This window comes from Enterobacter sp. UPMP2052 (assembly GCF_053709675.1).
In genome coordinates this window covers 115,344-173,014 of the sequence record NZ_JBSKJR010000007.1, presented here as the reverse complement: position 1 = coordinate 173,014, position 57,671 = coordinate 115,344, and the positions used below count along the sequence as shown (strand labels likewise).

The window sequence follows — 57,671 nt, the reverse complement described above, 5'->3', positions numbered from 1 at the left end:
GGTATGCTGATGGACGCCATCGAAAAACGTTTACAGAAGTAACCCACCAAAGAGTGACAGCGTTGTCGTTTCTCCGCATACTGGACGCTGTCGCTTTTTAAACCAGGAAACAGACCCTCTGACAATGAATTTACAGCATCACTTTCTTATTGCCATGCCTGCACTCCAGGACCCAATTTTCCGCCGCGCCGTGGTGTACATTTGTGAATACAATGAAGACGGTGCGATGGGAATTATCATCAACAAGCCGCTGGAAAACCTCCAGGTAGAAGGGATTCTGGAAAAGCTGAAAATCACCACGGAAGAGCGTCTGCCAGAGATCCGTCTTGATAAAGCCGTCATGCTGGGTGGGCCACTTGCAGAAGATCGCGGTTTTATTCTGCATACCCCGCCGGTCTTTTCCTCCAGTATTCGCATTTCGGATAACACCGTTATCACCACCTCACGCGATGTCCTTGAAACACTCGGTACGGCAAATCAGCCTTCCGAAGTGCTGGTTGCGCTGGGCTACGCCTCATGGGAGAAAGGCCAGCTTGAGCAGGAAATTCTGGATAACGCCTGGCTGACCGCGCCCGCGGATATGAACATCCTGTTTAAAACCCCGATTGCCGATCGCTGGCGCGAGGCCGCAAAACTTATCGGCATTGATATTCTGACCATGCCCGGCGTAGCGGGGCACGCCTGATGAACGGAACGCTTATTGCCTTCGACTTTGGCACCAAAAGCATCGGCGTTGCCGTGGGCCAGCGCATTACCGGCACGGCACGCCCGCTGACGGCGCTCAAGGCCAACGACGGCACGCCCGACTGGAACCTTATCGAACGTCTGCTCAAAGAGTGGCAGCCGGACGACGTGATTGTCGGGCTGCCGCTGAACATGGACGGCACCGAGCAACCGCTTACCGCCAGGGCGCGTAAATTTGCCAATAAAATTCATGGCCGCTTTGGTGTATCCGTGAAGCTGCATGACGAGCGTCTGAGCACCGTCGAAGCGCGCGCCGGGCTGTTTGAACACGGTGGCTTCCGGGCGCTGAACAAAGGCAGCGTCGACTCGGCCTCCGCCGTCATTATCCTCGAGAGCTATTTCGAGCAGGGTTACTGAGCCTCTTTTCACGCGGTAGCCCGGCAGGTTCCTATAGCCTGCCCTGCGCCCGGCGCTCAGCCAGGCTCTGTTCAAAGTTCTGCATGCCCGCCTGCTGACCCGTTTGAACGATCCCGGGAAGCTGCCAGGTTTTGCCTTCACGGATCAGGTTCGCCGCCGCCGGGGTATTCACCAGCAGCTCATAAAGCGCGACGCGCCCGCCCTGCAAATCCGGGCGCAGCTTTTGCGCCAGAACCGCCCGCAGGCTGCCCGCCAGCTGGGTGCGCACCGGGTCTTTCTCCTGCGCCGGAAAGGTATCCACCAGCCGTTCAATGGCCTGCGATGCCCCGCGCGTATGCAGCGTCGCCAGCACCAGATGCCCGGTTTCTGCCGCCGTCAGCGCCAGGCGGATCGTTTCGCTGTCGCGCAGCTCCCCCAGCAAAATCACATCCGGATCTTCACGCAACGCGCCCCGCAGCGCCTCGGCAAACGTCGGGCTGTGCTGGCCTATCTCGCGCTGCTGGATCAGGCAGCGTTCACTCTGATAGATAAATTCCACCGGATCTTCGAGCGTCAGAATATGCCCGTCGGTGTGGTGGTTGAGAAAATCGACCATCGCCGCCAGAGTGGTGGATTTTCCGCTGCCGGTTGCCCCGGTCACCAGCAGCAGCCCGCTGTCATTCAGTAACAGCTCCGGGATCGCCCGCGGCACGCCCAGCGCAGAAAGTTGCGGGCAGGCACGCGGCAGCAGTCGCAGCGCGACAGAGGCACCCTGCATATGCATAAACGCGCTGCCGCGCAGGCGCTGGTTTTCGCCGGTGGTGACGGCAAAATCCACCTGCCCGTTTGCCCACCACGTCCCCTGCTGTTCATCATTAAGCCACTCCCTGAGCAGCACGTTCACGTCCGGAGGCGGAAACGGGGCGGGCTCAAGGCGGCCTAATCGCCGCCAGCGCGGGGGGGCATCACTGCACAGGTGTAGATCGGAGACGTTATGCTTTACACTAAGGGCCACGATTTCTTCCACATCCATAGACTACTCCTCGGAAAATGAACGACATTGCGCATAACCTGGCACAGGTCCGGGACAAAATCTCAGCCGCTGCAACGCGTTGCGGCCGTGCTTCAGAAGAAATTACGTTGCTTGCAGTCAGTAAAACCAAGCCTGCGAGCGCCCTCGCAGAAGCGATTGCCGCCGGGCAGCGGGCGTTTGGCGAAAACTACGTGCAGGAAGGCGTGGACAAAATTTGCCATTTCCGTGACCAGGGGCAGGACGATTTGCAATGGCACTTTATTGGCCCGCTGCAGTCGAACAAAAGCCGTCTGGTCGCGGAGCATTTTGACTGGTGTCACACGATCGATCGTCTGAAGATTGCCGCGCGCCTGAACGACCAGCGCCCGGCGGAGATGGCTCCGCTTAACGTGCTGATTCAAATCAACATTAGCGACGAGAACAGCAAATCCGGCATTGCGCTGAGCGAGCTCGACGCCCTGGCGGCAGAGGTGGCAGCACTGCCGCACCTGACCCTGCGCGGGCTGATGGCGATCCCGGCACCTGAGTCAAGTTATGAAAGGCAGTTTGCCGTAGCACGGCAAATGGCTGTAGCATTTGAAGCGCTTAAAGCGCGCTACACAACGGTAGACACGCTTTCTCTGGGCATGTCGGATGATATGGAAGCCGCGATTGCGGCAGGCAGTACGATGGTGCGCATCGGCACAGCAATTTTCGGTGCGCGCGATTACACCCAATAATAAGGAAACCTAAGGAACGCCATGAAGACGTTGACTTTCCTGCTCTCAACAGTGCTTGAGCTGTATACGATGGCGCTGTTACTGCGTGTCTGGATGCAGTGGGCCCGCTGTGATTTTTATAATCCGTTCTCACAGTTTGTCGTGAAGGTAACCCAGCCCGTCGTGGGGCCGCTGCGCCGCATTATTCCGGCGATGGGGCCTATCGACAGCGCCTCGCTGCTGATGGCGTTTATCCTGAGCGTTATCAAAGCGATCGTGCTGTTTATGGTCATTACCTTCCAGCCGATTATCTGGATCGCTGCCGTTCTGATCCTCATCAAAACCGTCGGCCTGCTGATATTCTGGGTCTTGCTGGTGATGGCAATCATGAGCTGGGTGAGCCAGGGCCGTAGCCCGGTGGAGTACGCGCTTATCCAGCTGGCTGAACCGCTGCTGCGCCCGATTCGCAATCTGCTGCCGTCGATGGGCGGTATCGACTTTTCGCCGATGATCCTTGTCCTGCTGCTGTACGTGGCTAACATGGGGATCGCCGAGCTGTTACAGGCGACGGGCAACATGCTGCTGCCGGGGCTGTGGATGGCGCTATGAGTGCCGTAAGCACCTGCGCTGACGGGCTGGTTCTACGGCTGTATATTCAGCCGAAAGCCAGCCGCGACAGCATTGTTGGGCTGCATGGCGACGAGCTAAAAGTCGCCATCACCGCCCCGCCGGTGGATGGTCAGGCCAATGCGCATCTGACCAAATATCTGGCTAAACAGTTTCGCGTCGCCAAAAGCCAGGTCATCATTGAAAAAGGTGAACTGGGGCGACATAAACAGGTAAAAATCCTCAATCCGCAATCGATCCCGACGCAAGTCGCGGCGCTGACCGAACAGGACTAAACCATGCAGAAAGTTGTTCTCGCTACCGGTAATGCCGGTAAAGTGCGCGAGCTGGCCTCGCTTTTAAATGATTTTGGGCTGGACGTGGTCGCCCAGACCGAGCTTGGCGTGGATTCCGCCGAGGAGACGGGCCTGACGTTTATCGAAAACGCGATCCTGAAAGCGCGCCATGCCGCTCAGATTACCGGCCTGCCTGCCATTGCCGACGACTCCGGCCTGGCCGTAGATTATCTTGGCGGCGCGCCGGGAATTTACTCCGCGCGCTACTCTGGTGAAGATGCCACCGACCAGCAAAATCTGGAAAAACTGCTTGTCGCCCTGAAGGATGTGCCTGACGACCAGCGCACCGCGCAGTTCCACTGCGTGCTGGTTTACCTGCGCCATGCCGAAGACCCCACGCCTGTTGTCTGCCACGGCAGCTGGCCGGGCGTGATCGCCCGCGAGGCGGCTGGCAGCGGCGGCTTTGGCTACGACCCAATTTTCTTTGTCCCGTCTGAGGGCAAAACCGCTGCGGAACTGACCCGCGAAGAGAAAAGCGCGATTTCCCACCGTGGGCGCGCGCTGAAACTGTTACTGGAAGCATTACGTAATGGCTAACCTGCCACCTCTGAGTCTGTATATTCACATCCCGTGGTGCGTGCAGAAATGCCCGTACTGCGATTTCAACTCGCACGCGCTGAAAGGCGAAGTGCCGCACGATGATTACGTTGCGCATCTGCTGGCCGACCTGGACGCCGATGTACCTTACGCACAGGGACGTGAAGTTAAGACCATTTTTATTGGTGGCGGTACGCCGAGCCTGCTTTCAGGCCCGGCGATGCAGACGCTGCTGGACGGCGTACGTGCGCGCCTGAACCTGGCAGCGGATGCTGAAATTACGATGGAAGCCAACCCCGGCACCGTTGAGGCCGACCGTTTTGTCGACTATCAGCGTGCGGGGGTGAACCGTATCTCCATCGGCGTACAGAGCTTTAGCGAGCAAAAATTAACGCGCCTGGGGCGCATTCACGGCCCGGACGAGGCAAAGCGCGCAGCGCATCTGGCAACGGGGCTTGGCCTTCGCAGCTTTAACCTCGATTTGATGCACGGCCTGCCGGACCAGTCGCTCGACGAAGCGCTGGACGACCTGCGTCAGGCGATTGAACTTAATCCACCGCATCTCTCCTGGTATCAGCTGACCATTGAGCCAAACACGCTGTTTGGCTCACGCCCGCCGGTACTGCCGGATGACGACGCGCTGTGGGATATCTTCGAACAAGGACATCAGCTGTTGACCGCCGCAGGCTATCAGCAGTACGAAACCTCCGCCTATGCGAAGCCGGGCTACCAGTGCCAGCACAACCTGAACTACTGGCGCTTTGGCGATTATCTGGGGATAGGCTGCGGCGCGCACGGCAAAGTGACCTTCCCGGACGGGCGCATCCTGCGTACCGCTAAAACGCGCCATCCGCGCGGGTATATGGAAGGCCGCTATCTGGAGCGTCAGCACGACGTCGAGGCGGCGGATAAGCCGTTTGAATTCTTTATGAACCGCTTCCGCCTGCTGGAAGCCGCGCCGCGTGCGGAGTTCTCGCGCTATACCGGGCTGGCAGAGTCGGTGATCCGCCCGCAGATCGACGAGGCGCTGGCGCAGGGGTATCTCACCGAATGTGATGAATACTGGCAGATCACCGAGCATGGCAAACTGTTCTTAAACTCCCTTCTTGAGCTGTTCCTCGCCGACGATTCCTGAACACAGCGTCAGGATTTTGCATCCCGTTCTGCCAGCTGAGGGAAAGGCTGGCAGAGTATGGGGATGGAAAAATCAAAACAACTCCGCAAGGAAATGACGCCCGAAGAATTACGCCTCTGGTATTTACTCAGAGGACGTCGCTTCTTTGGCTATAAGTTTCGCCGCCAGATGCCGATTGGCACATACATCGTTGATTTTGCCTGTTTTAAAGCCAAGCTGATTATTGAGCTTGATGGGGGGCAACATCAGGATGAAGAAGCATATGACTTACGCAGAACGGCTTTTTTAAAGGCTAACGGCTGGGAAGTGATACGGTTCTGGAACAATGAGTTCAGGGTAAATGAAGAGGAGGTACTGATGGCTATTATGCAACGATTGCAATGCCTGATGCCCTCACCCTAACCCTCTCCCACAGGGAGAGGGAACTTTGCCCCAGGGGTGAGAGTACGTTTACTCCCTCTCCCCTGGGGAGAGGGCCGGGGTGAGGGGCCCGGCACGCAGAAAACTTACTTCAACGTCCCCACCAGCGCCTTTCTGCTATCTTCCAGCGACACCACGCGTTTACACACGTCTTTGCCGAACTGCTGGAAATCGGCTTCCTGGTTTTTCCATTCGTTCTGAATCGACGTCTGTAATCCGCCCAGGCTGCCCAGCACGCCCTGCAGCGGGTTACCGCCGCCTTTCAGCACGGCTTTTGCGCCCATCTCGTTGATGCTGTCCTGCAAAATACCGCCCATCGCCTGGTTCACCAGGTTTTGGCCGTCGGCGCGCACCTGATCAATGGCCTTGTAGTGGAACGTCAGGCCGTCGGTGCGAGTCTCGATAATGCGGTTCATCTGCTCTTTCAGCTGCTTGTCCAGCCTGGTCAGGCGGGTGCGCATGTTGCTGCTCTCACCCACCTCTTTAGTGATGATCTTGTCCAGCGCCACGCGGCTTTTCTCAACGCGCGTCAGGGCACCGTCGTTCACCCACGGCAGTGCGGTGCGCAAATCAGCCTGATAATCTTTTGCCTGCTCGCGCTGAGCGGCCGTCAGGTTTTGCGGTTTGCCGTTAAAGGTGACGTTGCCATCCGGCGTAATCACCAGATCGCCGTTCTCGCCTTTGACCTGCACGGTTTGCGGGCTTAATACCACGTCGTCACGCGGGGTGACGCTACATTTATACTCCGCATGGGCGGTGGTTCCGATTGCCAATAGAGCAACAGCCAGCAACGTTTTGCGCATCTTAAACACTCCCTCAGACAAAATGGGCCAGCTAATGCTGGCCCCGTACCTGCTTTATTAGTCCCACCAAACGTCGAAAAGTTCGCTGACGCGGACATCTTCCATTTTGTGGTCTTCAAGCCATTTGCGGACCAGCGCCTGGTGCTCTTCGGTGCATTTACCCACTTCCTGGGTGCAGATCAGACCTTCCCACGCCAGATAGCCGCTACCGTCAAAGGCCAGCTTGTTGGGTTCGATCACCTCGTTGATGAACGCATCTACGTCCTGATCGATCTGCTCAACGCTGGTGCCTTCCGGGAAACGCCAGGCAACGGAGAAACCTACTTCCTGGAATTCTTCGATGTGCATCTTTTTACGCAGACGACGGCTACGATTCTTTGCCATTATTTCACCCTCTCGAACATTAAGTCCCATACGCCGTGACCAAGACGATGGCCACGCTGTTCAAATTTTGTCACCGGACGTGAATCCGGGCGCGGTACATAGTCGTTGCTTTCAGACTGGTTTTTATACCCGTCCAGCGACGACATCACTTCCAGCATATGTTCCGCATAAGGTTCCCAGTCGGTCGCCATGTGGAAAACGCCGCCCAGCTTTAACTTACTTTTCAGCAGCTCTGCAAACGGTGCCTGAACGATACGGCGTTTATTATGACGTGCTTTGTGCCACGGGTCAGGGAAAAAGAGCTGAACCATGTTCAAAGAATTGTCAGGAATCATTTTGTGCAGCACTTCTACCGCGTCGTGGCACATCACGCGCAGGTTCTCAACGCCCTCTTCATGGGCCATTGCCAGACACGCGCCGACGCCCGGCGAGTGCACTTCAATGCCGAGGAAGTTCTGCTCGGGGCGCGCTTTCGCCATAGTCACCAGCGAGGTGCCCATACCAAAACCAATCTCCAGCGTGACGGGCGCGTCGCGGCCAAACAGCGCGGTGAAGTCGACAGGCTGTTCAGTGAACTCAACGCCCATCACCGGCCAGTAGTTGTCCAGCGCGTGTTGCTGCCCTTTTGTCAGGCGGCCCTGACGGCGGACGAAGCTGCGAATACGGCGCAGCGGGCGGCCGTTTTCATCAAATTCCGGTGAAATGACGTCGTTTTTCATAAAAAGTGGTCTGCTCGTGAGAGTGTTCGGGAAACGGGCATTATCCAAAGTTAAGGCATCTATGCAAGCATGGGAAAGATCCGGTTTACAGCAGATTGACGCTGTGCTGCAATCTGCGTCCCTGATTATGCGAATCGATGACCATGCAAGCCTCTCAATTTTCAGCCCAGGTGCTGGACTGGTACGACAAATACGGGCGTAAAACCCTGCCCTGGCAAATTGAAAAAACGCCCTACAAAGTATGGCTCTCCGAGGTGATGCTGCAACAAACGCAGGTCGCGACGGTCATTCCTTACTTTGAACGCTTTATGGCGCGCTTTCCCACGGTTACCGATCTGGCGAATGCGCCTCTGGACGAGGTGCTGCACCTGTGGACCGGGCTTGGCTATTACGCCCGCGCGCGCAACCTGCACAAGGCAGCACAGCAGGTGGCGACGCGCCATAACGGCACATTCCCGGAAACGTTCGATGAAGTGGCGGACCTGCCCGGCGTCGGGCGTTCCACCGCGGGCGCGATTCTCTCCCTCTCCTTAGGCAAACACTTCCCGATCCTCGACGGCAACGTGAAGCGGGTGCTCGCACGCTGCTACGCGGTGGACGGCTGGCCGGGCAAAAAAGAGGTCGAGAAGCGTCTGTGGGACATTAGCGAAGCGGTCACGCCGGCAAACGGCGTTGAGCGTTTTAACCAGGCGATGATGGATCTCGGCGCGATGGTCTGCACCCGTTCAAAACCGAAGTGCGAACTCTGCCCGGTGAACAACCTGTGCGTGGCCTATGCAAACCACGCCTGGGCGCAGTATCCCGGCAAAAAGCCGAAGCAGACGCTGCCCGAGCGCACCGGCTATATGCTGCTGATGCAGCACGGCGACGAGGTGTTTTTGGCGCAGCGTCCACCGAGCGGCCTGTGGGGTGGTCTATACTGCTTCCCACAGTTTGAAGATGAAGATTTGCTTCGCGAATGGCTGAAACAGCGCGGCATTGCGGACGATACTCTCACACAGCAAACCGCGTTTCGTCATACCTTCAGCCATTTCCACCTGGATATTGTGCCCATGTGGCTTCCCGTGTCCTCCATCGCCTCCTGCATGGATGAAGGAAGCGGTCTCTGGTATAACTTAGCGCAACCGCCATCAGTCGGGCTGGCGGCTCCCGTGGAGCGCCTGTTACAGCAATTACGTGTCGGTGCACTGATTTAGCACCGGCCAGAAAATGAGGAATGAGTATGGCCAGAACTATTTTTTGTACTTTCCTGCAGCGCGACGCTGAAGGCCAGGATTTCCAGCTCTACCCGGGCGACCTGGGTAAGCGCATCTACAACGAGATCTCCAAAGAAGCCTGGGGCCAGTGGCAGAAAAAGCAGACCATGCTGATCAACGAGAAAAAGCTCAGCATGATGAACCCGGAACACCGCAAACTGCTGGAACAGGAGATGGTGAACTACCTGTTCGAAGGTAAAGACGTGCACATCGAAGGCTATACGCCACCGGAAAAATAATACCGCGCCGCTGTTGCCCGGCGGCGCTTCGCTTGCACGGGCCTACGGTTTTGTAGGCCGGGTAAGCGCAGCGCCACCCGGCGAAAGCAACGACTAAGCAAACACAACACGCACTCCCGGAATGATGAAAAAATTTTTAGCGCTTGCTCTTGTTGCGCCGTTGCTGGTCTCTTGTTCCTCAAAGAAAGGCGAGGATTACAACGAAGCCTGGGTGAAGGACACCAACGGTTTTGACATTCTGATGGGGCAGTTTGCCCACAACATCGAGAATATCTGGGGATTTAACGAAGTTCTTATCGCCGGACCTAAGGACTACGTTAAGTACACCGACGCCTATCAGACCCGTAGCCACATCAACTTTGATGACGGTACGATCACCATTGAAACCATTGCAGGTACTGAACCCGCCGCGCGCCTGCGTCAGGCCATTATCAAAACCCTGCTGATGGGTGACGATCCCGGCACTATCGATCTTTACTCGGATGCCGATGACATCACCATCTCCAAAGAGCCGTTCCTGTATGGCCAGGTGGTGGATCAGACCGGGCAGCCGATTCGCTGGGAAGGTCGCGCCTCGACGTTCGCCGATTACCTGCTGAAAACGCGCCTCAAGAGCCGCACCAACGGCCTGAAGATTATCTACAGCGTCACCATCAACCTGGTACCGAACCACCTCGACAAACGTGCGCATAAGTACATCGGCATGGTGCGCCAGGCATCGCGTAAGTATGGCGTGGATGAGTCGTTGATTCTGGCGATTATGCAGACCGAATCCTCATTCAACCCGTACGCGGTCAGCCGTTCCGACGCGCTGGGGCTGATGCAGGTTGTTCAGCACAGCGCCGGTAAAGACGTGTTCCGCTCTCAGGGGCGTTCCGGGACGCCGAGCCGCAGCTACCTGTTCGATCCGCAAAGCAACATTGATACCGGCACCGCCTATCTGGCAATGCTGAACAACGTTTATCTGGGCGGGATCGATAACCCGACCTCGCGGCGCTACGCGGTGATCACCGCCTATAACGGCGGCGCGGGCAGCGTGCTGCGCGTCTTCTCCAGCGACAAGGTGCAGGCTGCGAATATCATCAACAGCATGGCTCCAGGCGATGTCTATACCACGCTCACCACCCGCCACCCGTCGGCAGAATCCCGTCGCTATCTGTATAAGGTGAATACGGCGCAGAAAAACTATCGTCGCCGTTAAAACCGATTCCCCTCACCCTGCCCTCTCCCAAAGGGAGAGGGTATTCAGGTTCCCTCTCCCTTTGGGAGAGGGTTAGGGTGAGGGCATCAGATCTTCCCAACCCATACAAAAACCTTATTTGCATCACAATTTAATCTGCAAATTAATGTGGATTGCATTTTTTTGCGGGAGGTAACAAAACATAATCTCTCCTGCTGATAGAATTGCATCAAATAACAACCCTGAATGTTCTTATAACAACATATCTCCCGCTCACTTGTGAGGAAAGTAACATGAACCTTAAGCTGCAGCTTAAAATATTATCGTTTCTGCAGTTCTGCCTGTGGGGAAGCTGGCTGACTACACTCGGCTCCTATATGTTTGTGACGCTCAAGTTCGATGGTGCGTCAATCGGTGCCGTCTACAGCTCGCTCGGTATTGCGGCTGTTTTCATGCCAACATTGCTCGGTATCGTGGCGGATAAGTGGCTGAGTGCGAAATGGCTCTACATGCTTTGCCATCTGGTGGGCGCGGGGACGCTGTTTATGGCGGCCGAAGTGACCACGCCGGGGGCGATGTTCATGGTGATCCTGCTTAACTCGCTGGCCTATATGCCAACGCTTGGCCTGATCAACACCATCTCCTATTACCGCCTGAAATCCGCGGGCCTGGATATCGTTACCGATTTCCCGCCTATCCGTATCTGGGGCACCATCGGCTTTATCATGGCGATGTGGGGCGTGAGCTTCGCGGGCTTCGAGCTGAGCCACATGCAGTTGTACATCGGGGCTGCGCTCTCCGTGGTGCTGGCGCTGTTTACCCTGACGCTGCCGCACATTCCGGTCTCTAACCAGCAGAAGAACCAGAGCTGGAGCACCATGCTCGGTCTGGACGCCTTTGCGCTGTTTAAAAACAAACGTATGGCGATCTTCTTTATCTTCTCCATGCTGCTGGGCGCAGAGCTGCAGATCACCAACATGTTCGGCAACACCTTCCTGCACAGCTTCGATAATAACCCGCTGTTTGCCGGGAGCTTTATCGTTGAGCACGCGTCGGTGATGATGTCCATCTCGCAGATCTCCGAGACGCTGTTCATCCTGACCATCCCGTTCTTCCTGAGCCGCTACGGCATCAAGAACGTCATGCTGATCAGTATTTTTGCGTGGATGCTGCGCTTCGGCCTGTTCGCCTACGGCGATCCAAGCCCGTTCGGCACCGTGCTGCTGGTTCTGTCGATGATTGTTTACGGCTGCGCCTTCGACTTCTTCAACATCTCCGGTTCGGTGTTTGTCGAGAAAGAGGTGAAACCTGAAATCCGCGCCAGCGCGCAGGGCATGTTCCTGATGATGACCAACGGCTTCGGCTGTATTCTGGGCGGCGTGGTGAGCGGTAAAGTGGTTGAGATGTACACCACCAACGGCATTACCGACTGGCAGCCGGTGTGGCTGATCTTCGCCGCATACTCGCTGGTACTGTTCTTCGCGTTCATCGCGCTGTTCAAGTACAAGCACGTGCGTGTGCCAAACGGTGCGCAGCCGATAGCGCATTAATTGTTGTGCCCGGTGGCGGCTTCGCCTTACCGGGCCTACAAAAACACCGTTCGTAGGCCGGGTAAGCGTTAGCGCCACCCGGCTATTTTATGGCAGACAGCACCCACCCCACCGACAGCAAATCCGCGCTGCCGCCGGGGCTTAAGTTCCGTTCAATTAACGCCTTATCCATCTTAAGCAACGCATCACGATCCCAGCCGTTCATCAGCAGTTCCCGTGCATAGTCCTGCACGTAGCACAACCCTTCAATGCCGCCGCGCGACACCAGATTGCTGTCCTGATTCGTCGCCATCAGGCGCAGCAGCAGCTCGTGAAGCGAACGCCCTGTCCATCCGGCCAGCGCCCTGCGCACCGTGGCAAAGCCGCTCTCCGCCTCGCCGCGCGCGCCGGTTAAACCATACTGCTGATAGTGCCGCTCACCCGCCGTTGCCTGCCCGCTGCGCCCGGCAAGTTCCCGCGCCACCAGCCCACGACAGATGTTACTCACCTCACAGCAGAGGCTGTCTGCACAGACATTTTTCACACGCCCTGAAGCAAAGCACAGCAGCCCGAGGGCGAAAATTCCCCCTTTGTGCGTATTCACGCCGTGAGTGGCGGCATACATGGCCTGCTCGCAGGCGATCCCCATCGGGCGGATAATCCGCAACTGCTCAACGGCGGGTTGATCCGCATGCTGCGCCCCCAGCGCGGCGAACCGTGAAAACCACGGTGAAATCGCCTCAATGCTGCGAACAAACAGGGCATGATCCATATCGCGATGGGAGCCGTTATTTAGCCGGTCCACCAGCCCCGGCTTGGGCGTTAGCGCCAGCTCCTGCCACAGCGCCTCCTCGGCAAGCGCGGGCACCGCTACCGGGCGCGGGTTAGTCTCGAGCAAACCAGTCATCAATCATCTTCTCCACACAGGCCACCACCTGCCCGACGGGATGCTTGCGCGAGCGTGAACAGGCGTGCGCGGGCGCGTCACAAATCAGGCAGCGTCTGAGGTGCGCCCCCAGCGACTGCCGCCCGACGTGGCCGTGCTGAGGGCAGATCACATCGAGGTCCCACAGCCTGCCGAGCGGGTGCGTCTGCTCCAGCGTCGCGCAGTGGGCTTTGATTTCCGCCGCCGGATGGGCCACGCACCACAGGGCTTCCGGCCCGGTGGGCAGCCACAGCACCTGGCGATCCAGCACCTGCCAGCGGTTTTCCCACAGCAATTGGTCACACATCTGGAGCGCCACGCCCATGGTGTTGCGATAGCGCAGGCTGTCTTTGATCTCCCCCGGGGTAACCAGCGTGAGGGAAATTACCGGCTGGTGATAATGCGCAAGCATGTCAGCCTGGCGTGCTGCACGGCGCTCTTTCGCCGCCAGCACCTCGTCCAGGCCGACACCCGCGCGCACGGGTGTCGCTGTCGTCATATTCACTCCTTAACCTGTCTTACGGTGTCGATCACGCTGCCGTCGCGATAGCGGATCACCCCAACGATTTTGTCGGTAAATGCGATGGGCTTTGGCACGCCGGTCAGGGAAATCGCCCGCGCGTACAGGGCATCGATATCCACAATCTTCAGCCCCGCCGCCAGCAGGCGATCGCGGATTTCCGGGCGGGCCGGGTTCACCGCGATGCCGTGATCGGTCACCAGCACGTCGATGCTCTCCCCCGGCGTAAGGCGGGTAGTGACGCGCTTCACCACCGTGGGAATACGGCTGCGCAGCAATGGCGCGACCACGATGGTCAGGTTGGCTGCCGCAGCCACGTCGCAGTGCCCGCCGGATGCGCCGCGCATCACGCCGTCGGAGCCGGTGATAACGTTGACGTTAAACTCAACGTCAATTTCCAGGGCGCTGAGGATCACCACGTCGAGCTGGTCGCAGCTTGCCGCCTTGCTGCCGGGGTTGGCGTAGACGTTAGTGGAGATCTCAACGTGTTTCGGATTGCGCGCCAGCGAGGCCGCCGCCTGTCCGTCAAAGCACTGGGTGTCGAGCAGCGTGTCGATAAGCCCCTTTTCGTGCAGGTCCACCAGGCTGCCGGTGATCCCGCCGAGGGCGAAGCGCGCCGTCACGCCGCTGCGCTCCATCTTCTCCTCCATAAAGCGCGTGCAGGCTGTAGCGGCCGCGCCGGAACCGGTCTGCATCGAGAAGCCCGGCCTGAAGTAGCCGGAGTGTTCAATCACGTCCGCCGCATAGCGGGCGATCATCAGTTCGCGCGGGTTGCTGGTAACGCGCGCCGCGCCAACGCTAATTTTTGCCGGATCGCCGACGCTCTCGACCTGCACGATATAGTCCACCCGATCCTGCACGATGCTGGCGGGCATATTGGGGAACGGCACCAGCGCTTCGGTCAGCAGTACCACCTTGCGGGCATAATGCGCATCCACCATCGCGTAGCCCAGCGAGCCGCAGCAGGAGGTGCCGTGCGTACCGTTGGCATTGCCAAACGCATCGCTGCACGGCACGCCAAGAAACGCCACGTCGATGTTCAGCTCGCCGTCCTGCAGCAGCTTCACGCGCCCGCCGTGGGAGTGGATTTGCACCGGCTCATCCATCAGTCCGTGGGAGATGGCCTCTGCCAGCCTGCCGCGCATCCCGGAGGTGTAAATCCGGGTGATCACGCCGCTCTGTATATGCTCAATCAGCGCGTCGTTGCAGGTCATCAGCGAGCTGGAGGCCAGGGTCAGATTTTTGAAACCCATCCGCGCCAGCAGCGCCACGACGCTATTGATCACCCGGTCCCCTTCACGAAACGCGTGGTGGAAGGAGATCGTCATACCGTCCTGCAGGCCGCTGCGCATCACTGCCTCTTCGAGGGAGGCGCACAGTTTGCGGTTGTGCTTCGCGTCAGCGTCCGCCAGCCACGGCGTCGCGCTGTGGGCGGTATCAAAGGGTTGAAGGTCCCGCAGATGGGGAAAATTCACATGGAGAAGTTCTGTCTGATTCATTCTGTCATCCTTACCGACGCACGCCGGAAGCCGCCGCGCGTTCCAGCACGACCTGCGCATGGTGAATAATCGGGGCATCGACCATTTTGCCGTTGAGCGAGACCACGCCCAGGCCGTTACGCTCGCCCTCCTGCGCGGCTTCAATCACCCGCTTCGCGTGCTCTACCTCCTGCGGGGTTGGCGCGTAGGCGTTATGCAGCAGGTCAATCTGGCGCGGGTTGATCAGCGATTTACCGTTAAAGCCCATCTTGCGGATCAGTTCGACCTCGCGCAGGAAGCCCGCTTCGTCATTAACGTCTGACCAGACCACGTCGAAAGCGTCGATACCGGCGGCGCGAGCCGCGTGCAGCACCGCACAGCGGGCGTAGAACAGCTCGGTGCCGTCACCGCGCTCGGTCTGCATGTCCATCACGTAGTCGAAGGCCGCCAGCGCGATGCCGATTAATCGCGGCGAGCTGCGGGCAATCGCCACGGCGTTGATCACGCCAACCGCCGATTCAATCGCCGCCATCACGCGGGTGGAACCTGGCGCACGTCCGCACTCACGCTCGATGCGCTCAAGGTGGCCTTCCAGTTCATACACATCTTCAGGGGTGTCGGTTTTCGGCAGGCGGATCACGTCCACCCCGGCCCGCACGGCGGCCTCCAGATCCAGCAGGCCAAACGGCGTACTTAGCGGGTTAATGCGCACCACGGTTTCGATATCCTGATACATCGGGTGTTGCAGGGCATGGAACACCAGCATGCGCGCGGTGTCTTTCTCGCGCAGGGCCACCGCGTCTTCCAGATCGAACATGATGGAGTCCGGGCGGTAGATAAACGCGGTGGAGAGCATGGCGGCGTTTGCGCCGGGCAGGAACAGCATACTGCGGCGGAGTTTGCTCATTTCAGCGCCTCCCAGTGGATTGCCTGCTCATCGGCGGCGCGCAGAAGCGCGCTTTGCAGCCGGGCGCGGATCACACAGTCCAGCGCCCCTTTGTCTTCAATCATGATCAACCCCTGGTGCACGTTCATGGCGCGCAATGTCTCGTTGACCACCTGGCGGATCTGCTCGCCAAACTGCTTAATCACTTCACTGTGGATGACAATCTCCAGCTCGCCGTCGGCGGGGGCGATTTTCACCATCAGGTCGCTGGACTCCTGCGTACCGGCCAGCGCCTCCCTTACAATTTTCATTTTCGTTTCCTGATCGTTATGCCACTTCCGCACGCTCGCGATAATGCGTTTCGAGGTGCGTGAAGGTGGAGTCCGGGACAATCTCCCGGATCCGGGAAAACTGCTGTGTCTTGAGTAAACGGCGCACTTCCGAGGCCGAAATGGCATTACCGGCCGCTTTTATGCGCGGCATCTCCACCACCTCAATGTGCGAGGCAAGCAGGTCGTGCAGCGTTTGGTTGTACTGACGGGTGATATCGCAGAACGGCTCGGAGCCGATAAAGCGATGGGTGATCCCCAGCGCCGGGGCAATAAAGTCCCGAAAGATCAGCACGTCGATTTCGCTCCACGCCTGCTGCACCTTGCCGCTCTCCTTCAGAAAGTAAGCCGGAAAAGTGGCCCGGGAGATGATGTACTGCGAGCCTTCGTGTACCACCACGTTCGGCAGATGCGCCACGCCGGCACGCACCATCTCAAGCCGCGCGCTGAACGGGAAAAACGACGCATCTTCGCGCACCACAAACAGGTGCAGCGTGTCGCACTGCCCCGCCGCCTGCTCCACCAGATGCCGGTGGCCCAGCGTGAACGGATTGGCGTTCATCACGATTGCGCCCGTCTTTTTTCCGGCTCTGCGCGTCGCGCCAAGGGAGCGGCAGTAGCGGGCGATCCCCTGCGGGGTGTTCTCCATCAGTACCGCGTTATTCCCGCTCCGGGCAATCGGCCAGAAGCCGCTGCGGGCAAAGCGCTCCGTGTTGCATGGCCGGGTGCAGAGGAAGAGGTGAAAATGGCCGCGTTCAAGCGCCGCATTCTCGACTTCCGCCAGCAGCCGGGCGCTGAGGTTTTCCCCGCGCAGCTGCTCGTTAACCGCCACGCATTTAATGACGTTGGCGGCCAGCCCGGCGCAACCCACCAGCTGCGTGCCGGACCAGGCCTCGACGAAAAGCGTGATGTCGTTGTCCAGCCCGAGTCCGCTGTCCGCCAGCAGGTAGCGGATCTGGCTTAACCGCTCCGGATGTTTCGCCACAACGGTGTGGCGAAAATCAATGGGGTGAGAGTGCATGCTGCCGCCTTACTCAGTGTGCTGCCGCAAGCCCGACGGCAGGCGCTTCGACGATCACGTTGCTCAGATGACCGATGTGTTCGATCTCCACCTCAATGCGATCCCCCTCTTTCATAAACAGCGGCGGGTTGCGCTTTTTCCCTACGCCGCCCGGCGATCCGGTGATGATCACATCCCCCGGGCTGAGGCGGGTGAAGGTGCTGATGTACTCGATCAGCTCCGCAACCTTGTGGATCATGCTGCTGGTGTTGTCCTCCTGCACCATGCGGCCATTCAGCCAGGTGCGGATCGCCAGCCTGTGCGGGTCCGGGATCTCATCCGCCGTCGCCATCCACGGGCCAAACGCCCCGGTCTGACGCCAGTTTTTCCCGGCGGTGAACCAGGTGTGCTGCCAGTCGCGGGCGGAGCCGTCCATGTAGCAGCTGTAGCCCGCCACGTGGCGCAGGGCGTCGTCGCGGCTGATGTTCTCCCCGCCTTTCCCGACGATCACCGCCAGCTCGCCCTCATAGTCGAATTCGCGGGAGTGGCGCGGTTTGATCACCGGCGCGTTGTGGCCGGTCTGCGAGTCCGGGAAGCGCACAAACAGCGTCGGTGCCGGGTTGTGCTGGTCAAACTCCTTGCGCTTGTCGGCGTAGTTCATGCCGACGCAGAGGATTTTTTCCGGCTGTTCAATCACCGGTAAAAAGGTGATGGCGCTCATCGGGACATCGACCGCATCGTTAAGGTACCGGGTCGTCTGCGCCAGCCCGTTTCCCTGCAATAGCGCCTTGAGGTCGGCGTAGCGATCGCCCAGACGGCGGCCTAAATCAATGATGCCGTCGGCCTGGACAATGCCGTAGCTGCGTTTACCCTGATATAAAAAGCTTGCGAGTTTCATTGTTTTTTCCTGAAGACTTAAACGAGGAAGTTGCCCAGTATCAGCAGAGAGACGGAGACGTTAATCGCCCCACCGATACGGGTAGCAATCTGGGCGAAGGGCATCAGGCTCATGCGGTTGCCTGCGGTCAGAATCGCCACGTCGCCGGTCCCGCCCTGCCCGCTCTGACAGCAGGAGACGATGGCGACATCAATCGGATGCATACCAATCTTTTTGCCGACGAAGAACCCGGTCGCCACCAGCGCGGAGACGGTGCTGACGATCACCAGCAGGTTGCTGAGGGTGAATGCCGCAACCAGTTCGTGCCACGGGGTGATCGCCACGCCGACGGCAAAGAGGATGGGATACGTTACTGACGTCTGGAAGAATTTGTAGACCACCTGCGAGCCTTCAAGAATGCGCGGCGACGCGCCATTGCAGAGCTTCACCAGCACCGCCATAAACAGCATGCCAACCGGCGCAGGCAGGCCAATCAGCTTGTGGCCAAGCATACCGAGCATATAGAGCAGCACCGCCAGCAGTGCGCCGGAGGCTATGGTGGTGACATCCGTTTTACCGGAGAATGCAGGCTGCGAAACGGTGGTATCGGCGTTGGCGCGGTTTGGCATCAGCTGGCCTTCACCGGTCAGGTGCGGATAGCGTTTCCCGAGCTGGTTCAGGCAGCCGGAGATGATGATGGCGGTCAGGCCGCCGAGCATCACCATCGGCAGCACGCGGCCAAGCGCCACGCCCTGATCCATATGCAGCAGGGTGGCATAGCCAATGGAGAGCGGGATCGCCCCTTCCCCCACGCCGCCCGCCATGATCGGCAGAATGATAAAGAAGAAGATCTGGAACGGCTCCAGGCCCAGCGCCAGACCGACGCCCATCCCGACAATCATGCCGACGATTTCCCCGCATAGCATCGGGAAGAAGATGCGCAGAAAGCCCTGAATCAGCACCGTGCGGTTCATGCTCATGATGCTGCCGACAATGATGCAGCAGATGTAGAGGTAGAGAATGTTGGTGGATTTGTAGAATTTGGTAGTGGATTCAACCACCACGTCCGGCAGCAGACCGTAGTAGACCAGCGCTGACGGGATAAAAGTGGCGCATATCGCCGCCGCGCCCAGTTTGCCGACAATCGGCAGACGTTTGCCAAACTCGCCGCAGGCAAAGCCGAAGAATGCCAGCGTGGCGACCATCACCACGATATCGCTCGGCAGCTTGCCGCCCAGGCAGTCAATGGCGATCAGCACGCCCGCCAGCACAAACAGCGGCAGCGGAATAATCCCGACTTTCCAGGTATCCATAATATGCCACCAGCGCTCTTTGAGCGAAGGCCGTTGAATATCAATCGGGTCGTGGGTAACAGAGAATGAATTGTCAGTTGTGCTCATAATAAGCCCCTTCGTTATTTTGTCCGTTGAGCTTAGAGTCACAAAGGCTTACTTTATGTGAGGAATGGCATATTAAAAGCGAAGTTTTTATGGCCGCTATGGTTTTTATGGTTTCTATTATTTAATGTGATTCACACCTTATTTATTGGCGTGGTTTTTATGGTTTTTATTGCCGATTAAACCTGTAAGCGACACGCAATATCGCACCATTAAGATAAACCTTAATTATCGGATTTACCGGACCACCAGCGCTGTGCAAAGGATCACAAGTTTCAGGCAAACCCCGCGCCAGCAGGGGAAAAGATGTTATATTCCTTTTTTCCATTGATGCGCTGCGTGATAATGATGAAAGTCTCCTTCCAGATAAAGCTGTTTATTTCCCTGGTCGCCTTTTTCTCGGTGCTCTTTGCCCTGCTGGGGGGATATTATTATGTGGACGTGGGCAGGCAGCTTTATCAGGAAATGAGTATGCGCGCCAGAATACAGGCGGAAGAGATCGCACTTATTCCGAGCTTGCGTCAGGAGGTCGCAGAGAAAGATATCCGCGGCATTCAAGAGTTCATGAAAAAAATAGCCGCACACAGCGACGCCAGTTTTATTGTCATCGGTGACGATAAAGGGCTGCATCTTTTCCACTCGGTATTTGCGGACCGGGTCGGCAAAACGCTGGTCGGCGGCGACAACGAAGAGGTGCTGCGCGGCAAAAGCACCACCACCATTCGCAAGGGCGGTCTCGGGATTTCGCTGCGCAGTAAAGCGCCCATTTTTAACGACGCGGGCCGCGTGGTGGGGATTGTGTCGGTGGGCTATCTCACCAGCTATCTCGATACCATCACCGTTAACAAAGTGATTAACATCCTGATCGCCGCCGTGCTGCTGCTGATTGCCCTGTTTATCTTCTCGTGGTTCTTTACCCGCAGCATTAAAAAGCAGATTTTCTCTCTGGAGCCGCGCGAAATCGGCCTGCTGGTGCGCCAGCAAAAAGCGATGATGGAGTCCATTTACGAAGGGGTGATTGCCATCGACAGCAACCTGCGCATTGAGGTGATCAACCAGGCCGCGCGAAAACTGCTGGGGCTGAGCCAGCCCGCCCGCGCGCTGCGGGGGAAACCGATCAATCAGGTGATCGCCCCCGTCCCGTTTTTCGCGGCGCAGACGATGCTGGCGAAAGATACCCATGATGAGATTTGCCGCTTTAACGACCTCACGGTGATCGCCAGCCGGGTGCGCATTATGCTGGAAGATTCACTCCAGGGATGGGTGATTACCTTTCGCGATCGCAATGAAATCGACTCGCTTAGCGCCCAGCTCAGCCAGGTGAAGCGCTATGTCGATAACCTGCGCATCATGCGTCACGAGCAGTTGAACCGCATGACGACGCTTTCCGGCCTGCTGCACATGGGCCGCTACGGCGAGGCCATTGACTACATCCAGGCGCAGTCGGAACACGCCCAGGAGTTGCTGGACTTTATCTCCTCACGCTTTAGCTCGCCGACGCTGTGCGGCCTGCTGTTAGGCAAAGCCGCACGGGCGCGCGAAAAGGGCGTTGCGCTGTCGTTCGACCCGGCCTGTCGGATCGATAAACCATTCCTGCCGCTGCTTGAGGAGGAGCTGATATCAATCATCGGCAATCTGCTGGATAACGCCATTGAGGCGACGCAGCGCGCCCCGCTGCCGCATGAGCCGGTTGAAGTGCTGATTACGCTGAACGAGCGCGAGCTGATTATTGAAGTGGCCGACCAGGGGGTTGGCATCAAACCGGAGATCCGCGACCAGATATTTGAGCGCGGCATTACCACCAAAACGCGTGGGGATCATGGTATTGGCCTGTACCTGATCGAAAGCTATGTCACTCAGGCTGGCGGCACCATTGAAGTTGCTGATAATTCGCCGCGCGGCGCAATATTTTCGCTGTTTATTCCCGCCACAGGAACCGCCCGGCGACCCGCGCAGGAACTGGAAGATACTGACTATGCAACATGAACTTATCGACGTACTGATCGTTGAAGACGAGAACGAACTGGCGCAACTGCACGCGGAGCTTATCGCTAAGCATCCTCGCCTGAGGCTGGTGGGCATTGCCTCGTCGCTGGCGGACGCGCAGGTACAGCTGGAGAGCAAGCGTCCGCAGCTGATGCTGCTGGATAACTACCTGCCGGACGGCAAGGGCATCACGCTTATCGGCAACCCCATGCTGACCCGCGCCAACTGCTCGGTGATTTTTATCACGGCCGCCAGCGATATGGACACCTGCAGCCAGGCGATCCGCAACGGCGCGTTTGATTACATTCTCAAGCCGGTCTCCTGGAAGCGGCTTAGCCAGTCGCTTGAGCGCTTCGTGCAGTTTGCCGAGCAGCAGCGCGTCTGGAAGATTGTCGACCAGCAGAACGTGGATTCGCTTTATCAGCTTCAGGCCAAGAACTACCGCCTGGATAACGGCAGTAAGGGGATTGAGGAGAACACGCTGGCGCGGGTCCAGGCGCTGTTCAACGATAAAGCGGCACACTGTTTTTCAGTGGATGACGTGGTGAGTGAAACCGGCCTGAGTAAAACCACCACCCGACGCTATCTGGAGCACTGCGTGGAGGCAGGTTTTTTGAGCGTGGAGATGTTGTACGGGAAGATTGGGCATCCGCGGAGGATGTATAAACGGGCAGAAGCCTGACTGTTTTGTAGGCCGGGTAAGCGTTAGCGCCACCCGGCGATTTGCCCGGTGGCGCAAGCTTACCGGGCCTACGTTCGGGCAAGGGTTTACCTCAACACATACCCATACAGCCGCTTAATCCCGTCCGCATCTTTTTCGCTGTAGACCCCCTGCAACTCCGGCGAGAAGCCCGGCAGCATGTTCACGCCCTCTTCCAGCGCCAGGAAGTAGCGTTGCACCGCCCCACCCCAGACTTCACCCGGCACCACGCACAGCACACCTGGCGGATACGGCAGCGCACCCTCAGCGGCAATACGCCCGCCGGCGTCGCGAATGCGCACCAGCTCGACGCTGCCGCGGATATACTCCTGATTGGCATCCTGCGGGTTCATCATCACCGACGGCAGACTCTCCTTGCGGAACATCGCCTTTTGCAGATCTTTGACGTTAAAGCTGACGTAGAGATCGTGCATCTCCTGACACAGCTGGCGGATGCTGTAGTCGCGATAGCGCACCGGGTACTTCTGGTAAATGGTCGGCAGCACGTCCGCCAGCGGGGTGTCGTCTTCAATGTGCTGCTCAAACTGACCCAGCATTGCCACCAGCTGCGCCATCTTCTCAGCACTTTCAGCCGGGGTCAGCAGGAACAGGATCGAGTTGAGATCGCACTTCTCCGGCACGATGCCGTTTTCGCGCAGGTAGTGCGCGAGGATGGTCGCCGGAATGCCAAAGTCCGTGTACTCGCCGGTTTCAGCATCGATCCCCGGCGTGGTCAGCAGCAGTTTGCACGGGTCGACAAAATACTGATCCCGGGCGTAGCCGTCAAAACCATGCCATTTCGCGCCAGGTTCAAAGCTGAAGAAGTGGCGCTCGCGAGCGATGGTCTGCGTCGCGTGATCCTGCCACGGACGCCCACCCACTACCGGCGGGATAAACGGCCTGATCATACGGCAGTTGGCGATAATCGCCTTACGCGCCTCGATGCCCAGTTCGACGCATTCCGCCCACAGCCTGCGCCCGCTCTCACCCTCGTGGATCTTGGCATTGACGTCCAGCGCGGCAAACAGCGGATAAAACGGGCTGGTGGAGGCGTGCAGCATAAAGGCGTTATTGAGTCGCTTATGCGGGCAGAACCGCGCCTGACCGCGAATATGGTTGTCTTTTTTATGGATCTGCGAGGTTTGCGAGAACCCGGCCTGCTGTTTATGCACCGACTGGGTTACGAAAATGCCCGGATCGTTCTCGTTGAGCTCCAGTAACAGCGGAGACGTTTCCGCCATCATCGGAATAAACTGCTCGTAACCGACCCAGGCAGAGTCGAACAGGATGTAGTCGCACAGGTGGCCGATCTTGTCGATCACCTGACGCGCGTTGTAGATCGTCCCATCGTAGGTGCCAAGTTGAATGACGGCCAGACGGAACGGACGCGGCTGATCGGCCTTCTGCGCCGCGACCTCGCGGATCTGGTCACGCAGATACGCCTCGTCAAAACAGTGCTCGTCGATACCCCCGATAAAACCGAACGGGTTACGCGCCGCCTCAAGATAAACCGGCGTCGCGCCCGCCTGGATCAGCGCGCCATGATGGTTAGATTTATGGTTGTTGCGGTCAAACAGCACCAGATCGCCGCGCGTGAGCAGCGCATTGGTCACCACTTTATTGGCGGCGGAGGTGCCGTTCAGAACAAAATAGGTTTTGTCGGCATGAAAGACTTTTGCCGCGAACTTTTGCGCGTGTTTGGCGGAGCCTTCATGAATCAGCAGATCGCCGAGCTTTACGTCGGCGTTGCACATATCGGCCCGAAAGACGTTCTCACCGAAGAAATCAAAGAACTGCCGCCCGGCCGGGTGTTTTTTGAAAAACGCCCCGTGCTGATGCCCCGGGCACGCAAAGGTGCTGTTTCCCATCGCCACATACTGGCTGAGCGTGTCAAAGAAGGGCGGCAGCAGGTTTTCTTCATATCGACAGGCGGCGGATTCCAGTTCCAGGAACTCCTGCGCTTTGCCCGTCATCACCGCCATCACCCCGTCAGGCATTTCTACTGGCTCCGGCGAGAACAGAAAGACCGGTAGCTGGAACCCGGTGCGTTTCAGCAGCGCGAGAATGCCGCTGCAACTGTCAGCGACCGTAAGAACGACTGCCGCCACGTCGGTAAAATCGGTGTTATCCAGCGTCACCTTTTCGCGATGCGTGGAGACCAGGGAAACCAGCTCGCGGCTGACGGCAATTTTCAGTGATTTCATAAACGCAAATACCCGTTGCAGGGGGAAAATGGCCCCGGACAGAATACCCATTCTGCCGAAAGAGGTGCCGGGCGAAGCACCTCTTCGCCAACCGACAGCATCATTATGCACGATCTCATTCAAAATCAGGCAGAGAATGGCGTCTTCATGCCATACTGATGCACAATGAATGATTAAATAACAGGAGCTTACCGTGGTCATTGGCCCTTTTATCAATGCCAGCGCCGTATTACTGGGGGGCGTTCTTGGCGCCGTATTAAGTCAGCGATTGCCGGAACGTATTCGCGTCTCTATGCCCTCCATTTTTGGTCTGGCGTCGCTGGGTATCGGGATCCTGCTGGTGGTGAAATGCGCCAACCTGCCGGTCATGGTGCTGGCCACCCTGCTCGGCGCGCTGATTGGTGAGTTTTGCTATCTCGAAAAAGGGATCAATAGCGCGGTCAGCAAAGCCAAAAACCTGATTGCCCGGCCGGGCAAGGCGAAGAGCGGCTCACACGAGACGTTTATCCAAAACTATGTCGCCATCATTATTCTGTTTTGCGCCAGCGGCACCGGAATTTTCGGTTCGATGCAGGAAGGGATGACCGGCGATCCGAGCATTTTGATTGCGAAGGCGTTTCTCGATTTCTTCACCGCCACCATTTTCGCCACCACGCTCGGCATCGCCGTCGCGGCGATTTGCGTGCCGATGCTGCTCATTCAGCTGGCGCTTGCCACCTGCGCCACGCTGATCCTGCCGCTCACCACGCCGGCGATGATGGCAGACTTTACCGCCGTCGGCGGCCTGCTGCTGCTGGCGACAGGGCTGCGCATCTGCGGCATCAAAATGTTTGCGGTGGTCAATATGCTCCCCGCCCTGCTGATCGCCATGCCGCTTTCAGCGCTGTGGACACACTTTTTCGCTTAAGATGACGACGAAGTGGTGAGAGAGTGCGCAGTCTGCAACGAAAACCACAAAATTCGTTGACGGCGGGAAGTGAATCGGGTTTAATGCGCCCCGTTGCCCGGATAGCTCAGTCGGTAGAGCAGGGGATTGAAAATCCCCGTGTCCTTGGTTCGATTCCGAGTCCGGGCACCACTCATTCATAAGAACGGACCTCCACGGAGGTCCGTTTTTGCATTCTGAGCCCGCCAAAACACATAGCCTCAACCTGCTCCTGTGCTCTCCCGGTTTGTCTCCCCTGACGTTTCTGGCAGCGTGCCCGTAGCATCACGCCTCGGTCTGTCCTTACGCCTGTTTACCCTGAGTTTGCGCGTGTAGGGTGTCCCTCTGCTGCGTGTTCATATACTGCATCCATAAACGATACCAGGCCGCATACTCGTTAAAAAAAATCGCGACGTTTTTAATTTTGAGCTTATGCAGTGCGTTTAACTTATGGGTACTGACCGTTTTTTCGCTGACGTGCAATTTCATTGCTATATGCTTTTGGCTGATCCCTAAACAAATCATCCTTATTATCAGCGCTTCTCTGGTGGTCATTTCCTTTGGATGTCGTTGCTTCGCGCAGCCGAAGCGCCATCCGCTTAATAGCATGCTGAAAATGTTGACCCCTGCCGTTCGATTTATTAATGAACGTCGACAGAGGATAAAAGCAGATACCGGATCGGAATAGATAAGATGCTTGATCTCATTGTCATCAAGCACATAAATATAGTCTTGCCCGGTATCAAATATGATCAGGCTCTCAGGTTCAGGAATATTAAGATTAATGGATAGGGCCTTAAGGCCAATCACGAAAAATGAATCCCCAGAAAAGATCTGCATTGTCTCTCCATGAAAAGTGGAAAATAGCTTCCTCCTGACATTCTGCCCCGGTGGCGATCTGCGCGACCGGGGCAGTGGCTTAAGGGGTGTTAAAAATGATATTTGAGGCCAACCATGGCCGCAGCATCGTGATAGCCTTTATCACCCACCTGGACGCCGATATTTCCCCAGGTGTTCAGCCGCGGGTTGATCTGCCCTTCAACGCCTGTTTTGATTTCGCCCAGATTCCGCGCACCCGCCTGGTAAACGCTCACATCATCCATCTTCGTGCCAAAGTCACGGGTGTTATGGATCCAGTTAAGCTCAACGTAAGGCTGGAACAGGCGTTCCTTATCGTTATCCATCGCATGGTGGCTTTTCAGGAAAGTACGAATGCCCAGCCTGGTGCGGATATTCCCGTCGCCTTCGCTTTGAATGCGGGTGCCGTTTGCCTCATGGAAATCATCGGCTTTTACCCCCATCCATATCGCCTGCGCCTGAGGCTGGATGAACCATTCGTTCAGCGTCCCCTGGCTCCCCGTGAATTCACCGAGTTTCTGCGTATAACCCGCCTCCAGCGACGCGGTGACCCCCCGGGATTTGTACGATTCACTCGCTAATTCTTTACCCTCAACGCTGTTAGTAAACCAGTTGTACAGTAACCAGCTGTCCACCCAGGCACCCTGTGACGCCGGGGCATTGGCATACCAGGTGGCGTAACCCCCTATGCTATACCCCTCCACGGAACCGCTGGCGCGGTAGCCACTCATTACGCTGCGCGTCGAACTGTGGTTATTACCGTAGCCCGCCATAAAGCCGACATGCCAGCGATCGACGCCATCCCGACTCCAGCGCGCCACGTCGCCGCCCATCTGCGCCACATAGCGATTACTCTGGGTTGTCAGCTGACCGCTACCGTCATGCCAGCCGTTATGGCCGCCGACCTGACGCAGCCACAGGCTGGTGACTTCAGGCTGTGCCGACAAGGCATCCACAAACCCAGGCTCTCCCAGTCGGTCGTGCAGACTCATTGCAAACAGGGTATTGGCTGCGGCGATATTGGCGGTGTAACTGCCCGCTTCCGGACGAATCACCGGCGTTTTTCGTTGCGGATCCGGCATAGGTTCAGGTTTCGGACCCGGCTCAGGGGCGGGAGTGGGATCGGGGTTCGGACCAGGTTCAGGGGCTGGCGTAGGTTCTGGAGTAGGTTCTGGCTCCGGATCAACCGGTGTCGCCTGGCTGGTCAGATACCAATTTTCGCCCTTTTGCAGGAGGGAGTAATCATATGCGCCCGCCACAATACGGCCCGACTGCACGAAATTGCCGTAAGAGCGTCCGCCAACGTCAACAATCTCAATGCCTTCAACGGTTTGCGCACCGTGCCCGCCCAGGTTATTGATAGCGACATACGTCGTCCCCGCCAGCACGTCACCGCCGACGATCAGTTTATTACTCGGCGAGCTGTCATCCCCCAGCACGCTGTTAAACATCAGCGTCCCGCCGTTGCCGGCATAATCCCCGGTCACCGTCAGAGTGTCCGCCGCGTTACCCGCAGAGAAGGCGATGGTGCCGTTGTTGGTCAACTGGCCGACAACCGAACTGCCGCTCATGTTCCAGCGGCTGGTATTATCCAGCGCCAGCGACGTTGCGTTATCGACTGCGCCGTTCAGCACCGAGGCTGACGTCAGGTCAACCGCCACGCTGTTGGCAACGTCCGATGAGGTAATGTCGCCATTCAACTGGCTGTTAGCCGCCGTTAAGGTCACAGTGCTGTAGAGGTTGTTAGCAGGATCAGCTGCATCCTCATAATGGCTCACGTTCATCACCTGACCGTTGCCGCCGCTGAGCGTAGAGTCGTTTACCGTCAGCGCCAGCGTCGTGGTGTCAGCATTAATCGCCTGCGCCTGCGCGCTTTGCAACGTCACATTATTCAGCGACACGTTATTGCTGAGCGTGGTGGAGTAACCATTCACATACAGCCCGGCTGCCGCATCGCCAGACGTCACGATCGTGCTGTTGCTGATATCCAGTTGCCCTGCGCGGCTCCATAGCCCAAAGCCTTGTTTGCCGGTGGTCTCTATGCGCACGTTATCGGCGGTAATAGCCGAACCCGGGTAGGCCAGTAGCCCTGCCGCAAGTTCACCGTGCGTGGTGATATCGCTGTTGGTTAAGGTTCCCTTCCCACCGGTTGCGGCAAACAGGCCGGCCCCGCCGGTACCCTGGGTAGTAATGGTCAGCTTATCGCCCGTGAGCTGCTGCCTTCCGCTATACAGGGCATACGAGTTAAGTCCCGCGGTTTCGAGGGTACTGTTGGTAATGGTTGCCGTCCCATTCTGCGCATTCAGCGCGATAGCACGATCGCCTGCGGTAGAGAGGGTGGCGTCGTTTATATTGACGGAGGAGTCACTGCTGACGACCCACACCGCATCGCTGTATTTACCCTGCGTTGCGTACCGGCCTCCATCAATGTTTACTGTTGCGGCCTGATTGGCATTCACCGCATAGCTACTGTCGCCGGTCGTCGTGGCGGTGGTATTGGTCAACGTTAAATCACCCGCCATAACCTTGATGGCATCGCCGCTTTCGGTGGCAATGGCGCTGTCGCTAAGCTGCGCGGTAGCGAAGCCTTGCGTTGACCAGGTCCCGTCCAGATTTAGCCCCATCGCGTTATTTTGGGCAGCGATCGTGATATCAGAAAGGGTGGCAGAGCTATTGTTCGCAAGATAAATGCCGCTGGCAGCGTTACCGCTAACATTAATCTCCAGATTGTCGCCGGTGAAAACGCTATCGTCTATCCACGCCCCGCCGCCGCGCGTTCCGCTGCTGGTGAGAAAAAGCTGGCTGCCGTTAAATTCCGCGCCGTTTTTTGCCTGGATAATAAAGGCACCGCTTGTGTCATTTACAAGCGTCAGATTTTCGAAATGGAGTTTTCCTCCATCAACGACAATAGTGTTACTATTTGCGGCGCAAACAGAATTACTTACAAAAAGATAGATCGGTAACGCGCAGAGTAAACGATGCCACTCACCCTGACTGGTGTGATAATTATCCATAATGTTGCCTTTCACTAATCCATTTATAAACACAGCGTGTTTCTTTCATTACACCCGCATCTGGCGACGAACGAAGCGTAACGATAAAACTCGGCCTGATTTGAGGCGCCCATTTTACGACTGGCGTTACGATAATGGGTGCTGATTGTCTTTCGTGAGCGATTCAACATTCGTGAGATATCGCCGCTGTTGTAACCCCTGCCAATTAAGAGCATGACATCGGTTTCCGCATCAGAGAGCTGTGCGTATTTCTTCAGTCCAAAACTCCAGTAAGCATCTTTCTTATTGAAATGAACATGATAGTCCGCAGTCGCGATCGCCAGAATTTTACCGATCTTCATCGATACGTCATTGAGCGTTTGATTGCGGGCCAAAAACGGAACATGCAACGTGAGCTTTTCTGGCTCCCTGGTATCTTTAAGCCAGCGGTCGCTATTACTACGAATTTTCTTCCTGTTCAAAACATTAATCGTTACAAAATCATCATAGAAGATGATATTAGCGTCATCCTTACTCATTTCATCTGTTGATAATGCAAAACGCGCATCATTCAGACGTTCGTTTGGCATTTGACTCAAAATTAAGGATTTTACCCCTAACCCACGATAATAGTTAGAATCCATCAACAATATATTCAACATATTCCACACCCATGTGTTGCATTCCCTTTAAGGCAAGTTATCTCCGGAAACAGCAAGATAAACAATAAATGCAATAAACTGCATTCGCTAGCGGGAACAGATCTCCAGGAACTTAACAAATTAAGACAAAGCTCACCTCGATATTATTCAAAAACCTCTCTCTTGGTAATGGCTATCAAACATTTTAGGATAATTCACCAAGAAAATTGCCCAAGGAAAGATCTTAATTTATAGGGTAAATTTCTCTATTTAATATAAATTCACATTAATTAAAGAAGTTTCAAATCCACCTTTTCTGACTCCATGTCATAACGGCCATTCATACACAAATCTACCGGGTGGGGCTGCCAGTCAATTAGGCCTCTAATCTCAAAAGCAATAACGGCATGTCTCGTCATCTGTTCCTTTTCCTGCAATGAACGCACCAGCAGTGTTTCAGGGATAATACGCGGTTCGAAACGTATGATAGCCTTACGAATAGCCTGCTCGATAACCTGCCAGTTATTACGATTTTCATGCCTGCCGATCAGCGCCGGAATACCATAATTAAGCACCGATTCCGTTACTGCTTTATAGCGTTGCTCGTTGAGCGTATCCTCGATATTTGTATGATTAATTAAATCAGCAATATCTTTTTGAACCAGCTGACGTATCGTTTTAACATCGACAGGTCTGGCGCGATCGTGTGGGCTTTTAGGTTCGTCATCCTGTAACCGCTCAAGAAGTGTAGGAAGATAGCGGCCTTCTCTGGTAAAGGACTTATTCGAATACAATCTCACCCACCTCCATGATCGAATGCTCACAGCTGTCGGTAATCAGTACCTTACGGCCATGGCCGAGAATGAGCAGATCGGACAGCATCGACCACTCTGTCTTTGACCCCAGCTTATAGTCCTGGCCATCATCCGCCATAATCGGGTAGCGCGCCGGAATGAAGCCAAAATACTCCTCCCCCGCGACGTTAACGGAAGCTTGTGTCCAGAGAAGGTCGATCAGATCTTTCGGTTTTGAAATACGCAGTTGCTGGACTTCAGAGAACGGCAGCCAACGATATCCACCGGCGCAAATAAACTCGCACACAGGCCCGAGACGCCCGTCACTGTCTGCAATCCAGGTAAATTCGCCCAGGGTATCACTTTTACCACGGCTTTCCGGAGCAAGTTCAAAGGCTTCAGATCGCGTGATATCTGATAGCGCCATATTGCCCTGGCAATATTGTCCGTTGGCCTCGTGTAGTTTCGCCATCCACTGCGGCATATCACCCTGTAATGTTGCGGCCAGACGCTCGCCGGATAAAACCTGCGTGCGCTGCATTTCACTAAAGACGAGATTTTTATATAACTCACACTGTTTTTTCATTTCCTCATCAAGTAGCGATAATGTCTGCAGCTGCAGTAATGCGCTATCCCACGCGCCATCGACGCAATACAATTTAAACAGCACTTCCCGGGCTTTGAGATCGTCTGGCGATGCCTTCACCTGCGAGAGTACCTGCTCCAGTAAATTGTTCAGAGAAGAGGTTTTCAGTGTTTCAGTTAATGTCGTAATATCCTGCATGATAGTAACTCCTGTTATTAATAGTGAGAATCGAGGCCAATTTTGTGAAAATCACGAAACACCAGTTCGGGTACCTGATTCATTCCTTTCGCCACGATCGGGTCGGGTGACAGAGATTTGAGTAAATCGATTTTTTCTTCTTCGGCAAAAATATCGTCCGCGATGCCGCTGCTTTCAAAATCGGGCCAGACCTTTTCCATCAGAAAAGTTCTGTCGACAATACATTCCGTTAAGGTCTTTTCTTTAAGACATTCTTTTACGCGGTCAAACTGATTATCAGTTTTAATGAGATAGGCGGCTTCGTTGCTGACGTTATCGTAATACTGGCGTCCCTGTTCTTGCCAGATAAGGAACCGTTTGTACTCGATTTCAAGCATTTTCAATACATCATCACTGTTTCGTTGCGCGATAACGTTATTGAAATAATGTAAGTCATTTATATAACTGCCGCCGTTCGGCAAAATCTCTTCAACTTCGGGGATCTTGTCCGTTGCCTGCCATGTATTATCCGCACCGATAAACGGCGACAATTCCTGATGCGCTAGCGCGTCGTCGTCGTCCGTGACCATCTCAAGCCTGAAGTGTCCTGCCTGAAGATGGCTGCCGACGCGCAGGGGTTGGCTCTCGCCATAGCAAAGCTCTACGCCATCCAGCAAACAGATGGCGTTAACGCAAAAGTTCCGCATGACCGGACGGGTTAAATGCCAGTAAAAAGCCACCGCATCTTGCCCCTCCGGCACCTGGCTGTGGGGTCCAAAAACCCCACTGCTTACCTCTAACGCGATGGCCCGATCCGCCGTAATACCTTCCTGCAGCGACACGGGCTGGCGCGATGTGGGCCATTGAAAACGGAACTTCATCTCGTTAACCGATATAGACATCGCCAGAGCCCGTTATGACAGCTGCCCCGCACCCGGTGACATCGCCCAGTCTGGCGGCCGGTACGCCGTTGATAAAGACCGAGCCTGATCCGACTGCCACGGGTGCGGCACCATGTAACAGCGCGCATGGCGCGATACTGACGCCCACCATCGCGGCGGGAATGCCGTTAACGTAGACATCGCCCGACCCGGAACATAAGGCGCCACCGTGAGCGGTAGCATCTCCGACACGTGCTGCGTTTTGCATATTTCACTCTCCTTTGAAATTAGTGGGTGACGACGAAATGTATTCGTCGTCAGATGCACATTAGGGTTCAGGCGTTGCGCTGCCTGTCTCCGTCGGGGTCTCCGTTGGCGTTTCCGTCGGAGTCTCCGTCGGCGTTTCCGTTGGCGTTTCCGTTGGGGTCTCCGTCGGCGTTTCCGTCGGGGTCTCCGTCGGCGTTTCCGTCGGGGTCTCCGTCGGCGTTTCCGTCGGGGTCTCCGTTGGCGTTGGCGTCGGCAGTGGCGGTAACGGAAGCACAACGCCAAACAGCGCTGAAATCGCAGGCAGGCCCGGCAGGCCAATCATTCCGCCGCCGCCACCTCCCCCGCCGCCACCGCCGCAGTTATCGCAGCAGTCGCCAGGGTTAAGCTCGACCGTGCCACCCTGAATAATGACCTGATCGGAACCGACGATTTTGATCTTCTTCGCCGAGATCACCAGCTCGCCGCCCGCAGTGAGCGTCATCGCCCCTCCCGCAACGGTGGTGCTTGCGCCGCCGACCGCCAGAGAGTGATACCCCCCCACGTTGACCTGATGAGCACCGCCAACGGACAAAGAGTGGTAGCCGCCTACGGTCGTCATAAACGCACCGCCGACGTTAATTCCCTTCGCCAGCGCCACGTTATCGGTCTGGCCTCCTCCCACCTGAATGGCCAGCGCGCCGCCGATCATTGCGCTACTGTTGCCGATCACATCCGACATATAGTTCGCGCCAACAAACAGGTTTCGCGACAGGCCGACATTCACGTTGGAGTTCATGCCAATCGTCTGATCCTCGTTTTGCTTGGTTAGACGCGTCATATTGCGCTCGGCCTGTTCCCAGTACTGTTCAAGCCCGGGCTTATCTTCAAAGCGAATGCCGTTAAAGTTGCTGCGCCCTCCGCCCACGGTGCGGCTGACCAGCCCGCTCTGCGTGGCGTTTACCGGCAAATCCCACGGCGGCATCGTGACGTTGTTGTACAGGCTGCCAATAATCAGCGGCCTGTCTGGATCGCCGTTAATAAAGTCGACAATCACTTCATGACCGATACGGGGAATATAGATCCCGCCAAAGTTATTGCCGGCCCAGGCCTGGCTCACGCGTAACCAGCAGGAGTCGGACTCTCTGTTTTTACCGTAGCGATCCCACAAAAAACGCACTTTTACGCGGCCGTATTCGTCGGTCCAGATCTCTTCGCCATCAGGCCCCACAACGATAGCCGTTTGCGGTCCGCTGGTTTTCGGCTTGGGCACCGTCATCGGGTGGCGATAAATTTTGGTGGTTGGCTGAACGGTAAAATCGCAGTGATAGCGGAACTCATCCACGCCTGTCACCTGATTAATCTCTTCCACCAGCAGATGGCTTCGCAAAATCATGTATTCGCGGTTCGCTTTTTCGACGGGATAATTCACCAGTTCAAAGTCACACCCGCAGGCAATACCGCGCAGTTCGCCGGATCCTTCGCAGCGTGAGCCGAGCGCCCCGCGCTCTTCCATGCGCACCCGCGCCAACTGCTCACCAATAGTGGGCTGCTCGTAATCGCCAGGCCAGTGGAAGATCTCCATATCGTTGAAACTGGTTTTACGCGGCTTGCTGTCCAGCGCCATGATATCGGCGCGTGATTTCGTAAAATCATAATCATTGGTGACCCATTTCCCGGAGGTAATCGTCTCCTGGAAATGGAACTGGCTGATATATTCCTGGTCCATCTTTGGACGATCGGCAGCATACTGAATCACGTGATAGGCTTCACTCGGGAAACGTTTATGCGCCCCGACGTTATCCACCAAAATCAGTTTGTGGTGCTGCTCAGCATGTTCAAAGAACCAGTAAATACCCCACTCTTCCATTAACCGTTCAATAAAGTTGAAGTCGGTTTCACCATACTGAACCTGGAAATCCAGCAGCGGATAACTTCCCGACAATCTTTTTTCTAACGGGAAGTTATATTCGCCTAACACCTCATCAATAATATCCACCACGCTTTTTTGCTGGAATATTTTGAAATCAGAGGTCAGTTCTGCCAGATGTAGCCATGGGCGAATCACAATCTCATAAAGTGCCTGATTACCATCGCGTCCGATATAACGGGCGCGTTGCACTATTCCTGAGATTTCCCGGGTATCTTTACCAATAGCAAAAATATCCCCCAGACCGTTGCCATCCAGTTCAATGGTGACGGTCATTTCTTTGCCGATTAACGCTTTTAAATCGACATTCGACGCGGCCTGCCAGGGAATTAACGGGTTAGCCGGGGTTTTAGCCGTAATCACATAGGAGTACAGGGACGACAGCGCTTCTTCGCCATCCAGCTTAGAGATGACCAGAGCGGTATCGCCCAGCAACGACGGCATCGCCGGACTGCTTAATGTTATAGTACGTGACATATATTCACCTGATACGTTGTGAATCCAATATTTTTCTGTGTCGACTTTCCCGCCATAACCATATTCCTGACTCGTTTAACAGACAGTCAGGCCAGTTTTTCCATGGCATAACGTCAACTCCATCGCTTTTCCGGATGCAATAGTCTTCCTGTGATCCCTCCCTGAGTAAGGCCTGCGAACGCGTTTTAAAACGCCAGGCTGGCGTCAGCGCAAAAGACTCCCAAAATGGCGAATAGGCACGCTGCAATGCCGTGCGCCATTGCCGCAGCAAGGGTGTGTTGCGGGCAGAAAAATCCTTTTCCTGTACCATATTTAAAATTCTACTCATCCAGAAGGTCAGCGGAAATTCAGCCTGCATGTTCTTATTCAGCCACTGGTGTGAGACCGCGCTGTACATCCCAATAAGCCTTTTTTCACCGTGTTCATTACAAAGAACTTTATACGCCCCGACATAATGATATTTATCCTGTGCAGTGCTGGACGATATGACAAAACACCACGGATATGCCGTAGACAAATATTCGTCCGTCATTGCTGCTGCCATGTTTGTCAGAATTTTTTGAGAAATAAAAGCCTCCGTCTGGCGCTGTTTTTTTCTCATTCTGACAAACGGACTGGCACGCGACTCACCACCAAGTAAATACAGTCGTAGAGACATCTTCCCCTCGGATTTAATATTCGCCAGGACAACGAAAATCTTTCAACATATCCACAACCAGCTGATCTTTGAAGGTTAACCCCTGGACCTCGAGGTCGGCACGTCTGGCGTCCAGCGAATAACGTAAAATCAGTTCATCATTGTCGGTTGAGGAAATATCGCGGGCGCTATCCAGCCAGCGTAAAAGCGACCATGGACCGCTAAACATCAGCGCCGAGTTCCCCGTCGCGGCCCTGGGGGTCACATTCATTGTCGTTTTTGATACGGCGCGTGACGTTGGCCAGACGACCGACGTTGATGAAACCGGCCCGTGTGCATAATTCACCTGCTGACCGTCAAAATTCATATTGAGCTGCGTAACCGCCGGGTCCAGATGCAGAACCGAAATATCAAACGCCAGCGCTAGCTTCCGGCCATTCTCGCCCTGGAAAAAGGCTTCGCGTATTTCTGCCGCCTGCTCGAAAAACGCCAGCATATTCGCATCATCCGTCTCGACATCGCCTTTATAACGCCACGGCTGCGAAGAGGTATCGACTTTATCCGCGAGGTGTTTTTTGTAATATTCATCAACAAGGCCGCCCACGCCAAAAAAGCGTTCAAAGTCTGCGCGTTTAACTTCACGCGTGGTATCGGCGAAAGGATAACGTCCCTTAAGCGTGGTGCGGCAAACCTGTCCGATACTCTCCTCAATGCCTTCATTGCTTCTGGCAATAGCCTCCTGGCTGGCGTGATGGTAAACGCTGTCCAGCAGCGGCCCCACCAGGTGGCTCAGCGGATCGGGCCAGGTTTGCGATTCGGCACTGATTTTCAGGGCCGTGTTCGGCAGCGACGGTGAGTTCCCGTTTTTCAGCGCATCGTCGTAAATCACAAACAGCGTGTACTGCTCGCTTAACGCCCCCATCAGCTTGCCCAGCTCCGCGCCGGTCATCGCCGGGCTTCCATCCTGCGCCAGTTCGCGGCTGCCGGTGGCAAATTCACGCAGCGCAGCGAACGGGTTATCCACCCGCTCCCTGAGCAACTTCTTTTCCATGCTGGCGTAAGCGAGGCTCACCTTCTCCGCCGCATTCAGAATTCGCCCTTTGGTGCTGACGTTATCCAGCAGCGATTTTTCATCGCTTTTCACCAGCGTCGTCTCCTTCACAATACGCTGAATGAGATTCACCAGCGGCGAGTTGGAGGCGCTGAGCGTACGCAGCATATAGATATTTGCCGTCACGCCTGCCATACCGTAATCCTGCGTGAGCACATTCTCTTTAATGCGAATATGGCTCAGAAAATCCTGCCAGCGCTGGGTATATTCATCCAGATAGAGGGCAAGGATTTGCTGCTGCACCGGGTTAACCAGCGTGCCGTCGTTGCCGATGGCTATTTTGGGGGGCGCAGCGTCCGGCTTCGCTTTTCCCAGGACCCAGGCATCCTCATGCGCTAACAGCATCAGCCCCGGACCCATTTTTTTTTTAAACGCCTCGTAATACCCGGCTCGGGTAAAAAGGCCGGGAATGGCGCTCTCGCTATAGTCATCGCTCAGGGTAAACAGGTCGCCGCCCTGGGATTTAGCCATTTCACCGAGGGTTAAATCCGCTGGCGCATCCTGCGCCAGCGAGGCTTTGATACGCCCGTAAAGGCGGCTGGCTAAGTCTTCGCGTTCCAGCACCGCCCGCGCGTATTTCAGCAGCCCTTCATCCGCATCCTGACCAAAACGCCTCCACTCAGGCACGGCAAAAAGCTGGGTTAGATGCGAGACAAACACCTGACGCTCTTCATAGGGCTGGAGCTTGCCATTTTGCTCCCACAGTTGGGTAATGCTGGCGATCATCTCCTGCTTGTCGAACTTGCCCTGGCCGGAGACCTGCAGATAGAGCTTTAACAGGCTGTAGATGCGCGTAGCGTCACTGCTATCAATCGCGTCCTGTAACGCCACCACCACCTGCTGCTGGATTTGCGGCAGCAGCAGTCGTTGCAGAAAATACTGATAGAGCGAATCCGACGCCGTCGCCACATCCGTGCCGGTATACAGCCCATAACGCCATGACAGTAACGGGTTGAACACATCCAGCGTGCCGTAATCTGGCAGCGAGCGTGACATCGCCAGCAGACGCGGCAGCATGGTGTCGTTCGCCGCCTGGTTAAAGCGGTTAACTTCGCCGCGCAGCGCAGCCACTTTTGTCTCGATGGCATCCAGATAACCGCTGTTGTTGTGATAGCTGTTATAGAAGCCGTTCAGCAAAATAAAGGCGATCACAATGCACAGCGTATGTCCCAGGAAGCGTTGCAGGCGATACTTTGACTGGTTGGCCAGGTTATAGCGCGCCAGATGCAGGTCTTTAACGATCACCTCGCTAAAGGGCTGTTTAAGAAAGTATTGCCGCCCATAGGAGACATCGTTTATCAGGAAGTCCTGGTCATCTGACTTCGCGCTCAGCGATGCCATCACCTCCGGCGACTTATGCTCGACGTAGTTTGACCAGTGGCGAATCACGCTCTGGTTATTCAGCAGGTTAAAATCGATCGGCTGATGGCTGCTGCTAAAATAGATGCCGCGCAGCTGGGTATAGCTTTGCGTTTCATCGTAGCGGGAGGCAAAAAAGATGTTATGCACCACTTCCGCCACCATCCCGGAAAGCAGATGGAAATCTTGCGGTAACGCGTACATCTTTTTGCGATCCCGGTGGTCATACTCTTCCTGCTGACGCACGATCATTTCGCGCTCCAGACGCTCTTCAAGCAGGGAGAACTCCTCGGCGATCTGGCTACGCAGCCCCGAAACGGAAGCGCTTTTGGCATCGCCATAAGGGAACGTCACGCCCCAGACCTGCTCGCGCTCCTGATCGGTCAGGATCCTGAAATATTCGGTAAAGCCTGGTAACTGATCGAGTTTCGTTACCAGCACATATACCGGAAAACGCACGCCCAGCGTCTGACGCGCATCCTCAATTTTTGCCCGCAGGCTGGCCGCCAGCTCAAACAGTTCGGCTTTATTGCGGCACATCACGTCGGCGGCGGAAAAGGTCAGCACCACACCGTTAATCGCCTTGACCGGACGGTGTTTTTTCAGCGCTTTCAGGATCGCGCGCCACTCGCTGAGGTAGGTTTCCGGCTCACTGATGTATTTCCCGGAGGTATCAAGCCAGATCGCGTCATTAGCGAACCAGCACTCGCAGTTGCGGGTAGGCGAAGCTGGTTTCCCGACCTGATTCAGCTGCTCAGGCAGCGGGAAATTCTGGCCTGACGCGAGGATAGCTGACGTTTTACCGGCACCGGCGGTGCCGATCATCATATACCAGGGCAGCACATCCAGCGGCTTACGCGCCAGGATCACGCGCTGGAAAAACGACAGCGTGCCGTGGCTTTTATTGACGTAATTAACCGCATTACTGATGACCGCCATCACTTCCGCGCTGTTATCATCCGCGACCGGCCCCTTATTGCGGGCAAACTTATTCAGCAACGTCGGGTTGTCTTTCAGCGCCAGCAGTAATAACCACAAGCCGTATAACAATGCGACCAGCAAAATAACGGCAATGATCGCCAGCCTGACGCTCACCGGCGCAACAGGCCAGCTTTCACCCACCAACAGGAAAGGGCCAAAGACCCAGACAACCACGCACAGCGTCGCGGTCAGCGCAATAAACGCGGGCCAGCCCAGCCAGAGGCAGACCAGGCAAAATGCCGCCAGCAGAATAAAAATAATGCGCGATTCAATGCTCTGCAGAGGACGAGATTCACCAAATCCAAAGAAGGGTCCCAGGAACCAGATGGCGGCGATCAGTAAGGCAGCACAGCACACAATCAGCAGCGTCTTCATAAACCGCGTGGTGAAGACTCTATTTAAATAAGACATTGTCGTCCTCGTTAATACGTGACAAAAAACTCGACACGGCGATTCTTCGCCCTTCCCTGAGCCGTCGCATCGGACGCCACGGGTTGACTACTCCCCACGCCGCGGACTTTCACTTTGCTCTCAGGCAGCCCAGCCGAAATAAAATATTGCGCCACTTCCGCCGCGCGTTTTTCCGAGAGCACAACGTTATTAGGCAAACCTGGCCGACTGATTGGCGTGGCATCCGTATGACCGACAATCACCACGTCGCCGTTCACGCGTCGGACTTCGCTGGCGATACGTTCTATGACTTTCACCATCTCAGGCTGAACACGGACAGATCCGGACAGGAACAGCGCATCCCCTTTCAGCACCACTTTGCTCTGCTTCTGGCTCTCATCCACGCTCAGAAGCTGCTGCCTGATTTCGTTACGCAGCAGCACCGCCAGCTTCAGACGCATGGCAGGTTGCGCCACGGGCACGCTGAGGTTTTGCATGGCATAGATGCCATTGGTGATGCCATCGGTGCGCGACAGTAACCAGAATTTGCACCAGAGAAACGACGACGCCACCAGTACGCCAGCGCACAGCGCGCTTAGCCGCACGGGAATGACAATCTTCTCGCGCACCGCAGGGCCGTGCGGCTGCAGCCCATGCGGCGACAGTGCGGGCGGAGTGGTGTTGCGCGTGCTTTGGATCAGGGTCAACAGGCGCTGGCGGATCTTGCTGAGCTGGCGGTCACCATCTTCAATAATGCTGTAGCGTCCTTCGAACCCCAGCCCCAGGATGCGCAGTAAAACCTCCAGCACATCCGCGAATTCAGTGGGATTCATGGAGAGGCGGCCAACCAGCAGGAAGAATTTATTCCCGCCGTCGTTGTCCCCTTCGAAGTGGTTCAGCAGGTTGCTCTGCGACCAGCCCGCCTCAAGTCCCCATGCCGTGGTATGCGCCGCCTCATCAAGCGCGGTGCACAGGCAATACCGTACGATCGCCATCTTTTTCCACGGGATGTTCACCTCGTCGCAGACAACGCCGAACAGCGTGATCTGGCTTTTAAGGGTATTTTTAAGGATCTCGACATGGGTAATATCGTTAACCTGCTCCGGCATATCGCCAAGCGCGCGCAGCAGCGGCTGCGCGGCTTCCAGCAGCGGATTCTCCGCCGCCTTCACGCGTAAAATCCGCTGCTGCACGCTTTCGCTTTTCAGCGCGTGTTCGCCACGTGGCGTAGGGTCGCCAACCGATCCTGTTTCCCCTTTCGACGTTGCTTCCGGCTCCTGTATCCAGTCGCCCTGCTCATCCAGAAGGAACTTACCCAACGCCTGCGGCGAGCTGTCTTCGAACTCCGTCGGTTCCGCGGAGACTTGCGGGTTGATATCGTCTTTCATCAGTTCCTGATTCCCCAAAGTTCCATCTTCAGGCCAGGGAACTCACCCGCAATGTGCAGTGCCAGCGCGCCGGTGTTTGAAATCTTGTCCCAGAAAGGCCCATTTTTGAGCAGTTCAAAATAGACGTAGCCCGTGCTGTAGGGGATCTGACGCGGCGGTACCGGCAGCCCCTGCAACACCAGGCCCGGCAGGTGCGAGCGAACCAGTTCATGGAGCTGTTGCGGCGCGCTGATTTTGGCCTGCGCCTGGAACTGCTGCTGCAATACGTCCATCGGCAACTGCGCATGAACGGCCAGCACCAGGTTTGAGAACGAACGCAGCTCGTTCGGCAACATCGAAGCAGCCCAGACGCCGTTGCCTTTGGCCTGCAGATCAATAAGCTGCCCGGCGCGCACCAGGATCTGGTTCAGCAGGTCATGCACATCGTCGACCAGGGGACGAATGGAAGGATAAAGGCTGGCGTGGTCATAGCCCGGCGCGCTCTTGGGACGACGCGTTTTGGTGCGCACAAAGGTTGAAAGCTCGCCCGCCAGCTTCGCCAGCTCTTCGTAAAGCACGATGGGCGGCAGTTCCGGAATATGGCGCAGGTGGTCGAGAATCGGCTCGTATTTATTGAAAATCTGCAGCAGCAGATAATCCACCACTTCGGAGCTGGCGCTGGCCTTGCCGTCGGATGCCGACAGGCGGTGCGCCAGCATCCCGGCGCGCATTTTGACCAGACCATTAAGATGGGTCAGCCATTCGCTCAGCAGCGGGTTCGCCGCATAGCCGGTGACGGGCGGGATATAATCGTCCAGATGTAACAGCACGCTGCCATCGGGCTGAATGGCTTTCACGCGGGTCAGCGGCAGGCCAATCCACGATTCGGTCATTTCCGTTTGTGACATCAGCCTGAGACGCAGTTTGGCCAGCTGAACCGGCTTCGGCCCCTGGCGAATCGCATTGGTGTCGCACAGTTCCGTCTCTTGCGCGCGAAAACGCGCCAGCGAACTGGCGTCATGCTGGCTGAAGATTGTCTCATCGCTATTATCAAGGCGTAACGGTACCGCCAGATAAATCGTCTTGCCCAGATGTTCTGGCAAAATCGTTAGCGGCTCGGGTAAATCGGCGTGATCGGGCACATCAAACGGCGTGCCGTCCGGCAATACGCCGCGTGCGGTACGCAGCACCAGCTTGCCATACGACAGCGCCTCGCGGTCGATTTCATACTGCGAGAATCCCCAAAAGAAGGGGCTCAGGGTCGATGCTCTTTTATGTGCGTAGTATTCAAAATAGCGTTCTTGCTGTTGAAAAAGCTGCGGACGAAGAAACAGCCCTTCACTCCAGACGACTTTATTCGTTCTCACGGTTTAATCCATTTCTTTAATTGTTATTGCTGTTTTCTGGAAATGCGCATTCAACTCACGCGAATCATCGCTAAAGAAACTCGGCCGCCACCACGACTTTTTCTTTTCTGGCAGATCCCAACTCGCCAGCCACAGAGAATCATTAAGGCTGCGATAGGCACCAATGAAAGCAAGGCTGCGTGTAGTACCGTCTGGTTTAATCAGAATGGTGCGCGACTCTCCGGGTTGTAAAATCGCTTCATAGACTTTTGAAGCAGCCGCCTGTACAGGCTTGCTGGTCCCCTCAACAATTTCATAGAAATCCGCATTGGTTAAAACATCCAGATCCTTGACGTTATAAATAAATATATTGAGTGGCGCCGGATCGCCCATTTCATTGGGGTTAATATCGCTTGCCGCCAGCAGATTTATTTTTATTTCATCACCATCGGGCGCCGGACTGCTGCTTCCACTACAGGCGACTAAAAAGAGTGACAGTAATAAAACTGCCGTTCCTTTAAGCATGTGTTTTATTTCTTTTCCGCTAAGCATAGGTTTCCACTCAATCCATCCGAACGACGTCATTGTGAGAAGAGTTTTGCCGCCGTAGCGGCAAAACTCTGTCAGCGAACCGGCGTTAATTAGCTGCGCAGGTTAGCTTTTACGTCATAACTGGTAGAAATTACGCCAGACTTCGCGCCTTCGGCGTTCTGCATGACGTAGTCCTGAGTCAGTTTGGTGAAGGCGAACGTCACGCGTTCACGTGGACGCGTTTCGTCTTCGTGGGAACCCGCCGTTTCAACGCGAGTAATAATGACATCAGAGAATTTGATGGTCAGATATTCCAGCGGATCGCCGCCAGCTTTACGAACCACAAACTGAATGTCTTTAATATGCTTACCGGACAGGCAGTAGCTCAGCAGGTTAGTACTGGCCTTATCGACATAGTGCTCAAAGCAAAAATCTTCAACTGTTGCTTTACCTGCGCCGCCGCCGGAGCCGCTGTGCATATTCGAACTCTGTGCGCTAGCCCAATGCCAGGACAGCACTTCGATTTCATTTTTATGGGTAGCATCAAGAGATTCGCCTTCGATGCCATCAATTTTAATAAACATATCCTGAGCCATATGATTTCCTTAATTAGCTCTTATTAACAACGTTACTTAATGAGTAACGAACGAAATGAAGACAAAATATTTTTGTCTTTCACAGTGCGCAAGGATCCCTGCGCAACCGCATCTTTTAAGAATAATAAAGTGATTATTCTTATTACTTTATTGCCTGAATTACGCCACGTCTTTCAGTGACGGTAATTTAGCGACCATGCGCAAAGAAACGGTCAGACCTTCCAGCTGGAAATGAGGACGCAGGAAGAATTTCGCCTGGTAATAACCCGGGTTACCTTCCACATCTTCTACCACCACTTCCGCTGCCGCCAGCGGACGACGCGCTTTGGTTTCCTGCGACGAGTTCGCCGGGTCGCCATCGACATAGTTCATGACCCAGTTGTTCAGCCAGCGCTGCATATCTTCACGCTCTTTGAACGAACCGATTTTGTCGCGCACGATGCACTTCAGGTAATGTGCGAAACGTGAACAGGCGAACAGGTACGGCAGACGTGCAGAAAGATTGGCGTTGGCCGTGGCGTCTGGATCGTAATATTCCGCCGGTTTCTGCAATGACTGCGCGCCAATAAACGCCGCGTAATCGGTATTTTTACGGTGTACCAGTGGAATAAAGCCATTCTTCGCCAGTTCCGCCTCGCGACGGTCGGAAATCGCAATTTCCGTCGGGCATTTCATATCCACGCCGCCATCGTCGGTCGGGAAGGTATGGCACGGCAGATCTTCCACCACGCCGCCGCTCTCTACGCCGCGAATCATGGTGCACCAGCCGTAGTGTTTGAACGAACGGTTGATGTTCACCGCCATCGCATACGCGGCGTTAGCCCAGACGTATTTGCTGTGATTCGCGCCGTCGGTATCTTCTTCAAAATTGAAGTTATCCACCGGGTTGGTGTTGATACCGTAAGGCAGACGAGCAAGGAAGCGCGGCATCGCCAGACCGATATAACGAGAATCCTCAGACTGACGCAGGGAGTTCCACGCGGCATACTCCAGGTTCTGGGTAAAGATTTTCGTCAGATCACGCGGGTTAGCCAGCTCCTGCCAGGAGTCCATCTGCATCACCGATGGCGACGCGCCGGTAATAAACGGCATGTGAGCGGACGCCGCCACCTTGCCGATGGAGGAGAGCAGATCCACATCCGGCGCGCTGTGGTCGAAATGGTAATCCGCCACCAGGCAGCCGTAAGGTTCGCCACCAAGCTGACCGTACTCTTCTTCGTAGATCTGCTTAAACAGCGGGCTTTGATCCCATGCGATCCCTTTGTAGCGCTTCATGTTGCGACGCAGGTCATCTTTGGAAATGTCCATAAAGCGCAGCTTGAGCTTCTCATCGGTTTCGGTGTTGTTCACCAGGTAGTGCAGGCCGCGCCACGCGCTTTCAAGACGCTGGAACTCTTCATGATGAAGGATCAGGTTAATCTGCTGTGACAGCTTAAGGTCAATCTCCGCGATAATCGCCGCGATGTTTTTGTACGCATCGTCAGCCATGGTGATCGAGGTAGAGAGCGCCTGTTCCGCCAGGGTTTTCACCGCCATTTCGACCGCCGATTTCGCCTGCTCGGACTTCGGCTTGAATTCACGGGTCAGTAACGCAGTAAAATCATTTTGCGTTGCGGCCTGCGGCGTGGCCTGCTTATGGTTTTGTGCTTGAGTTGCCATTTTTATCTCTCTGATTCACATTCAGGACGCGGCTTCATCAGCCTGTTTAGGTTTTGGCGCCGATGCCAGGGTGTTCAACAGCGACTTGTCATTCAGCACCTTCATCACCAGACTTTCCGCGCCTGCTTTACCGTCCATATAGGTCTGCAGATTGGCGAGCTGCGTACGGGCTTCAAGAAGCTGAGATAGCGAGTCAACTTTGCGGGCAATCGCATCCGGAGAAAAATCGTCCATGCTTTCGAAGGTCATATCGACCATCAGCTGCCCTTCACCCGTCAGGGTATTCGGCACCGCGAACGCCACACGCGGACGCATGGCTTTCATACGCTCGTCAAAGTTATCGATATCGATACTCAGGAATTTACGGTCTGCCACAGGCGGCAGCGGCTCCAGCGGTTTACCGGATAAATCCGCCAGTACGCCCATAACGAACGGCAGTTCAATTTTCTTTTCGCTGCCATAGATTTCCACGTCGTACTCAATTTGTACGCGCGGCGCACGGTTACGTGCGATAAATTTTTGTGAGTTACTCTTGCTCATATGGATATATACTCTTTAATCACCGTTTATGTATAAATCATGACTGGTCTGATAGTTAACGTTCAGATAATTCGCTGATTCCACTCCCTGTTATTTATAAACAAGCTCGACTCCTGCTACCGTCTGCACTTTGCCGGCAGTAGCCGCTGAGTCACCCTTCGCATAATAGCTCGCTAAAAATCGATGACTTAATGGGTCCGCCGTGGCAGAAATAACGTAATCCTGCCCGGATGTCGCATCATCAATAATGACCTGCGAACTGTCTTCTTTACGTAATCTGATCTGAACATTTTTGCTCATATCAGTTCCGGTACCGTTAACCAGGTTTCCCGTCGCGGTATCCGCGCCGGAGGCGCTGCTGTTGAAAAACACCGTTACGGTCCTGCTGGCCGGGCACTCTTTTAAGGTGATATTAAACGGTACGCTGCCCGCTTCACTGCCGTTGGACTGCAGCGACATCACCGAGATTTTAGGCAATGTAACGACTTCATTATTGCTGCCATTATTAATCTCTACGACACAGGTTTCGTCGGTATAGGTGCCCGTAAAATAAACATCCATTGAGTAATTCACTGCATAAACGCAGGCTGCCGGAGTGCCCAACAGAGCCAGAAAGAGCGCGTTTTTTATTAATGACATACCACCTCCACCTGGGTAATCGAACCGGCCGATTTATTTATTTTGTTAGCGATATCGCTATTGGAATAAATCGTACACAGGCGATCGCCAGACGCGTTTTTCACATATAAATTGCTGTTCTCGGCCTGCCAGCCGCGAATAAACGCCATACCGCCCTGTCCAATAATGCCCAGACTGTTATCCAGCTGGTCAAAAATATCCGCGCCGATAGGTAAAGGCTGTCCGTTCCGATCCCGGACAATTAATATCGCAGGCGCCCCCACCTGGGTTTTAATATTCACTTTCACCGCAGCGCCCATACGCGGAATCACCGTACTTTCGCTTTCCAGCACATCCACGTTATCAGGCAGACCCACGGTATTCACCGCAATGGTGTTTTCACGATAGGGGGTGAGCGACGGCACAATCGCAAAGCCGCGGGAGTCGATGCGAGAACCGTAGCCGTTCAGCATCCTTGCCCCTTCTGCCCCCGGGGCGTCAATCAACGCAAACGGCGCATCGCCCAGTCGCGGCCCCAGCGTAACGCCGCCGCTGTGCGCCACCACGCTGCCGTTTGCCGACAGCGAGAGCTGACGCGTCTTATTCCCCACCGACGCGGTCGCGCCCAACTGCCCTACCGGCGAGTTGTAATTCACGTTGCCATTGAACGCCGCCTGCGTGGACGTATCCCGGGCTTTATTCATTGAGGTACCCACCCCGTAGCTCAGGTCGTTTTGCACGCCCTGACTGCCGATGGCGTTCATCTGGAAACCGCTGCCACCGTTATTGTCATGCATGGCGGTAGAGTAGACCGTGCTGAACAGCGGTTTTTCTGTGACGCTGCGTCCCAGCGGCACGCTGACGGACAGCATCACGTTATTCACGTTGTGTCCGTCGCTGTTATACGACCGGGAAGCCGACACCGACCACGAGAAATAACGCTCGGATTTGTTATACGAAACCATGTACTGGCTGGTCGACGGACGATCGTCCCAGTAGTTATAAAAATTACCGGAAAAATTTATCCTGCTGCCGTTCCATAACGGCTGACCGATACTCAGGGTAAAGCGCTGCCGGGTGCGATAATCCACCAGATAGTCATTACTTCTGGAGCCATAGCGCTCAAGCGCCGCATCGCGGAGGCTGTAAAACCCCGTTGATGAGTATCGGTAAGCCGCCAGCGTGACGTCTGTTGACGTGGCATCCAGGAACTTACTAAAACCAATATTAAAACTGTTGCCGGAGGAGACCTTGCCGCCGCCGAGTTCGCTGCGCGCGCGGGTCGCATCCAGCGATATGCCCCCAAGAGGGGTATTAAACGCGTTTCCCAGCCCTACCGCGGCGTAGTGATCGGCCAGCTGGCCGCCGCCGTACAGGGTATACATATTGCCAATGCCATACTGGTAAAAGCCCTGGGCAACGCCGGGTTCTTCGGCAAGCGCATCGTCCTGCAACTTACCTACCGTCACGCCAAAGCGGTCGACGCCAGCGTGCAGCAACATCGGCGGCGCGGAAAAGGGCACCACCTGCGTCCGCTGACGGCCATCTGCCTCCGTCACCGTCACCTGCAAGTCACCGCCATATCCCATTGCGCCAATGTCGCTCAGTTCAAACGGACCCGGCGGTACGGTTGTCTCGTATAGCGTCTGGCCCCGCTGCGTCACCTGTACTTTGGCGTTGGTTTCCGCGATGCCGCGTACCATCGGGGTGTAATAACGTAAGCCTTCCGGCAGCATACGGTCGTCAGACTGAAGCTGGATCCCTCTCACCGTCATGCTGTCGAACAGATCGCCGCTGGTCACGCTATCGCCCAGCGTCAGCTGGCTTCTGAGCACCGGAACGTCGCGCTGCAGATACGTCATGATGGAGTGAGTATGCGTTGAGCCCGTATCGCTCCAGTTGGTGTTCAGCCGCTTACGAAATCGCCAGTCATAGACGTTCAGCCCCATCATCAATCCCAGGTTGCCGCTGGCGGATCGATCGTTTTCCCCGCCGGACTGATTGACGTTCTGCTGCGCATAGGCGTTGGCGTTATAGTCCAGCACCCCCGCCAGCACGCCGGGATCCCACGAGGCAGGATCGGTATAACCCCGCGGGAACTGCACCATGTATGCCTGCGGAACGACCAGGTCGAGGTAAAAATCGCCGGACAAATAATTCGCGTGCGCGCCTTCCACCCACTCATCCACCGTGGCGCATTGCTCGCTGTCTGAGGCCTCGGGTTTCGCCGTCACCTTAATGCCCAGATGGGTCAGTTCGTCATAGGTGAAACAGGGCTGAGCGCTAACATTGCCTTTAACGGTTTTAAACAGCACCTTACGCTGCCCCCGGCTCTGACCATTGACCGCGACCTGTACCGCATACTCCCCCGCTGGCGCCGGGTTACCCTCGTAAAAACGAGAGACATCAACGCTAAGGCCGTGAATAAACGAGCTGTTAAACTTCACCACGTCGTTTTTACCGCTGGTTGCCAGATCCCCGGTGCTGGCATGCGCCAACACGGAAACGCTGGCTCCTAAAGAAGCAATAAGGATATGGCGTATCGCCGCCGCGATTTTCGACTCACGGATTGCGCGGCGTGCATGTTTTTTTATCTCTTTCGGCTTCACGTCCTTGTCTCCCCCGCTACGCGGCTCTCAGCGTTTTATTGTTTCTTTATTGACAGGGTGTTACCTGTTGAATGAGCCAACTGATATTTAACGACGCCGCCGTAATCGTTAATCAGGCGGACTTCAACGCTGCCGATCGTTGCCGGCGCTTTATTTTTATTTGCCAGGACAAATTCTTTACTGCCAAACGGCGGGATCATATCCGTCGCCAGGGGATATTGAGTGTTCCCTGAATAGGCGATTGCCGAATCAAATGAAAAATAGTAAGGCGTTGGATTGCTCACTTTAATACCCCGGGTCGGGCTGATGATTTCCCAGCGCAGTTTTTCAAATTCATTGGCACTGCTACTTTTTAACGCGGTCGGGCGATAAAATATTTTAATACGGGTTCTGAATGCCAGCTCCAGACGATCGGTGTCTTTCGCCTTTTCATTCATCGGCGGAATTTCCAGCATATTAAACCAGAACACCGACTCCCGATCCTGCGGCAATGGCATACCATTATAAATAAGACGTACACTCTGCCCTTTGCCTGGCTCTACGCGATAAACGGGCGGTGTGGCGGTAAATGGCACCTTAATATTATTAATGTCAGTATTTTTATTACCATCATCAACCCAGACCTGAACCAGTGTCGGTGTATTATTTTTATTATTCGTTCTTACCGTCTGCTCTTTTTCAGAACCGGGAAAAATCACCCGCGTACCGGATATGGTCATCCCGGCAACGGCAACCTGAGCTGCCAGAGAAAAAAAGAGAAAAGCATTTAATAATATTGCACGTTGAAATTTCATAGTACTGCCCCGCAGGTAATACGGTCTATCTGATAAAATGGCGTAACAGGGGCGATTGCTCGCCCCGGATTTAATCCTGACGGAAAAAACTTACGGATACGCGATGGTATAAGCCGCCTGCGCGTAAACCTTACCAACAGAGGTCGCGCCCGTTGCGTAGTAACCACCGTAGTAACGCATGGTTGCTGAACCGTTAGTCACGGTAGCAGGCGCGCCGGTTTCACCCAGTTTCAGCTGATTCTCGTCGGAGTTATACAGACGTACCTGTACGTTCCCGGCCGCAGGGTTGTTTGCATCTGCCGTGAACTGGTTAGTCAGGTTACCGGTTGCGCTGTCAACGCCAGAGCTGCCGACCGCTTCAAAGTGCGCGGCTACCTGAGTAATACCGGTAGGGCAATTTTCAACATTCAGGTCAAAGCCTTTAGAACCAGCAGTGTCGCCTGACTTGGCCAGGGTCTGAATCGCTACCGTCGGCAGTTGTACCTGACGGTCAACAGAGTCCGCGGCAATTTCGCAGGTGCTGGTAATAAGTTCACCGTTAAACGTTACGGTACCCTGCGTGGCAGCCAGCGCAGAAGTAGATACTGTCGCCATTGCCAGCGCGCATAATGTCATTTTGAAAGTAGACATAACAAATTCCCTATATTAGCGTTATTCAAATTAAAACTTCGCGACCCAAAGATCGCTTTTGGGTTTTTTACATACTTCCTGTAGATTAAATGTTTAGCTTTTCCTCCACTTGCATCACAACATCAATTTCCTTTTCTTCAGATAAAATACACTGCATGGCTATTGTTTTATTTTTTGCCGATTTGTCGACCTGGTTTAAAAGTGCACTGCCAATCTTTGGTAAAATATTTTTCTCAATAAAGCGGATCAGCATCCTGGCACCGGTTTCAGCAACCGGACACTGTTCAACAACGTGCTGAACCAGTTCGTCGCTAAAGGTAAGCGCCATGTCATGCTGCGCTTTCGCTCGCTCAGCGATACGGTTCAAATGAATTCTGACAATATGCTGGAGTGAATCCGTCGCCAGCGGTAAATAAGGTATAACGGTCACGCGGCCTAAAAACGCTGCCGGGAAGACCTTCAGCAATGCGGGCTGCAATAATTTCAACAAACCTTCTTCATCAGGCATGGTTTGCGGGTCAGCGCAGGCGCTGCTAATAATGTCGCTGCCAGCGTTACTGGTCAGCAAAATAACGGTATTGCGAAAATCAATCTGCCGCCCTTCACCGTCTTCCATCGACCCTTTATCAAATACCTGGAAAAACAGCTCATGCACATCGGAGTGCGCTTTTTCCACTTCATCCAGCAAAATAACGCTATAAGGCTTACGACGTACCGCTTCGGTTAATACGCCACCTTCGCCATACCCCACATAACCCGGCGGCGATCCTTTCAGCGATGAAACCGTATGCGCTTCCTGATATTCACTCATATTAATGGTGATCAGATTCTGCTTGCCGCCATACAGCTGGTCGGCAATCGCCAGCGCGGTTTCCGTTTTCCCGACCCCGGAAGGGCCAACCAGCATGAACACGCCAAAAGGTTTTTGCGGATCGGCAAGCCCGGCGCGCGCGGTCTGAATACTCTGGCTCAGGCAGGTTAACGCATACGTTTGACCAATGACTTTTTCCGCCAGACGCTGCGGCAGCTCCATGACGGCGCTGACATCGTCTTTCAATACCTGGCCTACCGGGATGCCGGTCCAGTCCGCCACGATCGCCGCCACGATGCTGGCGTTCACTTCCGTCTGCACCAGCGCCTTTTCGCCGCGGATCTTGCTCAGCGTCTCTTCCAGCTCATTCAAACGAGACTGCAGGTAACTGATTTTTTCCGCTTCCGGCATCTGCGGATCTTCCACCGTGGCGGCAAGCAGTTGCTGGCGGGTATCAATAATGGCCGCCACCAGTTCGCACTCCTGCGTCCAGCGCCGCTCCAGCACCGACGCTTCTTCAGCATGGTCGTCAATGGTGCGCTGGATCGGCTGAAGACGTGTATCGTCCTCTTTGCCAAAGCCAATCGCTTTTTCGAGCATGGACAGTTCAGCCTTCGCCGACTGCTGGCGGAACTTCAACAGCTGTAGCTCGGTTGGCGGCGCGTGCTGCGCCACGGCAACCCTGGCGCAGGCCGTATCCAGCAGGCTGATCGCTTTATCGGGCAACTGTCGGGCCGGAATATAACGATGAGATAAACGCACGGCGGCGCGGATCGCCTCATCCATTACCCAGACGCCGTGGTGTTTTTCCAGCACCGGCAGCAGGCCGCGCAGCATGGCGATAGCCAGATCTTCAGAGGGTTCGTCTACCTGTAGCACCTGGAAGCGTCGCGTCAGCGCCGGATCTTTTTCGATGTGGCGCTTAAACTCGCTCCAGGTCGTCGCGCCGATGGTGCGCAGCTGCCCGCGGGCCAGCATCGGCTTCATCAGGTTAGCGGCGTCTCCGGTGCCGGCATTGCCGCCCGCGCCAACCAGCGTATGCACCTCATCAATGAACAGAATCACCGGATCAACTGATTTGGCGGCGTCTTCCAGCACCGCTTTTAAACGCGCCTCAAATTCGCCCTTCATGCTGGCTCCGGCGGAAAGCGCGGTCACATCCAGCGTCAGCAGGCGAACCTTTTGCAGCGCGGGCGGGACTTCTCCGGCGGCTAATGCCAGCGCCAGTCCTTCCACGACGGCCGTTTTCCCTACCCCTGCTTCCCCGGTGAGCAGCGGGTTATTCTGTCGACGACGCAGCAGAATATCGATCATGGTGTTGATCTCTTTATCCCGCCCCAGCACCGGATCAATTTTGCCTTCACGCGCCAGCGCGGTCAGATCGGTCGAATATTGCGCCAGTCCGCCGCTCTGCGTGCTGCCCATGGCGTTGCTGGCTTCACCCGGTACGCCCGCTTCGGCGGAAACCATTGCCCCACCCGCTTCGCTCTCTTCCGCAGAGTCGCGAATAATGTAGCCAAGATCTTTGCTCAACTGCTCCAGCGGAATTTTTTCAAATACGGATGAAATCCCGAAAAGCGCGCGGCGTAATTCCATGGTGGTCAACAGCGCCATCAGCAAATGGCCGCTACGAATACTGGTGTTTTGACACTCCAGGCTGGCAAATATCCAGGCCCGCTCGATGGCCAGTTCAATATGATATGAAAAATCGGAAATAGAGCTGGCACCCGCCGGCAGGCGCGTTAATGCCTGAGCAAAATCACGTTCGAGCATTTCAGCATCAAGTTCAAAATGCCGTACAATATGACGTATATCGCTATCCTGCTGCTGATAAATCTGATTTAACCAGTGGATCAATTCAACGTAAGGATTACCGCGTAATTTACACAGCGTAGTGGCACTCTCCACGCTTTTAAACAGGCTTACATTTAGTTTTCCGAATAGGTTTTTTCTCGTAATCGCCACAACAAAACTCATCCCATTTTAATTTGACGTCGTTTTCGGCCACTACTCCTGTAGTGGAACAGTTTTTTACCTGCCTGCACTGGAGTATTCACAGAGGCAACAACTGGCTACTTCGGATTAATACTAAACACAGTTGGTAATAAGAAAAACCCTTAATCAGAATAGCGAGTGGGATTTAAGAAAATAGCTCAAAGGCGATTCCTAATTTCGCTGAAGACGATAAAAAGTGTGATCATCAAGTACGCATTTAATTCTAGAATCCGGGCGATATAAAAGAAAGTCGCGAAATTGACGGGATGCAATGTGGAACACAACTTTCTAGATTACTATAACCAGGAACTGACGTTTGTCAGAGAAATGGCGCGTGAATTTGCTGAGCGGCACCCGAAAATCGCCGGACGACTGGGGATGCAGGGGATAGAAACTGCCGATCCTTACGTAGAGCGTCTGATTGAGGCATTCTGCTTTTTATCTGCCCGAACGCAGATAAAACTCGATGCTGAATTTCCTAAATTCACCCAACGATTACTGGATATCATCTATCCAAACTACAATTCGCCAACGCCGTCGATGGGGGTCGTTCAGCTACAGCCGAATCTAAAAGAAGGCGATTTAACGCACGGCTACGTCATCCCCAAAAAAAGCACGTTTTACAGCCGGTTACTGCCTGGTGAAATGACCCGATGCGAGTTCAGAAATAACCAGGACGTCACGCTGTGGCCACTGGATATTGCAGAAGTGCGGTTAACCTCCGTACCGCCGGATATTCCTAACCTGGAAATCCATCGTCTTAACCACCAGCAGTTGAAAGGCGCACTACGCATTAAACTGCGTTTACAGGGTGATTTAGTCTTTTCGGATTTGAACGGACTGGATGAGTTGCCCATTTATATTCAGGGCGATGAACGCGTTGTATCCCATACCTTTGAATTGCTCCACGGCAGACATGTGGCGGTGGTAGTCCGTAGCGGAGACGGCGAAAAAACGCAGCATCACGTCATTGTCAACGACGCGTTAAAATTTGAAGGCCTGGCGCCCGACCAGAGCCTGTTGCCCTTACAATGGAATATGTTCCACGGGCACACACTGATCCAGGAATATATTGCCTGCCGCGAGCGATTTTATTTTTTCTCGATCGCCAAACTGGCCGCTGCGCTGGAAGGGAATAATACCAACGAAGTAGAAATCATTATTCTGCTAAACACCTTACCGCAGGATCTGGTGCCACATCTGGACGCTTCGCGCTTTTTACTGCACTGCACCGCGGTCATTAACCTCTTTCCCAAACGCGTAGACCGCATTGAAGTTAACCGTGCGCTGAATAATTTCCACATTGTGCCGGACCGCAGCCGTCCTATGGACTACGAAGTCTTTTCCGTCGATAAAGTCTTTGGCTTGCAGGCGGAAACCAGCGAGGAGCTCACCTTTAATCCGCTGTACCAGACCCGACACAGCGACACCGGGAATTTTGGCCGGTATTTCTCAATCAGACGGGAAGTCAGGGTGAAAGAGGCGAGCCATCGCAAATATGACACCCGCACGCCTTACAGCGGCACGGAGATTTTTATTTCCCTGGTCGATCAACAGGAAGCGCCCTACAGCGAACATATTCGCTATCTGCTGGTTGATGCCATGGTGACCAACCGCGATCTGCCCCGCTTGCTGACCAGTACCGGCAACCTTGAGCTAACCATGTCGGACTCCGTTCCGATTCACGGCGCCCGTTTCGTCAGCTCGCCCAGCGCCCCGCGTTCGCCATTCGCCGTCGGCGAGGCGGCATGGCGGCTTATCCGTCAGCTTAGCTTTAACTATCTGCCTCTCTCCGAGATGGAACACGCCCGGGGCGGCGAGTCGCTGCGTAACATGCTGCGCCTGTTTACCAACTCTGCCGATACGGAAACCCTGACCCAGATTAACAGCCTGGTCGGGTGTAAAACCGAGCCGGTGGTGCGTCGCCTGTCAGAAGAGGGCCTACTGGTTTACGGGCGCGGCGTACGCTGCAGTTTAACCGTCGATGAAGAGGGTTTCTCCGGCATCAGTCCGTACCTCTTTGGCCTGGTGATGGAAAACTACCTGGCGCGGCACGCGGCGATCAATATCTTTACCGAAACCGAGCTGCACTCCATGCAGCGCGGCTTGATCGCACGCTGGAAGGCGCGTCCCGGCAGACGAGGCGCATTATGAAATCCGTCGACGCCTGGTTTGATGACGACAAGCCCTGGGAAGCGGGTTTTATCAGCACGATGCGCGCGATTGCCGCCCGCACGCCTGAGCTGCCGGCGCCTGGCAAAGCCCTGCTGCCCTCGCAGGAGCGTTTTCGGCTGGGACAAGTGGCCACCATGGCCTTTGCGCCGCGTGAAATCGCCGCCATCAGCCAGCAGGATGACAAAATCAAACTGCAGCTTTTTGGCCTGGGGATCTGGGGCGCGCAGGGCGCGATGCCGCTGCACCTTTCCGAACTGGCTTACTCCCGTTACGAGCAGCACGACCACACGCTGATTGATTTTGTCGATATTTTTCACCACCGCGCGCTTAGCCTGTTTTATCGCGCGTGGTTTTTATCGCAGGACACCGCCTCGCTGGACCGGCAGGACGACGAGCGTTTTTCGTTTTACGTCGGCAGCCTGATCGGCCTCGACCCGGCGGAACTTCCTCCCGACCCGCTGCCTGTCCACACCCGGCTGGCCTCTTCCGCCCACCTCATTCGTGAAGCCCGTAACCCGGACGGCCTGCTGGGGGCGATGCACTACTACTTTGGCGTGCCGGTGCGCATGGAAGAGTTTGAGCTGCAATGGATATACCTGGAGCGCAACGATCAAACCGCGCTCGGCGACAGCCACTGTGCCGGGCTGCTGGGTGACGGGGCGATCCTCGGCAACACCGTGCTCGACAGACAACATAAATTCAAGCTGCTCATGGGGCCGCTGACCCTTGACCAGTACATGCTGTTCAGCCCGTGGGGCAGCGATATGTCGGTGCTGCGTGAACTGGTGCGCAGTTTCATCGGTTTTGAATATGCCTGGGATGTGCAACTGGTACTGGCTGCCGATCAGGTGCCGCAGGCCCGGCTTGATGGCTCCCACCAGCTGGGTTACGCCTGCTGGCTGGAACGTCATTCTTGTGATGACCCGGTTTTCGGCATGAGCTTCGAACCGGAAATGTATCACCGCTAGTTAACGCTTCTACCCACAGCCAAAAAGATACATGCGATGAATCAAACATACCATCTGACCTGTTCCGATTATTACCATCCCCTGATGTCACCCATCGCGGGCAGCGACGCCTGCGGCGAGACGCTCGATTACGATCCCGCGTTCATCCTGTTGCAGTCCCGGCTCCAGCCCAAGCTGGACGTGGAATACGGCAACTTTTTTGAAGCGGCGGAGCCGATTAACTGGGCCGAAACCGAGCGCGAATGTCAGACCTTGCTGCAAAAAAGCAAAGATGTCCGGCTGATTATTATTCTGATGCGCTGTCGGCTACGTAAAGTCGGCCTCGCCGCCCTGGCGGAAGGGCTGGAAGCGCTGCACGCCTTACTGTGCGCCTGGCCGGACGACCTGCATCCGCAGCTACTTGATGAAGGGGAGTTCGCGCCGATGCTGCGCGCTAACGCCTTCGCCGAGCTGGAGGATGCCAACGGCCTGCTCGCCGACCTGCGTAATCAGCCGCTGCCGAAAGCCTCCGGCCTGCAAATCACCATCAAAGAGTTTGAAAAAGCGCATCAGGTTCCCCGGGAAGAGGGTGCGCTGTCGGATACGGCCATGGCCGCCATTATTCATGAATGGCAGCTTAACGCCCGTGACAGCCTCTTCCCGCTTACCCAGGCGTACGGTTTCCTGATGGAGATAAAAAGCATGCTTGCCGACACGCTCGGCCACGATGCGCCTGAATTTGCCGTACTCGGTAATCTGCTGGTCTTTTTCGCTAACGATTTCAGCGGGGTAACACCTGCCCCGGTTGTTTCGTCCCCCATCGTGGAGGATGAAACGCCGCAGGTGCAGGAGATCGCGGAGCGTCCCGTCGGCGTGGCGCCCGCGATAGCAGATATTCCCCCCGCCGCGCCGCCTGCCGTCGCGGAGGCGCGCCGGGGTATCGACAGCCGCGCCGATGCGCTGCACCGCTTACAGGAAGTCCGCAGCTGGTTTGCGATGACCGAACCCAGTAGCCCGCTTGTTCAGGTGTTGAAGTACGCAGAAGAGAGCATCGGCAAAAGCTTTGCCGACCTCTTAAAAATGTATCCCCCTGAGATAGTCGCCATGCTGAATCACGAGAAGGAATAAACGATGTTAAGGATCGCCATTACGCTTTGTGCTCTTGCTTTGACGCCCGCCGCTTCCGCCGTTTGTACGCTGGCGCGCGGCGCACCGACTGCGGTTTCCATTCCTTCGCAAGTCATTCGGATTAACGCGAATGCGCCTGCGGACACCTCTACCCCTATCGCCCAGTTCGACAGCAATCTGGCAGGCCAGGATATTGGCTATGACAACTGCAATGTCGGTACCGAGTACGGGAAGCGGGTGCTCAACCTGACGGGACAGGACTCATCAACCCGCATCTATCCGACCAATATACCGGGCATTGGCATTAAGCTACTGTGGAGTAACGGCAGCGCATTCGGCAACTTCCCGTCAACCAGTCAGTTGACCTTTCCCGGGGGCGCGCAGGTCGGCACGTTTGATTACGTAGCCGCCTCGTTTTACCGCATCCAGTTTTTTAAAACCGCGAACAATTTGCGCCTGAGCGATCCGAACGGCGATACCGTTCTGCCCGCCGGAGATATTGCTTATAACTATCTGATGACGGCCAATCCGGCTTCGTATGTCATGAAGCTCGCGATTGGCGATATCAAAGTTATCAGTACCCCGACCTGCGATGTCGACAGCGCAAAAACGATTGATTTCAACGAAGTGACCCCGTCTTTGCTCAGCGCCGGCGTGACCCGCAA

The 57,671-nt window shown here is 55.5% G+C and carries 54 protein-coding genes and 1 tRNA gene (2 of these 55 cut by a window edge); 21 read left to right on the top strand and 34 right to left on the bottom strand.

The genetic code is table 11. The features are described from left to right. The 3 genes from gshB to ruvX form a co-directional block, all read left to right on the top strand. On the top strand, positions 1-42 hold the 3' portion of the coding sequence (gshB, locus tag ACWKX3_RS17885) for a glutathione synthase (protein ID WP_042322311.1). The gene continues 906 nt to the left of window position 1, outside the view; the window shows 42 of its 948 coding nt (coding positions 907-948); its start codon lies off the left edge, out of view; the stop codon is at positions 40-42. An 82-nt stretch (positions 43-124) separates the two neighbouring features. Further along, positions 125-685, top strand: a complete 561-nt coding sequence (locus tag ACWKX3_RS17880; protein WP_137272712.1) for a YqgE/AlgH family protein — start codon at positions 125-127, stop codon at positions 683-685. Next, positions 685-1,101, top strand: a complete 417-nt coding sequence (gene ruvX, locus ACWKX3_RS17875; RefSeq protein WP_454542158.1) for a Holliday junction resolvase RuvX — start codon at positions 685-687, stop codon at positions 1,099-1,101. The genes ACWKX3_RS17880 and ruvX overlap by 1 nt, the downstream gene beginning before the upstream one ends. Before the next feature lie 31 nt (positions 1,102-1,132). Here ruvX and ACWKX3_RS17870 read toward each other — a convergent pair whose 3' ends face one another. Beyond that, complete coding sequence (locus ACWKX3_RS17870) at positions 1,133-2,113, bottom strand: type IV pilus twitching motility protein PilT (RefSeq protein WP_088208561.1); 981 nt, start codon at positions 2,111-2,113, stop codon at positions 1,133-1,135. Between the two features lie 17 nt (positions 2,114-2,130). On the opposite strand from ACWKX3_RS17870, the gene ACWKX3_RS17865 reads away from it, so the two are divergent. The 6 genes from ACWKX3_RS17865 (at position 2,131) to ACWKX3_RS17840 (ending at position 5,847) form a co-directional block, all read left to right on the top strand. Beyond that, the gene (locus ACWKX3_RS17865) at positions 2,131-2,832 is read left to right on the top strand and encodes a YggS family pyridoxal phosphate-dependent enzyme (RefSeq protein ID WP_454542157.1); all 702 of its coding nucleotides are present in this window, start codon (positions 2,131-2,133) and stop codon (positions 2,830-2,832) included. A gap of 21 nt (positions 2,833-2,853) precedes the next feature. After that, entirely contained in the window at positions 2,854-3,420 is a 567-nt protein-coding gene (locus tag ACWKX3_RS17860; protein ID WP_058608623.1) for a YggT family protein, read from the top strand. Beyond that, positions 3,417-3,713: a DUF167 family protein YggU gene (yggU, locus tag ACWKX3_RS17855; RefSeq protein WP_006178450.1), complete on the top strand. Its 297-nt coding sequence runs from the start codon at positions 3,417-3,419 to the stop codon at positions 3,711-3,713. The genes ACWKX3_RS17860 and yggU overlap by 4 nt, the downstream gene beginning before the upstream one ends. 3 nt (positions 3,714-3,716) lie before the next feature. Beyond that, complete coding sequence (locus ACWKX3_RS17850) at positions 3,717-4,310, top strand: XTP/dITP diphosphatase (protein WP_102890222.1); 594 nt, start codon at positions 3,717-3,719, stop codon at positions 4,308-4,310. After that, a complete protein-coding gene (hemW, locus tag ACWKX3_RS17845) occupies positions 4,303-5,445 on the top strand; it encodes a radical SAM family heme chaperone HemW (protein WP_058608625.1) in 1,143 nt (380 codons plus the stop codon). Before ACWKX3_RS17850 ends, hemW begins: the two co-directional genes overlap by 8 nt. Positions 5,446-5,508: 63 nt before the next feature. Beyond that, positions 5,509-5,847 (top strand): endonuclease domain-containing protein, encoded by a 339-nt coding sequence (locus ACWKX3_RS17840; RefSeq protein ID WP_137272707.1) that lies wholly within the window; start codon positions 5,509-5,511, stop codon positions 5,845-5,847. Between the two features lie 104 nt (positions 5,848-5,951). Here the strand turns inward: ACWKX3_RS17840 and ACWKX3_RS17835 are convergent, their stop codons facing one another. From ACWKX3_RS17835 to trmB, 3 genes are read right to left on the bottom strand one after another with little or no spacing between them, the layout of a single operon-like run. Next, the gene (locus tag ACWKX3_RS17835) at positions 5,952-6,668 is read right to left on the bottom strand and encodes a YggN family protein (RefSeq protein WP_058608626.1); all 717 of its coding nucleotides are present in this window, start codon (positions 6,666-6,668) and stop codon (positions 5,952-5,954) included. Between the two features lie 57 nt (positions 6,669-6,725). Beyond that, positions 6,726-7,052 carry a YggL family protein gene (locus ACWKX3_RS17830; RefSeq protein WP_006178455.1) on the bottom strand — a complete coding sequence of 109 codons (327 nt, stop codon included), beginning with the start codon at positions 7,050-7,052 and terminating at the stop codon, positions 6,726-6,728. Further along, entirely contained in the window at positions 7,052-7,771 is a 720-nt protein-coding gene (gene trmB, locus ACWKX3_RS17825; RefSeq protein WP_058608627.1) for a tRNA (guanosine(46)-N7)-methyltransferase TrmB, read from the bottom strand. Before trmB ends, ACWKX3_RS17830 begins: the two co-directional genes overlap by 1 nt. Positions 7,772-7,908: 137 nt before the next feature. On the opposite strand from trmB, the gene mutY reads away from it, so the two are divergent. The 4 genes from mutY (at position 7,909) to ACWKX3_RS17805 (ending at position 11,996) form a co-directional block, all read left to right on the top strand. Further along, positions 7,909-8,967 (top strand): A/G-specific adenine glycosylase, encoded by a 1,059-nt coding sequence (mutY, locus tag ACWKX3_RS17820; RefSeq protein ID WP_102890221.1) that lies wholly within the window; start codon positions 7,909-7,911, stop codon positions 8,965-8,967. Positions 8,968-8,993: 26 nt separating this feature from the next. Further along, positions 8,994-9,266, top strand: coding sequence for an oxidative damage protection protein (locus tag ACWKX3_RS17815; RefSeq protein WP_042321942.1), 273 nt, complete (start codon positions 8,994-8,996; stop codon positions 9,264-9,266). Positions 9,267-9,390: 124 nt separating this feature from the next. Continuing rightward, a complete protein-coding gene (gene mltC, locus ACWKX3_RS17810) occupies positions 9,391-10,467 on the top strand; it encodes a membrane-bound lytic murein transglycosylase MltC (RefSeq protein WP_042321946.1) in 1,077 nt (358 codons plus the stop codon). Between the two features lie 272 nt (positions 10,468-10,739). Then, positions 10,740-11,996 carry a nucleoside permease gene (locus tag ACWKX3_RS17805; protein ID WP_006178462.1) on the top strand — a complete coding sequence of 419 codons (1,257 nt, stop codon included), beginning with the start codon at positions 10,740-10,742 and terminating at the stop codon, positions 11,994-11,996. Positions 11,997-12,078: 82 nt separating this feature from the next. On the opposite strand, the gene citG is transcribed toward ACWKX3_RS17805, so the two are convergent. Genes citG through ACWKX3_RS17765 form a run of 8 tightly spaced genes read right to left on the bottom strand, consistent with a single transcriptional unit; the run spans position 12,079 to position 19,390 of the window. Continuing rightward, a complete protein-coding gene (gene citG, locus ACWKX3_RS17800) occupies positions 12,079-12,882 on the bottom strand; it encodes a triphosphoribosyl-dephospho-CoA synthase CitG (protein WP_454542156.1) in 804 nt (267 codons plus the stop codon). Further along, positions 12,860-13,399 carry a citrate lyase holo-[acyl-carrier protein] synthase gene (gene citX, locus ACWKX3_RS17795; RefSeq protein WP_454542155.1) on the bottom strand — a complete coding sequence of 180 codons (540 nt, stop codon included), beginning with the start codon at positions 13,397-13,399 and terminating at the stop codon, positions 12,860-12,862. The genes citG and citX overlap by 23 nt, the downstream gene beginning before the upstream one ends. Before the next feature lie 2 nt (positions 13,400-13,401). After that, complete coding sequence (gene citF / locus ACWKX3_RS17790) at positions 13,402-14,919, bottom strand: citrate lyase subunit alpha (RefSeq protein WP_454542154.1); 1,518 nt, start codon at positions 14,917-14,919, stop codon at positions 13,402-13,404. A 10-nt stretch (positions 14,920-14,929) separates the two neighbouring features. After that, positions 14,930-15,805, bottom strand: coding sequence for a citrate (pro-3S)-lyase subunit beta (gene citE / locus ACWKX3_RS17785; RefSeq protein ID WP_006178466.1), 876 nt, complete (start codon positions 15,803-15,805; stop codon positions 14,930-14,932). Next, positions 15,802-16,095 (bottom strand): citrate lyase acyl carrier protein, encoded by a 294-nt coding sequence (gene citD / locus ACWKX3_RS17780; protein ID WP_102890218.1) that lies wholly within the window; start codon positions 16,093-16,095, stop codon positions 15,802-15,804. The genes citE and citD overlap by 4 nt, the downstream gene beginning before the upstream one ends. A 16-nt stretch (positions 16,096-16,111) precedes the next feature. Then, complete coding sequence (citC, locus tag ACWKX3_RS17775; RefSeq protein WP_058608631.1) at positions 16,112-17,134, bottom strand: [citrate (pro-3S)-lyase] ligase; 1,023 nt, start codon at positions 17,132-17,134, stop codon at positions 16,112-16,114. A gap of 13 nt (positions 17,135-17,147) precedes the next feature. Next, entirely contained in the window at positions 17,148-18,011 is an 864-nt protein-coding gene (locus tag ACWKX3_RS17770; RefSeq protein WP_313827566.1) for a fumarylacetoacetate hydrolase family protein, read from the bottom strand. A gap of 17 nt (positions 18,012-18,028) precedes the next feature. Beyond that, a complete protein-coding gene (locus ACWKX3_RS17765; protein ID WP_137272702.1) occupies positions 18,029-19,390 on the bottom strand; it encodes a 2-hydroxycarboxylate transporter family protein in 1,362 nt (453 codons plus the stop codon). 345 nt (positions 19,391-19,735) lie between these two features. Here ACWKX3_RS17765 and ACWKX3_RS17760 point away from each other — a divergent pair, with 345 nt between their 5' ends. Both ACWKX3_RS17760 and ACWKX3_RS17755 read left to right on the top strand, forming a co-directional pair. After that, a complete protein-coding gene (locus ACWKX3_RS17760; RefSeq protein ID WP_137272801.1) occupies positions 19,736-21,373 on the top strand; it encodes an ATP-binding protein in 1,638 nt (545 codons plus the stop codon). Continuing rightward, positions 21,363-22,055: a response regulator gene (locus ACWKX3_RS17755; protein WP_006178477.1), complete on the top strand. Its 693-nt coding sequence runs from the start codon at positions 21,363-21,365 to the stop codon at positions 22,053-22,055. The genes ACWKX3_RS17760 and ACWKX3_RS17755 overlap by 11 nt, the downstream gene beginning before the upstream one ends. A gap of 86 nt (positions 22,056-22,141) precedes the next feature. On the opposite strand, the gene ACWKX3_RS17750 is transcribed toward ACWKX3_RS17755, so the two are convergent. Next, positions 22,142-24,277, bottom strand: coding sequence for an ornithine decarboxylase (locus tag ACWKX3_RS17750; RefSeq protein ID WP_454542153.1), 2,136 nt, complete (start codon positions 24,275-24,277; stop codon positions 22,142-22,144). A 193-nt stretch (positions 24,278-24,470) separates the two neighbouring features. Here ACWKX3_RS17750 and ACWKX3_RS17745 point away from each other — a divergent pair, with 193 nt between their 5' ends. Together ACWKX3_RS17745 and ACWKX3_RS17740 are read left to right on the top strand one after the other, a co-directional pair. Further along, positions 24,471-25,184, top strand: coding sequence for a DUF554 domain-containing protein (locus ACWKX3_RS17745; RefSeq protein WP_042321956.1), 714 nt, complete (start codon positions 24,471-24,473; stop codon positions 25,182-25,184). A gap of 95 nt (positions 25,185-25,279) precedes the next feature. After that, a tRNA-Phe gene (locus ACWKX3_RS17740) sits at positions 25,280-25,355 on the top strand. 150 nt (positions 25,356-25,505) lie between these two features. On the opposite strand, the gene ACWKX3_RS17735 is transcribed toward ACWKX3_RS17740, so the two are convergent. The 21 genes from ACWKX3_RS17735 to tssH form a co-directional block, all read right to left on the bottom strand. Beyond that, entirely contained in the window at positions 25,506-26,042 is a 537-nt protein-coding gene (locus tag ACWKX3_RS17735; protein ID WP_006178480.1) for a response regulator transcription factor, read from the bottom strand. Between the two features lie 89 nt (positions 26,043-26,131). After that, positions 26,132-29,074: an autotransporter outer membrane beta-barrel domain-containing protein gene (locus ACWKX3_RS17730; RefSeq protein WP_454542152.1), complete on the bottom strand. Its 2,943-nt coding sequence runs from the start codon at positions 29,072-29,074 to the stop codon at positions 26,132-26,134. A 23-nt stretch (positions 29,075-29,097) separates the two neighbouring features. Then, positions 29,098-29,715, bottom strand: a complete 618-nt coding sequence (locus ACWKX3_RS17725) for a helix-turn-helix domain-containing protein (RefSeq protein WP_006178482.1) — start codon at positions 29,713-29,715, stop codon at positions 29,098-29,100. Between the two features lie 269 nt (positions 29,716-29,984). Continuing rightward, a complete protein-coding gene (gene tssE / locus ACWKX3_RS17720; protein ID WP_006178484.1) occupies positions 29,985-30,488 on the bottom strand; it encodes a type VI secretion system baseplate subunit TssE in 504 nt (167 codons plus the stop codon). Continuing rightward, a complete protein-coding gene (locus ACWKX3_RS17715) occupies positions 30,475-31,272 on the bottom strand; it encodes a type VI secretion system accessory protein TagJ (protein WP_006178485.1) in 798 nt (265 codons plus the stop codon). Before ACWKX3_RS17715 ends, tssE begins: the two co-directional genes overlap by 14 nt. A gap of 17 nt (positions 31,273-31,289) precedes the next feature. Continuing rightward, positions 31,290-32,153, bottom strand: a complete 864-nt coding sequence (locus tag ACWKX3_RS17710) for a TagK domain-containing protein (RefSeq protein WP_058608634.1) — start codon at positions 32,151-32,153, stop codon at positions 31,290-31,292. Beyond that, positions 32,137-32,400, bottom strand: a complete 264-nt coding sequence (locus ACWKX3_RS17705) for a PAAR domain-containing protein (protein ID WP_006178487.1) — start codon at positions 32,398-32,400, stop codon at positions 32,137-32,139. Before ACWKX3_RS17705 ends, ACWKX3_RS17710 begins: the two co-directional genes overlap by 17 nt. A gap of 60 nt (positions 32,401-32,460) precedes the next feature. Beyond that, positions 32,461-34,749: a type VI secretion system Vgr family protein gene (locus ACWKX3_RS17700; RefSeq protein ID WP_454542160.1), complete on the bottom strand. Its 2,289-nt coding sequence runs from the start codon at positions 34,747-34,749 to the stop codon at positions 32,461-32,463. 37 nt (positions 34,750-34,786) lie between these two features. After that, positions 34,787-35,440, bottom strand: a complete 654-nt coding sequence (locus ACWKX3_RS17695; protein WP_167519828.1) for a T6SS protein Cts1T — start codon at positions 35,438-35,440, stop codon at positions 34,787-34,789. A gap of 13 nt (positions 35,441-35,453) precedes the next feature. Continuing rightward, positions 35,454-39,281, bottom strand: coding sequence for a type VI secretion system membrane subunit TssM (tssM, locus tag ACWKX3_RS17690; protein WP_233500310.1), 3,828 nt, complete (start codon positions 39,279-39,281; stop codon positions 35,454-35,456). Positions 39,282-39,292: 11 nt separating this feature from the next. Then, a complete protein-coding gene (tssL, locus tag ACWKX3_RS17685; RefSeq protein WP_058610786.1) occupies positions 39,293-40,648 on the bottom strand; it encodes a type VI secretion system protein TssL, long form in 1,356 nt (451 codons plus the stop codon). Continuing rightward, positions 40,648-41,994 carry a type VI secretion system baseplate subunit TssK gene (gene tssK / locus ACWKX3_RS17680; RefSeq protein WP_454542151.1) on the bottom strand — a complete coding sequence of 449 codons (1,347 nt, stop codon included), beginning with the start codon at positions 41,992-41,994 and terminating at the stop codon, positions 40,648-40,650. The genes tssL and tssK overlap by 1 nt, the downstream gene beginning before the upstream one ends. A 3-nt stretch (positions 41,995-41,997) precedes the next feature. Continuing rightward, on the bottom strand, positions 41,998-42,525 hold the full coding sequence (tssJ, locus tag ACWKX3_RS17675) for a type VI secretion system lipoprotein TssJ (RefSeq protein ID WP_042321967.1): 528 nt from the start codon (positions 42,523-42,525) through the stop codon (positions 41,998-42,000). A gap of 89 nt (positions 42,526-42,614) precedes the next feature. After that, complete coding sequence (locus ACWKX3_RS17670; protein ID WP_006178497.1) at positions 42,615-43,100, bottom strand: Hcp family type VI secretion system effector; 486 nt, start codon at positions 43,098-43,100, stop codon at positions 42,615-42,617. 159 nt (positions 43,101-43,259) lie between these two features. After that, on the bottom strand, positions 43,260-44,759 hold the full coding sequence (tssC, locus tag ACWKX3_RS17665; protein WP_454542150.1) for a type VI secretion system contractile sheath large subunit: 1,500 nt from the start codon (positions 44,757-44,759) through the stop codon (positions 43,260-43,262). A gap of 21 nt (positions 44,760-44,780) precedes the next feature. Beyond that, a complete protein-coding gene (tssB, locus tag ACWKX3_RS17660; RefSeq protein WP_006178500.1) occupies positions 44,781-45,299 on the bottom strand; it encodes a type VI secretion system contractile sheath small subunit in 519 nt (172 codons plus the stop codon). A gap of 90 nt (positions 45,300-45,389) precedes the next feature. Then, a complete protein-coding gene (locus tag ACWKX3_RS17655) occupies positions 45,390-45,938 on the bottom strand; it encodes a fimbrial protein (protein WP_088208546.1) in 549 nt (182 codons plus the stop codon). Next, positions 45,929-48,526 carry a fimbria/pilus outer membrane usher protein gene (locus ACWKX3_RS17650; RefSeq protein WP_058610784.1) on the bottom strand — a complete coding sequence of 866 codons (2,598 nt, stop codon included), beginning with the start codon at positions 48,524-48,526 and terminating at the stop codon, positions 45,929-45,931. Before ACWKX3_RS17650 ends, ACWKX3_RS17655 begins: the two co-directional genes overlap by 10 nt. Before the next feature lie 35 nt (positions 48,527-48,561). Then, positions 48,562-49,320 (bottom strand): fimbrial biogenesis chaperone, encoded by a 759-nt coding sequence (locus ACWKX3_RS17645; RefSeq protein WP_058610783.1) that lies wholly within the window; start codon positions 49,318-49,320, stop codon positions 48,562-48,564. A 90-nt stretch (positions 49,321-49,410) separates the two neighbouring features. Then, a complete protein-coding gene (locus tag ACWKX3_RS17640; RefSeq protein WP_006178504.1) occupies positions 49,411-49,950 on the bottom strand; it encodes a fimbrial protein in 540 nt (179 codons plus the stop codon). A gap of 85 nt (positions 49,951-50,035) precedes the next feature. Then, on the bottom strand, positions 50,036-52,726 hold the full coding sequence (gene tssH / locus ACWKX3_RS17635; RefSeq protein WP_167519827.1) for a type VI secretion system ATPase TssH: 2,691 nt from the start codon (positions 52,724-52,726) through the stop codon (positions 50,036-50,038). Between the two features lie 303 nt (positions 52,727-53,029). Here tssH and tssF point away from each other — a divergent pair, with 303 nt between their 5' ends. The 4 genes in view from tssF to ACWKX3_RS17615 are tightly spaced (at most 36 nt apart) and all read left to right on the top strand, a layout consistent with a single transcriptional unit that may run on beyond the window. Beyond that, positions 53,030-54,910 (top strand): type VI secretion system baseplate subunit TssF, encoded by a 1,881-nt coding sequence (gene tssF / locus ACWKX3_RS17630; RefSeq protein WP_006178507.1) that lies wholly within the window; start codon positions 53,030-53,032, stop codon positions 54,908-54,910. Further along, the gene (gene tssG, locus ACWKX3_RS17625) at positions 54,907-55,899 is read left to right on the top strand and encodes a type VI secretion system baseplate subunit TssG (RefSeq protein ID WP_006178508.1); all 993 of its coding nucleotides are present in this window, start codon (positions 54,907-54,909) and stop codon (positions 55,897-55,899) included. Before tssF ends, tssG begins: the two co-directional genes overlap by 4 nt. A 36-nt stretch (positions 55,900-55,935) precedes the next feature. Continuing rightward, positions 55,936-57,006: a type VI secretion system protein TssA gene (locus tag ACWKX3_RS17620; protein WP_454542149.1), complete on the top strand. Its 1,071-nt coding sequence runs from the start codon at positions 55,936-55,938 to the stop codon at positions 57,004-57,006. 3 nt (positions 57,007-57,009) lie between these two features. After that, a protein-coding gene (locus ACWKX3_RS17615) for a fimbrial protein (protein WP_006178510.1) crosses the window boundary here: on the top strand, positions 57,010-57,671 show its 5' portion. It continues 325 nt past the right edge of the window; 662 of the gene's 987 nt are visible here — the first part of the coding sequence; it begins with the start codon at positions 57,010-57,012; the stop codon falls past the right edge of the window.

What these genes read in the sequence shown, in the direction of transcription:
- ACWKX3_RS17770 (WP_313827566.1), bottom strand. Translation starts at nt 18,011, where the DNA reads ATGAAACTCGCAAGCTTTTTATATCAGGGTAAACGCAGCTACGGCATT.
- ACWKX3_RS17870 (WP_088208561.1), bottom strand. Translation starts at nt 2,113, where the DNA reads ATGGATGTGGAAGAAATCGTGGCCCTTAGTGTAAAGCATAACGTCTCC.
- tssC (WP_454542150.1), bottom strand. Translation starts at nt 44,759, where the DNA reads ATGGCAACTCAAGCACAAAACCATAAGCAGGCCACGCCGCAGGCCGCA.
- ACWKX3_RS17755 (WP_006178477.1), top strand. Translation starts at nt 21,363, where the DNA reads ATGCAACATGAACTTATCGACGTACTGATCGTTGAAGACGAGAACGAA.
- ACWKX3_RS17880 (WP_137272712.1), top strand. Translation starts at nt 125, where the DNA reads ATGAATTTACAGCATCACTTTCTTATTGCCATGCCTGCACTCCAGGAC.
- ACWKX3_RS17765 (WP_137272702.1), bottom strand. Translation starts at nt 19,390, where the DNA reads ATGAGCACAACTGACAATTCATTCTCTGTTACCCACGACCCGATTGAT.
- ACWKX3_RS17715 (WP_006178485.1), bottom strand. Translation starts at nt 31,272, where the DNA reads ATGCAGGATATTACGACATTAACTGAAACACTGAAAACCTCTTCTCTG.
- ACWKX3_RS17670 (WP_006178497.1), bottom strand. Translation starts at nt 43,100, where the DNA reads ATGGCTCAGGATATGTTTATTAAAATTGATGGCATCGAAGGCGAATCT.
- citF (WP_454542154.1), bottom strand. Translation starts at nt 14,919, where the DNA reads ATGAATCAGACAGAACTTCTCCATGTGAATTTTCCCCATCTGCGGGAC.
- ACWKX3_RS17640 (WP_006178504.1), bottom strand. Translation starts at nt 49,950, where the DNA reads ATGTCTACTTTCAAAATGACATTATGCGCGCTGGCAATGGCGACAGTA.
- tssL (WP_058610786.1), bottom strand. Translation starts at nt 40,648, where the DNA reads ATGAAAGACGATATCAACCCGCAAGTCTCCGCGGAACCGACGGAGTTC.
- mltC (WP_042321946.1), top strand. Translation starts at nt 9,391, where the DNA reads ATGAAAAAATTTTTAGCGCTTGCTCTTGTTGCGCCGTTGCTGGTCTCT.
- ACWKX3_RS17725 (WP_006178482.1), bottom strand. Translation starts at nt 29,715, where the DNA reads ATGTTGAATATATTGTTGATGGATTCTAACTATTATCGTGGGTTAGGG.
- tssG (WP_006178508.1), top strand. Translation starts at nt 54,907, where the DNA reads ATGAAATCCGTCGACGCCTGGTTTGATGACGACAAGCCCTGGGAAGCG.
- ACWKX3_RS17840 (WP_137272707.1), top strand. Translation starts at nt 5,509, where the DNA reads ATGGAAAAATCAAAACAACTCCGCAAGGAAATGACGCCCGAAGAATTA.
- ACWKX3_RS17710 (WP_058608634.1), bottom strand. Translation starts at nt 32,153, where the DNA reads ATGTCTATATCGGTTAACGAGATGAAGTTCCGTTTTCAATGGCCCACA.
- mutY (WP_102890221.1), top strand. Translation starts at nt 7,909, where the DNA reads ATGACCATGCAAGCCTCTCAATTTTCAGCCCAGGTGCTGGACTGGTAC.
- ACWKX3_RS17735 (WP_006178480.1), bottom strand. Translation starts at nt 26,042, where the DNA reads ATGCAGATCTTTTCTGGGGATTCATTTTTCGTGATTGGCCTTAAGGCC.
- ACWKX3_RS17760 (WP_137272801.1), top strand. Translation starts at nt 19,736, where the DNA reads ATGAAAGTCTCCTTCCAGATAAAGCTGTTTATTTCCCTGGTCGCCTTT.
- citD (WP_102890218.1), bottom strand. Translation starts at nt 16,095, where the DNA reads ATGAAAATTGTAAGGGAGGCGCTGGCCGGTACGCAGGAGTCCAGCGAC.
- tssM (WP_233500310.1), bottom strand. Translation starts at nt 39,281, where the DNA reads ATGTCTTATTTAAATAGAGTCTTCACCACGCGGTTTATGAAGACGCTG.
- ACWKX3_RS17850 (WP_102890222.1), top strand. Translation starts at nt 3,717, where the DNA reads ATGCAGAAAGTTGTTCTCGCTACCGGTAATGCCGGTAAAGTGCGCGAG.
- ACWKX3_RS17805 (WP_006178462.1), top strand. Translation starts at nt 10,740, where the DNA reads ATGAACCTTAAGCTGCAGCTTAAAATATTATCGTTTCTGCAGTTCTGC.
- ACWKX3_RS17620 (WP_454542149.1), top strand. Translation starts at nt 55,936, where the DNA reads ATGAATCAAACATACCATCTGACCTGTTCCGATTATTACCATCCCCTG.
- citX (WP_454542155.1), bottom strand. Translation starts at nt 13,399, where the DNA reads ATGACGACAGCGACACCCGTGCGCGCGGGTGTCGGCCTGGACGAGGTG.
- ACWKX3_RS17835 (WP_058608626.1), bottom strand. Translation starts at nt 6,668, where the DNA reads ATGCGCAAAACGTTGCTGGCTGTTGCTCTATTGGCAATCGGAACCACC.
- ACWKX3_RS17865 (WP_454542157.1), top strand. Translation starts at nt 2,131, where the DNA reads ATGAACGACATTGCGCATAACCTGGCACAGGTCCGGGACAAAATCTCA.
- ACWKX3_RS17830 (WP_006178455.1), bottom strand. Translation starts at nt 7,052, where the DNA reads ATGGCAAAGAATCGTAGCCGTCGTCTGCGTAAAAAGATGCACATCGAA.
- ACWKX3_RS17730 (WP_454542152.1), bottom strand. Translation starts at nt 29,074, where the DNA reads ATGGATAATTATCACACCAGTCAGGGTGAGTGGCATCGTTTACTCTGC.
- ACWKX3_RS17700 (WP_454542160.1), bottom strand. Translation starts at nt 34,749, where the DNA reads ATGCCGTCGTTGCTGGGCGATACCGCTCTGGTCATCTCTAAGCTGGAT.
- tssB (WP_006178500.1), bottom strand. Translation starts at nt 45,299, where the DNA reads ATGAGCAAGAGTAACTCACAAAAATTTATCGCACGTAACCGTGCGCCG.
- ACWKX3_RS17645 (WP_058610783.1), bottom strand. Translation starts at nt 49,320, where the DNA reads ATGAAATTTCAACGTGCAATATTATTAAATGCTTTTCTCTTTTTTTCT.
- ACWKX3_RS17705 (WP_006178487.1), bottom strand. Translation starts at nt 32,400, where the DNA reads ATGCAAAACGCAGCACGTGTCGGAGATGCTACCGCTCACGGTGGCGCC.
- ACWKX3_RS17815 (WP_042321942.1), top strand. Translation starts at nt 8,994, where the DNA reads ATGGCCAGAACTATTTTTTGTACTTTCCTGCAGCGCGACGCTGAAGGC.
- trmB (WP_058608627.1), bottom strand. Translation starts at nt 7,771, where the DNA reads ATGAAAAACGACGTCATTTCACCGGAATTTGATGAAAACGGCCGCCCG.
- ACWKX3_RS17695 (WP_167519828.1), bottom strand. Translation starts at nt 35,440, where the DNA reads ATGTCTCTACGACTGTATTTACTTGGTGGTGAGTCGCGTGCCAGTCCG.
- ACWKX3_RS17655 (WP_088208546.1), bottom strand. Translation starts at nt 45,938, where the DNA reads ATGTCATTAATAAAAAACGCGCTCTTTCTGGCTCTGTTGGGCACTCCG.
- ACWKX3_RS17860 (WP_058608623.1), top strand. Translation starts at nt 2,854, where the DNA reads ATGAAGACGTTGACTTTCCTGCTCTCAACAGTGCTTGAGCTGTATACG.
- ACWKX3_RS17750 (WP_454542153.1), bottom strand. Translation starts at nt 24,277, where the DNA reads ATGAAATCACTGAAAATTGCCGTCAGCCGCGAGCTGGTTTCCCTGGTC.
- hemW (WP_058608625.1), top strand. Translation starts at nt 4,303, where the DNA reads ATGGCTAACCTGCCACCTCTGAGTCTGTATATTCACATCCCGTGGTGC.
- ruvX (WP_454542158.1), top strand. Translation starts at nt 685, where the DNA reads ATGAACGGAACGCTTATTGCCTTCGACTTTGGCACCAAAAGCATCGGC.
- yggU (WP_006178450.1), top strand. Translation starts at nt 3,417, where the DNA reads ATGAGTGCCGTAAGCACCTGCGCTGACGGGCTGGTTCTACGGCTGTAT.
- citE (WP_006178466.1), bottom strand. Translation starts at nt 15,805, where the DNA reads ATGAGCAAACTCCGCCGCAGTATGCTGTTCCTGCCCGGCGCAAACGCC.
- citC (WP_058608631.1), bottom strand. Translation starts at nt 17,134, where the DNA reads ATGCACTCTCACCCCATTGATTTTCGCCACACCGTTGTGGCGAAACAT.
- citG (WP_454542156.1), bottom strand. Translation starts at nt 12,882, where the DNA reads ATGACTGGTTTGCTCGAGACTAACCCGCGCCCGGTAGCGGTGCCCGCG.
- tssJ (WP_042321967.1), bottom strand. Translation starts at nt 42,525, where the DNA reads ATGCTTAGCGGAAAAGAAATAAAACACATGCTTAAAGGAACGGCAGTT.